This window comes from Burkholderia sp. Nafp2/4-1b (genome assembly GCF_003635165.1).
Lineage (GTDB): Bacteria > Pseudomonadota > Gammaproteobacteria > Burkholderiales > Burkholderiaceae > Burkholderia.
Genome location: NZ_ML058616.1, coordinates 1 through 56526, shown reverse-complemented (window position 1 = coordinate 56526; position 56526 = coordinate 1). Strand labels below are relative to the sequence as shown.

Annotated in this window: 53 protein-coding genes and 1 tRNA gene (1 of these 54 only partly in view); 24 read left to right on the top strand and 30 right to left on the bottom strand. The window is 67.0% G+C overall.

The features are described from left to right. The 6 genes from C7H84_RS23425 to nagE all read left to right on the top strand — a co-directional run. On the top strand, positions 1-1600 hold the 3' end of the coding sequence (locus tag C7H84_RS23425; RefSeq protein WP_121861003.1) for an error-prone DNA polymerase. 1616 nt of this gene lie to the left of the window's left edge; the window shows 1600 of its 3216 coding nt (coding positions 1617-3216); its start codon lies off the left edge, out of view; the stop codon is at positions 1598-1600. A gap of 305 nt (positions 1601-1905) precedes the next feature. After that, positions 1906-2640 (top strand): GntR family transcriptional regulator, encoded by a 735-nt coding sequence (locus C7H84_RS23420; protein WP_121861002.1) that lies wholly within the window; start codon positions 1906-1908, stop codon positions 2638-2640. Between the two features lie 125 nt (positions 2641-2765). Further along, a complete protein-coding gene (gene nagA / locus C7H84_RS23415; protein WP_121861001.1) occupies positions 2766-3869 on the top strand; it encodes an N-acetylglucosamine-6-phosphate deacetylase in 1104 nt (367 codons plus the stop codon). After that, complete coding sequence (locus C7H84_RS23410; RefSeq protein ID WP_121861000.1) at positions 3862-4878, top strand: SIS domain-containing protein; 1017 nt, start codon at positions 3862-3864, stop codon at positions 4876-4878. Before nagA ends, C7H84_RS23410 begins: the two co-directional genes overlap by 8 nt. A gap of 15 nt (positions 4879-4893) precedes the next feature. Then, positions 4894-7476 (top strand): phosphoenolpyruvate--protein phosphotransferase, encoded by a 2583-nt coding sequence (gene ptsP, locus C7H84_RS23405; protein WP_121860999.1) that lies wholly within the window; start codon positions 4894-4896, stop codon positions 7474-7476. Between the two features lie 86 nt (positions 7477-7562). Further along, a complete protein-coding gene (gene nagE, locus C7H84_RS23400; RefSeq protein ID WP_121860998.1) occupies positions 7563-9335 on the top strand; it encodes an N-acetylglucosamine-specific PTS transporter subunit IIBC in 1773 nt (590 codons plus the stop codon). 207 nt (positions 9336-9542) lie between these two features. Here nagE and cydX read toward each other — a convergent pair whose 3' ends face one another. The 5 genes from cydX to rpoH all read right to left on the bottom strand — a co-directional run bounded on the left by cydX (position 9543) and on the right by rpoH (position 14001). Then, positions 9543-9665, bottom strand: a complete 123-nt coding sequence (cydX, locus tag C7H84_RS23395; RefSeq protein WP_121860997.1) for a cytochrome bd-I oxidase subunit CydX — start codon at positions 9663-9665, stop codon at positions 9543-9545. A 55-nt stretch (positions 9666-9720) separates the two neighbouring features. Next, positions 9721-10857, bottom strand: a complete 1137-nt coding sequence (gene cydB, locus C7H84_RS23390; protein WP_121860996.1) for a cytochrome d ubiquinol oxidase subunit II — start codon at positions 10855-10857, stop codon at positions 9721-9723. A 31-nt stretch (positions 10858-10888) separates the two neighbouring features. Next, positions 10889-12469, bottom strand: a complete 1581-nt coding sequence (locus C7H84_RS23385) for a cytochrome ubiquinol oxidase subunit I (protein ID WP_121860995.1) — start codon at positions 12467-12469, stop codon at positions 10889-10891. Further along, positions 12459-12743, bottom strand: coding sequence for a cytochrome oxidase putative small subunit CydP (gene cydP / locus C7H84_RS23380; RefSeq protein ID WP_205611458.1), 285 nt, complete (start codon positions 12741-12743; stop codon positions 12459-12461). Before cydP ends, C7H84_RS23385 begins: the two co-directional genes overlap by 11 nt. Positions 12744-13065: 322 nt before the next feature. Continuing rightward, positions 13066-14001: an RNA polymerase sigma factor RpoH gene (gene rpoH, locus C7H84_RS23375; RefSeq protein WP_121860993.1), complete on the bottom strand. Its 936-nt coding sequence runs from the start codon at positions 13999-14001 to the stop codon at positions 13066-13068. 359 nt (positions 14002-14360) lie between these two features. Here rpoH and C7H84_RS23370 point away from each other — a divergent pair, with 359 nt between their 5' ends. Beyond that, positions 14361-14930, top strand: a complete 570-nt coding sequence (locus C7H84_RS23370; protein ID WP_121860992.1) for an acyloxyacyl hydrolase — start codon at positions 14361-14363, stop codon at positions 14928-14930. Between the two features lie 45 nt (positions 14931-14975). After that, positions 14976-15359: a nuclear transport factor 2 family protein gene (locus tag C7H84_RS23365; protein ID WP_121860991.1), complete on the top strand. Its 384-nt coding sequence runs from the start codon at positions 14976-14978 to the stop codon at positions 15357-15359. Positions 15360-15502: 143 nt separating this feature from the next. On the opposite strand, the gene leuA is transcribed toward C7H84_RS23365, so the two are convergent. Continuing rightward, entirely contained in the window at positions 15503-17149 is a 1647-nt protein-coding gene (gene leuA / locus C7H84_RS23360; protein WP_121860990.1) for a 2-isopropylmalate synthase, read from the bottom strand. 392 nt (positions 17150-17541) lie between these two features. Continuing rightward, on the bottom strand, positions 17542-18516 hold the full coding sequence (gene ybiB, locus C7H84_RS23355; protein ID WP_121860989.1) for a DNA-binding protein YbiB: 975 nt from the start codon (positions 18514-18516) through the stop codon (positions 17542-17544). A gap of 229 nt (positions 18517-18745) precedes the next feature. Between ybiB and maiA the strand changes: the two genes are divergently transcribed. Continuing rightward, positions 18746-19390, top strand: a complete 645-nt coding sequence (gene maiA, locus C7H84_RS23350) for a maleylacetoacetate isomerase (RefSeq protein ID WP_121860988.1) — start codon at positions 18746-18748, stop codon at positions 19388-19390. 116 nt (positions 19391-19506) lie between these two features. On the opposite strand, the gene ftsY is transcribed toward maiA, so the two are convergent. Further along, complete coding sequence (gene ftsY / locus C7H84_RS23345; protein ID WP_121860987.1) at positions 19507-20685, bottom strand: signal recognition particle-docking protein FtsY; 1179 nt, start codon at positions 20683-20685, stop codon at positions 19507-19509. A 202-nt stretch (positions 20686-20887) separates the two neighbouring features. Here ftsY and rsmD point away from each other — a divergent pair, with 202 nt between their 5' ends. From rsmD to C7H84_RS23330, 3 genes are all read left to right on the top strand, one after another. Next, complete coding sequence (rsmD, locus tag C7H84_RS23340; RefSeq protein WP_121860986.1) at positions 20888-21502, top strand: 16S rRNA (guanine(966)-N(2))-methyltransferase RsmD; 615 nt, start codon at positions 20888-20890, stop codon at positions 21500-21502. A 111-nt stretch (positions 21503-21613) separates the two neighbouring features. Then, the gene (gene coaD, locus C7H84_RS23335; protein WP_121860985.1) at positions 21614-22111 is read left to right on the top strand and encodes a pantetheine-phosphate adenylyltransferase; all 498 of its coding nucleotides are present in this window, start codon (positions 21614-21616) and stop codon (positions 22109-22111) included. A 59-nt stretch (positions 22112-22170) separates the two neighbouring features. Further along, entirely contained in the window at positions 22171-22437 is a 267-nt protein-coding gene (locus C7H84_RS23330) for a YfhL family 4Fe-4S dicluster ferredoxin (protein ID WP_039321670.1), read from the top strand. A 90-nt stretch (positions 22438-22527) separates the two neighbouring features. Here the strand turns inward: C7H84_RS23330 and hisC are convergent, their stop codons facing one another. The 8 genes from hisC to C7H84_RS23290 all read right to left on the bottom strand — a co-directional run bounded on the left by hisC (position 22528) and on the right by C7H84_RS23290 (position 29707). After that, positions 22528-23595 (bottom strand): histidinol-phosphate transaminase, encoded by a 1068-nt coding sequence (hisC, locus tag C7H84_RS23325; protein ID WP_121860984.1) that lies wholly within the window; start codon positions 23593-23595, stop codon positions 22528-22530. Between the two features lie 134 nt (positions 23596-23729). Then, on the bottom strand, positions 23730-24329 hold the full coding sequence (gene pth, locus C7H84_RS23320; RefSeq protein ID WP_096507367.1) for an aminoacyl-tRNA hydrolase: 600 nt from the start codon (positions 24327-24329) through the stop codon (positions 23730-23732). 119 nt (positions 24330-24448) lie between these two features. Further along, positions 24449-25054 carry a 50S ribosomal protein L25/general stress protein Ctc gene (locus tag C7H84_RS23315; RefSeq protein WP_021163051.1) on the bottom strand — a complete coding sequence of 202 codons (606 nt, stop codon included), beginning with the start codon at positions 25052-25054 and terminating at the stop codon, positions 24449-24451. A 161-nt stretch (positions 25055-25215) separates the two neighbouring features. Beyond that, positions 25216-26178, bottom strand: a complete 963-nt coding sequence (locus C7H84_RS23310; RefSeq protein ID WP_034208423.1) for a ribose-phosphate pyrophosphokinase — start codon at positions 26176-26178, stop codon at positions 25216-25218. Positions 26179-26222: 44 nt separating this feature from the next. Then, positions 26223-26299, bottom strand: a tRNA-Gln gene (locus tag C7H84_RS23305). 55 nt (positions 26300-26354) lie between these two features. Then, positions 26355-27236, bottom strand: coding sequence for a 4-(cytidine 5'-diphospho)-2-C-methyl-D-erythritol kinase (gene ispE, locus C7H84_RS23300; protein ID WP_121860983.1), 882 nt, complete (start codon positions 27234-27236; stop codon positions 26355-26357). A gap of 27 nt (positions 27237-27263) precedes the next feature. Then, positions 27264-27884 (bottom strand): lipoprotein insertase outer membrane protein LolB, encoded by a 621-nt coding sequence (gene lolB, locus C7H84_RS23295; protein WP_121860982.1) that lies wholly within the window; start codon positions 27882-27884, stop codon positions 27264-27266. Continuing rightward, complete coding sequence (locus tag C7H84_RS23290) at positions 27884-29707, bottom strand: tetratricopeptide repeat protein (protein ID WP_121860981.1); 1824 nt, start codon at positions 29705-29707, stop codon at positions 27884-27886. Before C7H84_RS23290 ends, lolB begins: the two co-directional genes overlap by 1 nt. Positions 29708-29793: 86 nt before the next feature. Here C7H84_RS23290 and mutM point away from each other — a divergent pair, with 86 nt between their 5' ends. Beyond that, complete coding sequence (gene mutM, locus C7H84_RS23285) at positions 29794-30621, top strand: bifunctional DNA-formamidopyrimidine glycosylase/DNA-(apurinic or apyrimidinic site) lyase (RefSeq protein WP_121860980.1); 828 nt, start codon at positions 29794-29796, stop codon at positions 30619-30621. A gap of 37 nt (positions 30622-30658) precedes the next feature. Then, on the top strand, positions 30659-31765 hold the full coding sequence (gene mutY / locus C7H84_RS23280) for an A/G-specific adenine glycosylase (protein WP_121860979.1): 1107 nt from the start codon (positions 30659-30661) through the stop codon (positions 31763-31765). Positions 31766-31901: 136 nt separating this feature from the next. Here mutY and C7H84_RS23275 read toward each other — a convergent pair whose 3' ends face one another. From C7H84_RS23275 to kdsD, 11 genes are all read right to left on the bottom strand, one after another. Then, complete coding sequence (locus tag C7H84_RS23275) at positions 31902-32537, bottom strand: LON peptidase substrate-binding domain-containing protein (protein WP_121860978.1); 636 nt, start codon at positions 32535-32537, stop codon at positions 31902-31904. A 26-nt stretch (positions 32538-32563) separates the two neighbouring features. Continuing rightward, positions 32564-33472 (bottom strand): RNase adapter RapZ, encoded by a 909-nt coding sequence (gene rapZ, locus C7H84_RS23270; protein ID WP_121860977.1) that lies wholly within the window; start codon positions 33470-33472, stop codon positions 32564-32566. Positions 33473-33547: 75 nt separating this feature from the next. After that, positions 33548-34516, bottom strand: a complete 969-nt coding sequence (hprK, locus tag C7H84_RS23265; RefSeq protein ID WP_006483133.1) for an HPr(Ser) kinase/phosphatase — start codon at positions 34514-34516, stop codon at positions 33548-33550. A gap of 129 nt (positions 34517-34645) precedes the next feature. Next, on the bottom strand, positions 34646-35158 hold the full coding sequence (locus C7H84_RS23260) for a PTS sugar transporter subunit IIA (protein ID WP_121861329.1): 513 nt from the start codon (positions 35156-35158) through the stop codon (positions 34646-34648). A 195-nt stretch (positions 35159-35353) separates the two neighbouring features. Further along, positions 35354-35713 carry a ribosome-associated translation inhibitor RaiA gene (gene raiA, locus C7H84_RS23255; protein WP_006477786.1) on the bottom strand — a complete coding sequence of 120 codons (360 nt, stop codon included), beginning with the start codon at positions 35711-35713 and terminating at the stop codon, positions 35354-35356. A gap of 159 nt (positions 35714-35872) precedes the next feature. Continuing rightward, a complete protein-coding gene (locus C7H84_RS23250) occupies positions 35873-37378 on the bottom strand; it encodes an RNA polymerase factor sigma-54 (protein WP_121860976.1) in 1506 nt (501 codons plus the stop codon). Between the two features lie 142 nt (positions 37379-37520). Then, entirely contained in the window at positions 37521-38297 is a 777-nt protein-coding gene (gene lptB, locus C7H84_RS23245) for an LPS export ABC transporter ATP-binding protein (protein ID WP_121860975.1), read from the bottom strand. Beyond that, a complete protein-coding gene (gene lptA / locus C7H84_RS23240) occupies positions 38294-38959 on the bottom strand; it encodes a lipopolysaccharide transport periplasmic protein LptA (RefSeq protein ID WP_121860974.1) in 666 nt (221 codons plus the stop codon). The genes lptB and lptA overlap by 4 nt, the downstream gene beginning before the upstream one ends. 20 nt (positions 38960-38979) lie before the next feature. Beyond that, complete coding sequence (gene lptC / locus C7H84_RS23235) at positions 38980-39594, bottom strand: LPS export ABC transporter periplasmic protein LptC (RefSeq protein ID WP_121860973.1); 615 nt, start codon at positions 39592-39594, stop codon at positions 38980-38982. A gap of 4 nt (positions 39595-39598) precedes the next feature. Beyond that, complete coding sequence (locus tag C7H84_RS23230) at positions 39599-40135, bottom strand: HAD hydrolase family protein (protein WP_121860972.1); 537 nt, start codon at positions 40133-40135, stop codon at positions 39599-39601. Next, a complete protein-coding gene (gene kdsD, locus C7H84_RS23225) occupies positions 40135-41118 on the bottom strand; it encodes an arabinose 5-phosphate isomerase KdsD (protein WP_121860971.1) in 984 nt (327 codons plus the stop codon). The genes C7H84_RS23230 and kdsD overlap by 1 nt, the downstream gene beginning before the upstream one ends. A 125-nt stretch (positions 41119-41243) precedes the next feature. On the opposite strand from kdsD, the gene C7H84_RS23220 reads away from it, so the two are divergent. The 5 genes from C7H84_RS23220 to purU all read left to right on the top strand — a co-directional run bounded on the left by C7H84_RS23220 (position 41244) and on the right by purU (position 46419). Beyond that, complete coding sequence (locus tag C7H84_RS23220) at positions 41244-43250, top strand: monovalent cation:proton antiporter family protein (protein ID WP_121861328.1); 2007 nt, start codon at positions 41244-41246, stop codon at positions 43248-43250. A 95-nt stretch (positions 43251-43345) separates the two neighbouring features. Next, the gene (locus C7H84_RS23215; protein WP_121860970.1) at positions 43346-43912 is read left to right on the top strand and encodes an adenine phosphoribosyltransferase; all 567 of its coding nucleotides are present in this window, start codon (positions 43346-43348) and stop codon (positions 43910-43912) included. Positions 43913-43962: 50 nt separating this feature from the next. Further along, a complete protein-coding gene (locus tag C7H84_RS23210) occupies positions 43963-44577 on the top strand; it encodes a LysE family translocator (RefSeq protein ID WP_121860969.1) in 615 nt (204 codons plus the stop codon). Positions 44578-44582: 5 nt separating this feature from the next. Beyond that, a complete protein-coding gene (locus C7H84_RS23205) occupies positions 44583-45440 on the top strand; it encodes a DUF4743 domain-containing protein (RefSeq protein WP_121860968.1) in 858 nt (285 codons plus the stop codon). A 94-nt stretch (positions 45441-45534) separates the two neighbouring features. Then, on the top strand, positions 45535-46419 hold the full coding sequence (purU, locus tag C7H84_RS23200) for a formyltetrahydrofolate deformylase (protein WP_121860967.1): 885 nt from the start codon (positions 45535-45537) through the stop codon (positions 46417-46419). Positions 46420-46568: 149 nt separating this feature from the next. Here the strand turns inward: purU and C7H84_RS23195 are convergent, their stop codons facing one another. Continuing rightward, entirely contained in the window at positions 46569-47651 is a 1083-nt protein-coding gene (locus tag C7H84_RS23195) for an AI-2E family transporter (protein ID WP_162999348.1), read from the bottom strand. Between the two features lie 255 nt (positions 47652-47906). Next, complete coding sequence (gene uvrA, locus C7H84_RS23190) at positions 47907-50792, bottom strand: excinuclease ABC subunit UvrA (RefSeq protein ID WP_121860966.1); 2886 nt, start codon at positions 50790-50792, stop codon at positions 47907-47909. 263 nt (positions 50793-51055) lie between these two features. Between uvrA and C7H84_RS23180 the strand changes: the two genes are divergently transcribed. Both C7H84_RS23180 and C7H84_RS23175 read left to right on the top strand, forming a co-directional pair. Continuing rightward, positions 51056-52243, top strand: a complete 1188-nt coding sequence (locus tag C7H84_RS23180) for an MFS transporter (protein WP_121860965.1) — start codon at positions 51056-51058, stop codon at positions 52241-52243. Between the two features lie 102 nt (positions 52244-52345). Next, entirely contained in the window at positions 52346-52897 is a 552-nt protein-coding gene (locus C7H84_RS23175) for a single-stranded DNA-binding protein (protein WP_121860964.1), read from the top strand. Positions 52898-53299: 402 nt separating this feature from the next. Here C7H84_RS23175 and C7H84_RS23170 read toward each other — a convergent pair whose 3' ends face one another. Then, a complete protein-coding gene (locus tag C7H84_RS23170; protein WP_121860963.1) occupies positions 53300-53524 on the bottom strand; it encodes a hypothetical protein in 225 nt (74 codons plus the stop codon). 342 nt (positions 53525-53866) lie between these two features. On the opposite strand from C7H84_RS23170, the gene C7H84_RS23165 reads away from it, so the two are divergent. The 3 genes from C7H84_RS23165 to C7H84_RS23155 form a co-directional block, all read left to right on the top strand. Then, positions 53867-54631 carry a ParA family protein gene (locus C7H84_RS23165; protein WP_121860962.1) on the top strand — a complete coding sequence of 255 codons (765 nt, stop codon included), beginning with the start codon at positions 53867-53869 and terminating at the stop codon, positions 54629-54631. A gap of 462 nt (positions 54632-55093) precedes the next feature. Beyond that, positions 55094-55675: a TIGR01841 family phasin gene (phaP, locus tag C7H84_RS23160; protein ID WP_121860961.1), complete on the top strand. Its 582-nt coding sequence runs from the start codon at positions 55094-55096 to the stop codon at positions 55673-55675. Between the two features lie 266 nt (positions 55676-55941). Then, the coding region (locus tag C7H84_RS23155) for a beta-ketoacyl synthase N-terminal-like domain-containing protein (protein ID WP_276208412.1) at positions 55942-56526 on the top strand (585 nt) is incomplete at its 3' end.

Below are 56526 nucleotides of genomic sequence, written 5' to 3'. Positions count from 1 at the left end.
CAAGGACGATCTCGAGGCGCTCGGGCTGATGAAGGTCGACGTGCTCGCGCTCGGCATGCTGTCGGCGCTGCATCGCGCGTTCGACCTGCGCACCGCGTGGCGCGGGCCGGAGAAGGACGGCGAGCCGTTCACGATGAAGCACATTCCGCAGGATGACGAACCAACCTACGACATGATCTGCCGCGCCGATACGGTCGGCGTGTTCCAGATCGAATCGCGCGCGCAGATGTCGATGCTGCCGCGGCTGAAGCCGCGCCATTACTACGACCTCGTCGTGCAGGTGTCGATCGTGCGGCCCGGGCCGATCCAGGGCGGCGCCGTGCATCCGTACCTGAAGCGGCGCAGGATCGTGGCCGGTGAAGAGGACGGCGAGGTCACGTATCCGAGCAAGGCGCTCGAGCAGGTGCTCGAACGCACGCTCGGCGTGCCGATCTTCCAGGAGCAGGTGATGCAGATCGCGATCGTCGCGGCGGGCTTCACGCCCGGCGAGGCCGACGAACTGCGCCGCGCGATGGCCGCATGGAAGCGCAAGGGCAACCTCGAGAAGTATCAGGACAAGATCATTCACGGGATGCTCGAGCGCAACTACACGCGCGAATTCGCCGAGCAGATCTTCGAGCAGATCAAGGGCTTCGGCGAATACGGCTTCCCCGAGAGCCACGCGGCCAGCTTCGCGAAGCTCGCCTATGCGAGCAGCTGGCTCAAATGCCACGAACCGGCGATCTTCGTCGCGTCGCTGCTGAACAGCCAGCCGATGGGGTTCTACGCGCCCGCGCAGCTCGTGCAGGACGCGAAGCGCCACGGCGTGAAGGTGTTTCCGGCCGACGTCACGCGCAGCGGCTGGGAAGCGTCGCTCGAAGCGCTGCCCGGCCAGCCGCCGCCGCACGGCCAGCCCGCGGTGCGGCTCGGCCTGTCGCTCGTGCGCGGCCTCGGCGAAGCTGCCGCGCGGCGCATCGAGGCCGCGCGCGCGGCCGGCCCGTTCGAGAACGTCGACGCGCTCGCGCGCCGCGCGCAGCTCGAACGGCGTGATCTCGAAGCGCTCGCCGCCGCGAACGCGCTCGCGACGCTCGCCGGCCATCGCCGCGATGCGCTGTGGCAGGCCGTCGCCGCGGCGCCCGAGCGCGACCTGCTGGCCGCCGCGCCGATCGACGAAACGGAGCAGCCCGCGCTCGGCGCGCCGTCGGAAGCCGACGACATCCTCGCCGACTATCACACCACCGGCCTCACGCTGAACCGCCATCCGGTCGCGCTGCTGCGGCCCGCGTTGCGCGCGCAGCGGCTGTCGTCCGCGGCCGAGCTGCGCGACCGTCCCGACGGCCGGCTCGCGCGCGCATGCGGGCTCGTGATCGCGCGGCAGATGCCGGGCACCGCGAAGGGCGTGATGTTCATGACGCTCGAAGATGAAACGGGCTGCGTGAACGTGATCGTGCGGCCCGAGCTGCTTGCGCGGCAGCGGCGCGAAACGCTCGATTCGCGGTTGCTCGCGGCGTCGGGCGTGTGGCAGGTCGTCAGCGACGTGAGGCACCTCGTCGCGCAGCATTTCGAGGATCTGACGCCGCTGCTCGGCGGGCTGCGCACGTCGAGCCGCGAGTTCCACTGACGCGGCGCGCCGGGTGCCGGCGCGTGCATACCAGTCCGCCAAACTGGTTCTATTCAGGTATCGTTTTTGGCCCTCCCAATCCGCAAAATCCGGCGCCAGAACTGTCCCCTTGCATACCAATCCGGGTAAATCCCTATCCCGCAGTTCGTTGTAAACAAAGGCTTTGTGGTTGCTAAAACGCTTGCGGGACAAGGCTTCCGGCGGTTTTCGCACCGCTAATACCAGTTCGTTGACTGGTATTATTGTGGTTATATAATGCGTTCACTTTCGACGGTCCGAGATCGTCGTCCGACACCCGGAGGCACATGGAAACCGGCTGGTCCGAACTGGCGCCCGATCCCCTCGACGACACGCCGCTGTATCTGCAGCTCGCCCGCAACCTGGCGAGCGCGATTCACGCCGGCGCGTGGCGCGCCGGAGAGGCGCTGCCGTCGGAGCGGCTGTTGTCGGGATCGGTCGGCGTGTCGCGGATCACGGCCCGCCGTGCGCTCGCGCTGCTGGTCGAGCAGGGGCTGATCAAGCGGGCGCGCGGGGCGGGCAGCTTCATCACGCCGCGCGTGGCCGATCCGCTGTCGCGTCTGGTCGGCTTCACCGCGAAGATGCAGCAGCGCGGCTTCCTGCCCGATTCGGTGTGGCTGGCGCGCACGCTGCGCACCGCGAGCCGCGACGAGATCACGCGTCTGGGCCTTGCGCCCGGCGCGACGGTCGCGCGGCTCGAACGGTTGCGCCGCGCGGACGGCATCGTGATGGCCGTCGAGCATTCGACGCTGCCGGCCGCGGTGGTGCCGGATCCGCAGGCGCTCGGCGCGTCGCTGTACGAATACCTCGACGCCCGCGGCATGACCGTCGTGCGCGCGCTGCAGCACTTTCGCGCGGCGAATGCGACGCACGACATCGCGAAGTGGATGGCGGTGAAGCCGGGCTCAGCGCTGCTCGTGATCACGCGCATCGGCTACGGCGCCGACCAGCGCGCGATCGAAGTGACCGAAACGTATTGCCGCGACGACTACTACGACTTCGTCGCCGAACTGAAACGCTGACGCGCGAGAGTGCTGCACGCCCCGCGCACCACGCGCGAGGGAACGCAATCGCGCGCAATGAATCGCAACGAATTTGCAAATCGCGACGCGGACGTCCGCGTCACCAGATCATCAAGAGAAACGTCATGCTGACTGGAAACATCCTGACCCCCGACGGCTGGATTCACGGCTCGCTCCACAGCGAGAACGGCCGCATCACCACGCTCGACGGCACGCCCGCCGACCCCGCGACGAACGACGCGCCGTACATCCTGCCCGGCTTCATCGACCTGCACGTGCACGGCGGCGGCGGCGCCGACGTGATGGAAGGCGGCGACGCGATCGAGACGATCGCGCGCACGCACGCGCAGTTCGGCACGACGAGCCTGCTCGCGACGACGATGACCGCGCCGCGCGACGAACTGATGCAGGTCGTCGCGAACCTGGGCACCGTCGCCCGCACGCGTACGCCCGGCGGCGCGCGCGTGCTCGGCGTGCACCTCGAAGGCCCGTACATCAACCCCGGCAAGCTCGGCGCGCAGCCGGACGCGGCCGTGTCGGCCGTGCTCGACGAAGTGCTGAAGTACCTGTCGATCGCGCCGATCCGCGTCGTCACGCTCGCGCCGGAAATCGCCGGCCACATCGAGATCATCGGCGAGATGGCCGCGCGCGGCGTGCGCGTGCAACTCGGCCACTCGCTCGCGACCTACGACGACGCCGTCGCCGCGCTCAAGCACGGCGCGTGCGGCTTCACGCACCTGTTCAACGCGATGTCGCCGCTGCATCACCGCAATCCGGGCCTCGTCGGCGCGGCGCTCGCGCATGCCGAGTACGCGGAAATCATCCCCGACCTGCTGCACGTGCATCCGGGCGCGATCCGCGCGGCGCTTCGCGCGATCCCGCGCCTGTACGTCGTCACCGACAGCACGTCGGCCACTGGCATGCCCGACGGCGAATACCGGCTCGGCAGCCAGCACGTGACGAAGTGCCTCGGCGGCGTGCGGCTCGCCGACGGCACGCTCGCCGGCAGCACGCTGACGATGGACCAGGCGCTGCGCAACCTCGTGTCGCTCGGCCTGCCGATCGCCGACGTGTCGAACCGGATGTCGCGCTATGCGGCCGACTACCTTGGTGTCGCCGATCGCGGCCGCCTCGAGCGCGGCGCATGGGCCGACCTCGCGGTGTTCGATCGCGACCTGAACCTCACCGCGACCTACGTCGAAGGAGAATCGATTGTCGAATATGCTTAAGGAAGCGCGCGAGTCCGCCCAGGTCGTCGCCGCGCAACTCGCCGACACCACGCGCGTCGAAGCGCTCGCCGGCCAACTGCTCGATCACCCGCCGGCCGTCGCGCTGACGGTCGCGCGCGGCAGCTCGGATCACGCCGCCAGCTATTTCGCGAGCCTGACGATGAGCCGCCTCGGCGTGCCCGTCGCGTCGCTGCCGATGTCGGTCGCGACGCTGCAGCAGGCGCCGCTGAAGGTGCAGGACCAGCTCGCGCTCGCGTTCTCCCAGTCGGGCAAGAGCCCCGATCTCGTCAATACGATGGCCGCGCTGCGCGAAGCCGGCGCGCGCACCGTCGCCGCCGTGAACGTGCTGCCGTCGCCGCTCGCCGACGCGTGCGAGCACCAGCTGCCGCTCCTCGCCGGCCCCGAACTGTCGGTCGCCGCGACCAAGAGCTATATCGCGATGCTGTCGCTGTCCGCGCAGATCGTCGCGTACTGGCAGCGCGATGCCGAGTTGATCACCGCATTGCGCGGCCTGCCCGACGTGCTCGCGCAAGCGGGCCAGCTCGACTGGTCGCCGGCCGTCGACGCGCTCGCGGGAATCGAGCGGATGATCGTGATCGGCCGCGGCCTCGGGCTTGCGATCGCGCAGGAAGCCGCGCTGAAACTGAAGGAAACCTCCGGGATCCAGGCCGAGGCGTTCTCGAGCGCGGAAGTCCGTCACGGCCCGATGGAGCTGATCGACCGCGACTATCCGCTGCTCGTGTTCGCGCCGCCGGGCCCCGAGCAGGCCGGGCTGCTGCAGCTCGCGCAGGACATGCGCGCACGCGGCGCCGCCGTGCTGCTCGCGGCGCCTGCCGGCACGCCCGGCGTATCGGGCACCGTGCTGCCGCTCGCGCAGTCCGCCCATTCGGCGCTCGACCCGATCGCCGCCATTCTTTCGTTCTACGTGATGGCGGCGGATCTCGCCGTCGCGCGCGGCCGCAATCCCGACACGCCGCGCCACCTGAACAAAGTCACCGAAACGCACTGATAGCCGAGACAGCCGATGAGACGCGCCGAGGAGTCCCAGTTGAAGAGTTCCACCCCCGATCAGATCGTCCTGCTCAGTCCGTTGACCGGACCGATCGTCGCGCTGGCCGATGTGCCCGATCCGGTGTTCTCCGGCGGGATGTTCGGCGACGGCATCGGCATCGATCCGCTCGCCGGCACGCTCGTCGCGCCGTGCGCCGGCATCGTGTCGCATCTCGCGCGCACCGGTCATGCAGTGACGATCACGACGCCCCAAGGCGCGGAAGTGCTGCTGCACATCGGCATCGATACCGTCGAGCTGAACGGGCAGGGCTTCACCGCGCACGTCGAAGCCGGCGCGCGCGTCGCGGCGGGCGACCTGCTGATCGAGTTCGATCAGGACACGGTCGCGCGCAGCGCGCATTCGCTGGTGTCGGTGATCGCGATCGCGAACTCCGACGCGTTCGACGTCGTCGAGCGCGCGAGCGGTTTCGCGACGGCCGGCGAGACGCCGCTGCTGACGCTGCGCGGCAAGGGCGAAGCGGCCGCGCAGGCGGCGCAGGCCGGTGCCGCGGCGATGAACGAAGTGCGCCGCGAACTCGTGCTCACGCAGCCGGGCGGCCTGCATGCCCGCCCGGCCGCCCGTGCCCGCGAATCCGTGCGCGGCTTCGACGCGGCGGTCGACGTGCAGTTCGACGGCCGCAAGGCGTCGATCGCGAGCGTCGTGGGCCTGCTCGGCCTCGGTGCCGGCGAAGGCGCGACGATCGAGCTGATCGGCCGCGGCGCGCAGGCGCAGCAAGCGGTCGAGGCGGTCGAACACGAACTGCTGCGCGAAGCGCACGGCGAAGTCGAGGAGAAGCCGGCGCGGCTGCGTTCGCCCGCGCCGCAGACCATCGCGCGCAACACCGGCGCGCCGCTCGACCCGAACACGCTCGCCGGCGTATGCGCGGCGCCCGGCATCGCGGTCGGCACGCTCGTGCGTCTCGACGATGCGGACATCGTGCCGCCCGAACAGGCGACCGGCACGCCCGCGTCGGAAAGCCGCCGGCTCGACCAGGCGCTGAAGGCGGTCGACGCCGAACTCGACGAAACGGTGCGCAACGCGTCGGCGCGCGGCGCGGTCGGCGAGGCGGGGATCTTCGCGGTGCATCGCGTGCTGCTCGAGGATCCGACGCTTGTCGACGCGGCACGCGACCAGATCAGCCTCGGCAAGAGCGCGGGCTTCGCGTGGCGCGCGACGATCCGCGCGCAGATCGACACGCTGTCGAAGCTCGACGACGCGCTGCTCGCCGAGCGTGCGGCCGACCTGCGCGACATCGAGAAGCGCGTGCTGCGCGCGCTCGGCCACACGAGCGGCGCGACGCGCGCGCTGCCCGACGAGGCCGTGCTCGCCGCCGAGGAATTCACGCCGTCGGACCTGTCGTCGCTCGATCGCCAGCGCGTGAGCGCGCTCGTGATGGCGCGCGGCGGCGCGACGTCGCATGCGGCGATCATCGCGCGCCAGCTCGGCATTCCGGCGCTCGTCGCGGTCGGCGACGCGCTGTATGCGATCCCGGACGGCACGCAGGTCGTCGTCGATGCGAGCGCGGGCCGTCTCGAACACGCGCCGACCGCGCTCGACGTCGAACGCGCGCGCCACGAGCGCCAGCGCCTGGACGGCGTGCGCGAGGCGAACCGGCAGCAGGCCGGCGCCGCGGCCGCGACCACCGACGGCCGCGCGATCGAGGTCGCCGCGAACATCGCGACGCTCGACGACGCGAACACCGCGGTCGACAACGGCGCGGACGCGGTCGGCCTGCTGCGCACCGAGCTGATGTTCATCCATCGCCAGGCCGCGCCGACCGTCATCGAACACCAGCAGAGCTACCAGTCGATCGTCGACGCGCTGCAGGGCCGCACCGCGATCATCCGCACGCTCGACGTCGGCGCCGACAAGGAAGTCGACTACCTGACGCTGCCGCCCGAACCGAACCCCGCACTCGGCCTGCGCGGCATCCGCCTCGCGCAGGTGCGCCCCGATCTGCTCGACGATCAGCTGCAGGGCCTGCTCGCGGTGAAGCCGCTCGGCGCGGTGCGCATCCTGCTGCCGATGGTGACCGATGCGGGCGAACTCGTGCGGCTGCGCAAGCGCATCGACGAATTCGCGCGTGCGCAGGGCCGCACCGAGCCGATCGAGGTCGGCGTGATGATCGAGGTGCCGTCGGCGGCATTGCTCGCCGACCAGCTCGCGCAGCACGCGGATTTCCTGTCGATCGGCACCAACGACCTGACGCAGTACACGCTCGCGATGGACCGCTGCCAGGCCGATCTGGCCGCGCAGTCCGACGGCCTGCATCCGGCCGTGCTGCGCCTGATCGACATCGCGGTGCGTGGCGCGGCGAAGCACGGCAAGTGGGTCGGCGTGTGCGGCGCGCTGGGCGGCGATCCGCTCGCGGTGCCGATCCTCGTCGGCCTCGGCGTGACCGAACTGTCGGTCGATCCGGTGTCGGTGCCGGGCATCAAGGCGCGTGTGCGCCGTCTCGATTACCAGCTGTGTCGCCAGCGTGCGCAGGATCTGCTCGCACTCGACTCGGCACAGGCGGTAAGGGCAGCAAGCCGCGAGGTCTGGCCGCTCGACTGAACGTCGACGGCGCTCGCGCGGCCGTTTCACCACGAAAGCAATTCACTCAACGACGATTAATGAAGAGATATGGACTGGAGGACTGAATGGACGGGAATCCGTTTCTGAAGATACAGGGCCTGGGTCGCGCGCTGATGCTGCCGATCGCGGTGTTGCCGGTCGCCGGCATCCTGCTGCGGCTCGGACAGCCGGATGTGTTCAACATCAAGATGATCGCCGACGCCGGCGGCGCGATCTTCGACAACCTGCCGCTCTTGTTCGCGATCGGCGTGGCGGTCGGGTTCGCGAAGGACAACAATGGCGTGGCGGCACTCGCGGGCGCGATCGGCTACCTGATCGAAACCGCGATCATGAAGGACATCGATCCCAAGCTGAACATGGGCGTGCTGTCCGGGATCATCGCGGGCGTGGTCGCGGGCCTGCTGTACAACCGCTATAAAGACATCAAGCTGCCCGACTACCTCGCGTTCTTCGGCGGCAAGCGCTTCGTGCCGATCATCACGGGGCTGGTGTGCGTGGTACTCGGGATCGTATTCGGGTACGTGTGGCAGCCGGTCCAGCATGCGATCGATGCGGCCGGCCAGTGGCTGACGACGGCGGGCGCGATCGGTGCGTTCGTGTTCGGCTTCCTGAACCGCCTGCTGCTCGTCACGGGCCTGCACCACATCATCAACTCGCTCGCATGGTTCGTGTTCGGCAATTTCACGCCGCCGGCCGGCGGCGAGCTCGTGCACGGCGACCTGCACCGCTTCTTCGCGGGCGATCCGACCGCGGGCACCTTCATGGCCGGCTTCTTCCCGATCATGATGTTCGGCCTGCCGGCCGCGTGTCTCGCGATGCTGCACGAAGCGCCGAAGGAGCGCCGCGCGATGGTCGGCGGCCTGCTGTTCTCGATGGCGCTCACGTCGTTCCTGACCGGCGTGACCGAGCCGATCGAGTTCAGCTTCATGTTCCTCGCGCCGGTGCTGTACGTGATCCACGCGGTGCTCACCGGGCTGTCGCTCGCGATCTGCCAGCTGCTCGGCGTGAAGCTCGGCTTCACGTTCTCGGCCGGCGCGATCGACTACGTGCTGAACTACGGGCTGTCGACGAAGGGCTGGATCGCGATTCCGCTCGGCATCGCGTACGGCGTCGCGTATTACGGGCTGTTCCGCTTCTTCATCCGCAAGTTCAACATGGCGACGCCGGGCCGCGAGCCGGCGTCGGCCGACGCAGCGGCGGAATCGTTCGCATCGGGCGGCTTCGTCGCGCCGGCGGCCGGTGCGGCAGCGGCCGCACCGCGTGCGCAGCGCTACATCGCCGCGCTCGGCGGCGCGGGCAACCTGACGGTCGTCGACGCGTGCACGACGCGCCTGCGCCTGAGCGTCGTCGATCCGGAGAAGGTATCGGAGCCGGAACTGAAGTCGATCGGCGCGCGCGGCGTGCTCAAGCGCGGCGGCAACAGCGTGCAGGTGATCATCGGGCCCGAGGCCGACATCATCGCCGACGAGATGCGTTCGGCGATCGGCAGCGGCGCAGCCGGTGCTGCTCCTGCGGCCGCGACGGCCACGGCTGCCGCCGCGCAGCCCGTCACCGGCGCGGCGGCCGGTCCGCTCGATCCCGATCCGCTGCGCTGGCTCGCGGTGTTCGGCGGCGCGACCAACGTCGCATCGCTCGACGCGATCGCGACCACGCGGCTGCGCGTCGTCGTGCGCGACGCATCGGCGGTCGATCGCGATCGGCTCGGCGCGCTCGACGTCGCCTGGGTGACGCCGGACACGTTCCACATCGTCTGCGGCAACGCGGCGGCGCGCTATGCGGAACAGCTCGGTGCGCGCCTGCCGTCGGCGGGCGGCGGGGCGGCCGCGCAACCGGCTTGATGCGATGACACCGGCCCGATCCGGGTAGCGGGTTCGGGCAGGCGGTCGGTAAAACGAAAACGGCTTGCGACGTGTGCGTCGCAAGCCGTTTTTCTTGGGCGGGCCGGACTGCATGGGTTGCCGGATCGCGTGGACGAAAAAAAACCTCGCGAAACGCGAGGTTCGTTCCGGACGGCAGCGGCGGTGCGATCCGCCGCCCGCGCGGCGTCAGTCGCGACGAGCGCGGGTCGCCGCTTGCTGCGGCTTCTGCCGAGCTTCGAGCCACATCGCGTTGACGATGCCGAACGACAGCGCGACGCCGATACCGAGAATCCAGCTGAAATACCACATGGTCCGACTCCTTGCGAAACGGTGGGCGAGGGCGCGTGCGCGCCCCGGCCGGGGTTCAGTACATCGAGTGCTTGTTCTCTTCGAGCGACTGATGCGTGACCTTGCCGCGCATCACGCGATACACCCAGCCCGTGTAGAGCAGGACGATCGGCAGGAACACGATCACCGCGAACAGCATCACCTGCAGCGTCATGTGGCTCGACGTCGAGTCCCATACGGTCAGGCTGCTGCGCGGGTCGAGCGACGACGGCATGATGAACGGGAACATCGAGAAGCCCGCGGTCAGGATCACGCCGGCGATCATCAGGCCGGTGCAGAAGAACGCCGTCTTCTCCTGCTTCGAGCCGGCGAGCAGCAGCGCGAGCAGGCCGCCGGCGATGCCGACCACCGGCGCCGCGATCATCCACGGATACTCGCCGTAGTTCGCGAGCCACAGGCCCGAGCCGGCGGCGACGTCCTTCAGCAGCGGGTTCGCGACCGTGTCGTTCGGCGCGGCGTGCGTGATGTGGAAGCCGCCGATGGTCGACGCGACCAGCACGCCGGCCAGCACGAACAGCACGACCGCGAGGAACGCCGACACGCGCAGCGCGATCGACGCACGGCGTGCGATCACGCCGTCGGTCTTCATCTTGATGAACGCGGCGCCGTGCGCGACGAGCATCGTGAGGCTGACGAGCCCGCAGAGCAGCGCGAACGGGTTCAACAGCGCCCAGAAGCCGCCGTAGTAGGTCACGCGCAGGTCGCTATCGAACTTGAACGGTACGCCCTGCAGCAGGTTGCCGAACGCGACGCCGAACACCAGCGCCGGCACGAAGCCGCCCACGAACAGGCCCCAGTCCCAGCCTGCGCGCCAGCGCGGGTCGGGCCGCTTGCTGCGATAGTCGAAGCCCACCGGCCGGAAGAACAGCGCGAACAGCACCAGCAGCATCGCGAAGTAGAAGCCGGAGAACGACGCGGCGTAGACGAGCGGCCATGCGGCGAACATCGCGCCGCCGGCCGTGATCAGCCACACCTGGTTGCCTTCCCACGTCGCGCCGACCGTGTTGACGATGATGCGGCGCTCGTCGTCGGTCTTGCCGAGGAACGGCAGCAGCGCGGTTGCGCCCATGTCGAAGCCGTCGGTGACGGCGAAGCCGATCAGCAGCACGCCGACGAGTAGCCACCAGATCAGCTTGAGAGTTGCATAGTCCATAGCGATTCCTTGTTCCGTTGCGGGGGCGTGCTCAAACCGCGGCGCGCTCGCCCGCGGTGGCGAGTTCGTGGTGATAACGGCCGGTATGCAGCGACGACGGGCCGAGGCGCGCGTACTTGAACATCAGCTTGATCTCGATGACGAACAGTGCCGTGTAGAACGCGATGAAACCGGCGAGGCTCAGGTACAGGTCCGTCGACGTCAGGCTGGACGCGGACAGGTGCGTCGGCAGGATGCCCGCGATCGTCCACGGCTGGCGGCCGAGCTCGGCGACGACCCAGCCGAATTCCGCGGCGAGCCACGGCAGCGGGATCGCCCACACCGCATAACGCAGGAACCAGCGGCGGTTGTCCTGCAGCAGCTGCCGGCGCGCGCAGAACCAGAACGCGGCGACGAAGGTCGCGAGGAACAGGAAGCCGAGGAACACCATGATCCGGAACGAGAAGAACACGGGCGCGACCGGCGGGATCGTCTTTTTCGCGGCGGCCTTGATCTGCTCCGGCGTCGCATCGACCACGTTCGGCGTGAACTGCTTGAGCATCAGCCCGTAGCCGAGATACTGCTTGTGCTGGTCGAACTGGGCGCGGGTCGCGTCGCTCGTGTCGCCCTGCTTGATCTTCTGCAGCGCGCCGTAGGCGACCATCCCGCTCTGGATATGCTCCTCGCTGTGCTTCGCGAGCTCGCGCAGGCCGATCACCGGTTCGTCGATCGAGCGCGTCGCGATGAGGCCGAGCGCGTACGGGATCTTGATCGCGTAGTCGGTGCGCTCTTCCTTCTGGTTCGGGATGCCGATCAGCGTGAACGATGCCGGCGCCGGTTGGGTTTCCCATTCCGATTCGATCGCGGCGAGCTTCATCTTCTGCACTTCGCCGGTCGTGTAGCCCGATTCGTCGCCGAGCACGATCACGCAGAGCGTCGACGCGAGGCCGAAGCCCGCCGCGACCGCGAACGAGCGCAGCGCGAAGTCGGTATCGCGCTTCTTCAGCAGGTACCACGACGAGATGCCGAGCACGAACATCGCTGCCGTCACGTAGCCGGCCGACACCGTGTGCACGAACTTCACCTGCGCGACCGGGTTGAACAGCACGTCGAACAGGCTCGTCAGCTCCATGCGCATCGTCTGGTAGTTGAACTCGGCGCCGACCGGATTGTTCATCCAGCCGTTCGCGACGAGGATCCACAGCGCGGACAGGTTCGAGCCCAACGCGACGAGGAACGTGACCATCAGGTGCTTGACCTTCGACAGCCGGTTCCAGCCGAAGAAGAACAGCCCGACGAACGTCGATTCGAGGAAGAACGCCATCAGGCCTTCGACCGCGAGCGGCACGCCGAAGATGTCGCCGACGTAGTGCGAGTAGTACGACCAATTCGTGCCGAACTGGAATTCGAGCGTGATGCCGGTCGTCACGCCCATCGCAAAGTTGATCCCGAACAGCTTGCCCCAGAACTGCGTCATGTCCTTGTAGACCTGTTTGCCGGTCATCACGTATACAGCTTCCATGATGACGAGCAGCCAGGACATGCCGAGCGTCAGCGGCACGAACAGGAAGTGGTAGAGCGCCGTGATGCCGAACTGCAGACGCGACAGGTCGACGACTTCGCTACTTATCATGATGGTCTCTCTCGGTAGATGCGGGCGCCGGCACCGAGAGCAGCTTCTCGGCGACGACGGCAGGCGGCAGCGACATGTGCTCGGCCTGCGGATGATTGAAGAAAGCGTACTTGAGCGACATCAGGAGGATCAGCTTGACGATCACCACCAGCGTGATGTCGCGCACGAGGGTCGGCCCGCGGGCCCACGCGGCGATGCGCGCGCGCCAGCCGATCGTGCCGGCCGCCGGCGGTGGGGGCGGCGCAGGCTCTTTATTGATCGAGATCAAGGCGATAATCCTGAATCGATTTACATCGGGTTTGGGGCGACTTTACGTCGGATTTATGACGGCGCTTAAGCTGTTTTAATCCTTTTAAGCCGACATGCCAATTTTAAGACGCCGCCTTTCCAATGCCGAGTGCCGCGCTGCGGCAGACCGTCGCGAATTGCGGGCTGAAACTTGAGTTGGATCAAGGTTGTGTGGAAGGGGCCGAAATCGACCCGATGCCGCGTATCGGGGTCGCTTGAAAAATGAAGCGACCGGACGAAACGGCAGACGAAAAAAAACCGCTGCCGGTCAGGCAGCGGTTTCGGGTGAAACGCTCGGTGTCGTTGCTTTACGCGTATTCGGCGAGTGCGGTGCGCATCTTCTTCATGGCGCTCGCTTCGATCTGGCGGATGCGTTCCGCCGACACGCCGAATTCGGCCGCGAGATCGTGCAGCGTCGAGCCGCCCGAGCCGTCGTCGTCGACGTTCAGCCAGCGCGCCTCGATGATGCGGCGGCTGCGCGCGTCGAGCGCGTCGAGCGCCTGCGCGATGCCGTCCGTCTGCAGCGTGTCGCGCTGACGCGCGGCGAGCACGGCGGTCGGCTCGTTGTGCGAATCGGCCAGGTAGGCGATCGGCGCGTACGACTCCTCGCCGTCTTCCACTTGGCCTTCGAGCGCGATATCGCCGCCCGACAGGCGCGTTTCCATCTCGGTCACGTCTTCGCGCTTGACGTTGAGCTCCTGCGCGAGGCTGTCGATTTCCTCGGGCGTCATCGCCTGCATGCTCTTCTTGTGGCTGCGCAGGTTGAAGAACAGCTTGCGCTGCGCCTTGGTCGTCGCGACCTTCACCATCCGCCAGTTGCGCAGGATGTACTCGTGAATCTCGGCCTTGATCCAGTGGATCGCGTACGACACCAGGCGCACGTTTTGCTCCGGGTCGAAACGCTTTACCGCCTTCATCAGGCCGATGTTGCCTTCCTGGATCAGGTCGCCGTGCGGCAGGCCGTAGCCGAGATAGTTGCGCGCGATCGACACGACGAGCCGCAGGTGCGACAGCACGAGGCGGCGCGCCGAGTCGAGGTTGTTGTGGTCGCGGAACTCGGTCGCGTACTGGCGTTCCTCTTCGGCGGTCAACAGCGGGATCCGGTTGACGGCCTGGATGTACGCGTCGATGTTGCCAAGCTGGCCCGGCAACATCGCTTGAGTTGCGAGCGCCAGCGAGCCTGCCGATTCGGCCTTGGCCGGCGTCGGGCTCAGGGTGTTCGGAAGGGTCAGGGCGTGGCTCACTAAAAACTCCTTTGGAATCAGGGACAAACCCCCGGTCTCGGATGAGATTCCGGGAGCCATCTTAGCACTCCCGGAATCCGAGTGCTAATTCCTTAGAGGGCGCGTGGGCATCCAAGTTCCCGGTTTTCTATCGAAACAGTCGAGTCGATAGTCTAATTTGCGACCAGTGCGGACCGGGGAAGTTCCGTAAGCCGTTGTTTCTGATAGTAATCGGTAGACGATTTCGATTTTTTTAGTTTTGGAAGCAAACCATTTCGCTTCGTGATGCCGATTCGAAAAGTCCTTTACCATACCATTCAGTTCGCTCGGGCCGGCCGCTGCGGCAAGGCTCCATTCAACCCGCAAAGTTGGAGTGTCAGATGAACAATAAGAAGAACCGCCGGTCCGGTAGCCGGCTCGTGCTGCATTCGGTCGTCGTGGCGGCGCTGCTGAGCGCATCGGGCGCCGCCTTCGCGGATCGGTGGGGAATCCAGGCGGGCGGCGGGTTTTCCGATCGCCACGGGATCAAGAAGGGCGATCTCGGCGTGGTGTGGGATCCGGGCTGGAACTGGTGGGAAATCGGCGGCTGGCACTTCGCATTCGTGATGGAAGGCCATGTCGGCTACTGGCACACCGGTGGCAACGTGCACGCCAACATCGGCGAATTCGGCGGGACGCCGATGTTCCGTTTCATCAAGAGCGCGGGCCAGGTTCGCCCGTTCGTCGAAGCCGGCGCCGGCATCCGGTTCCTCACGCATCCGACGATCTCGAACAACCTGTCGCTGTCGACATCCTTCCAGTTCGTGGACGTCGTGGGCGTCGGCGCCCAGTTCGGAGAACGGCAACAGTATCAGGTTGGTTACCGTTTTCAACATGTGTCTAACGCGGGTATCAAAGAGCCGAATCCTGGTATAAATTTCCACCAGTTCTACGTGCAGTACAACTTCTGATCCGCGCGCCCGCGCACGGCGCGCGCGTTGCCGAGGAGTCAGGCGATGACGAAGGTGGTCGATGCGATTCGCGCGCTCGAGCGCGATCGGTTCCGGGCGATGGTCGACGGTGACGGCGAGACGCTTGAAGCGCAACTGTCGGACCAGGTGTTCTTCGTGCACACCAACGGCAAACGCGAAACCAAGCAGCAGTTCATCGACGCGATCGTCGCCGGCCGTCGCCGTTATCGTCAGATCGAAATCCAGTCGCAGGATCTGCTGCCCGTCGGCGACGCGACCTGCATCGTCACCGGGCGCGCGTTGATCGAGATGGAAACGAACAACGGCGGGCTGGTGTTTCCGATTGCCTATACGGCTGTCCACACCCACGAGCGGGGCCACTGGCGCCTGCTTGCGTGGCAGGCGACGCGGTGCGCGACCGAGACATGAGCGCGCGTGGCGCTCGTTTTCATGTCCGGACCGAAGCGGCCTTCTGGGCCGCTTTTCATTGGCCCGTGCGGCGCGGATCGCGCGGCGCACGGGCGGTCACGCACCGCTCGCTGACGTTCCAACCCTGAAGCGAAACCTGCCGGTCAGGCCGCCGCGCGGCGGTCGGCGCAATGCCAGGCCGAGCGGTTGATCGCGCTGACGACCGCATCGAGCGCGGCGCTCGCCGGATCGTCGTGTACCCCGACCCCATGCCGCAACGGCGCATCGCCGACCCGGCACCCGACCGATACCGCGATCCGGCCGTCCGTCGTGCGTGCGTGTTCGCACGACGCGACGTCGATCGTCGCGCCGGCTGCCGCCGCGAAGGCGGCGGCCACGTGCCGCACGGCGTCTTCGGGCGTCGCGTCGGCCGGCGGCGCGCCCGCGATGTCGCGGTTCTGCCAGCGTGCGCTGCCGCCGTGGCGCGCGGCCGGGCCGGCGGTCTCGAAGAATTCGCGCGCGAACAGCGCGCAGATCGCGTCGCCGGTCACTTCCTCGCCGGATGCGTCGGCGAGCGTCTGCACCGCATGGCTGAATTCGATCTGCACGCGGCGCGTCGGCGTGAAGCCCATCCCGCGTTCGAGCAGGAAGGTCGCGCCGCCCTTGCCGGACTGGCTGTTCACGCGGATCACCGCGTCATAGCTGCGGCCGAGGTCGGCCGGATCGATCGGCAGGTACGGCACTTCCCACACAGCATCGGGGCGCTGCTGCGCGAAACCCTTGCGGATCGCGTCCTGGTGCGAGCCGGAGAATGCGGTGAACACGAGGTCGCCCGCATACGGATGGCGCGGATGCACCGGAATCTGGTTGCAGCGTTCGACCACGCGGCGCACCGCATCGATGTCGGAGAAATCGAGGCCCGGGTCGATGCCCTGCGTATAGAGGTTCAGCGCGAGCGTGACGAGGTCGACGTTGCCGGTGCGCTCGCCGTTGCCGAACAGGCAGCCCTCGATGCGGTCGGCGCCCGCGAGCAGCGCGAGTTCGGCGGCCGCGACCGCGGTGCCGCGATCGTTGTGCGGATGCACGGACAACACGATGCTGTCGCGATACGCGAGGTTGCGGTCCATCCATTCGATCTGGTCGGCGAACACGTTCGGGCTCGCGGCTTCGACGGTCGCCGGCAGGTTGACGATCATCTTGTGATCGCGGGTTGGACGCCACGCCTGCGCGACCGCGTCGCACACTTCGCGCGCGAACGTGAGCTCGGTCATGCTGAAGGTTTCCGGCGAGTACTGGTAGGTCCAGTGGGTGTCCGGGCGGGCCGCCGCGTGTTCCTTGATCATGCGCGTGCCGTCCACCGCGAGCGCCTTCACGTCGTCCTTCGACATCCCGAACACGATGCGCCGGAACGACGGGCAGATCGCGTTGTACAGGTGCACGATCGCGCGCGGCACGCCTTCGAGCGCGTCGAAGGTGCGGGCGATCAGGTCTTCGCGCGACTGCACGAGCACTTCGATCGTCACGTCGTCGGGAATCCGCTTCTCGTCGATCAGCTTGCGGACGAAATCGAAGTCGGTTTGCGACGCCGACGGAAAACCGACTTCGATCTCCTTGAAACCGATCGCGACCAGCACGTCGAAGAATTCCAGCTTCTGCTCGATGCTCATCGGCTCGATCAGCGACTGGTTGCCGTCGCGCAGGTCGGTGCTCATCCAGACCGGCGCACGCTCGATGGTGCGGGTCGGCCAGCGGCGCCCATTGATGCGGACGGGTTCGAACGGACGGTACTTGTCTTGCGGGTTGCGCTTCATCTTCTGGACCTCGGGTCTCAAGTCGCGAGCGAAGACGGGCGGCATGGGCGCCGGTTGGCGCTGCCTCGCACCGCGGCGCCCGATAGCGCTGCGGATGCGGATGATCTTCGCGAATCGACCGACGGATAGACGGACGAATGCTGACGACTTCGGGTTGTAAAAACTGCGAGAAGGGTGCTGCGAGGAACTGCTGGAGGGACCGTGCGGACAGCACACGGCGCTAAGACAGCCTTAGGCTAGTCGTAGCGATAGCGACCGCGCTAGGCGGCCGGAGGTAATTCGGAGGGTGTTCGGAAAGGAACGCATGGCGACAACTCTATGCCAGGATGCGTGCGCGTGTCAAATGATCAGTCGGAAGGCCGGCGCGAAAGACGGCCGGCCCGCGCGGCTGGTCACGCCGCGATTCGCACGATCCGCACGATCGTTTCGACCTGGCGCGCGAGCGTGTCCGGCACCGGGATTTCGCCGCGCAGCACGGCGTCCGTCCACGCGGCCGTGGTCGCCGCGTCGCGCGACTCGGGCAGCGCGACCGGCGGCGCGTCGCTCGACGAGCGCTCGGGCTCGATCAGCGTGTCGCACACGCCGTCGTGCAGCCAGTCGACCTGCACCTGGCGCCGCGTGTCGGCCACCGCTTCGCCTTCGGTGCCGCGCGCGAGCAGCGCGCCGCCGAGCGCGGCGTCCGGATGGTCGCGGAACAATGCGGCGAGGCTGTCGCGATAGGGCGGGTGCGTGTAGTTGACGAGCCGCAGCCCGGCCGGCGCGAACGGCTGCAGAATCTTCACCAGCGTGTGCGTGGAGTTGCGCACGCCGAGCACGCGGCGCAGCGCCAGCAGGCGCGCGATGCGCGGTGCGAGCGCGTCGATCGGCGCGAACGCGACGCGGCGCTCGGCGAGCGTGTCCTCGATCGCGTCGTGCGACGTCGACGGTGCGATCGACAGCGCCGAGAAAATTTCCGCGCTCGTCACGCGGCCCGGATCGCGCTCGACGCCGTGCACCAGCACCGGCACGCCTTCGCGCGCGAGCAGCAGCGCGAGCAGCGGCACCAGGTTCGGCTGCTTGCGCGCGCCGTTGTAGCTCGGAATCGACACCGGGCGGAACCCGCCATCCTGCACGTGGACGGGTTCGAACGATGCTTGCGCGGCGGCGAGCATCGCGGCCAGTTCGTCGGCGCTTTCGCCCTTCACGCGATACGCGATCAGGATCGCGCCGAGTTCGACGTCCGACACGCGCGCGTCGAGCATGGCGCGATAGAGCTCGAACGTGTCGTCGGCGGACAGCGCGCGTGCGCCGTGCGGGCCGCGGCCGATTTCCTTGATGAAGCGGGCGCAAGGAAACGGCGTGGCGGCGGAGTCGTGGGCAGCGGTCATTGGAGCGTGGGGCGGCCGCCGGCAGCGGGCCGCGCGGTGAGCGGTCAGGAATGCCCCGAGTATCGCACGGGCGCGGCTCACGCCAGGCGCGGCAGCGCGCCGCGCGCCGCACGCCGCGGTCGCCGTCGCCGCGCGGCGCGCTAAACTCGGGTTCCCGGCGGTGCCGCACATACGCCATGGCCCGTGTGTGCACCAGCTCGGCCGAATTCGACCAACAGAGACACATCCCATGAAGCTCTACAGCTATTTCCGCAGTTCCGCGTCGTACCGCGTGCGGATCGCCCTGAACCTGAAGCAGCTGCCGTACGACACCGTCCCCGTGCACATGCTGCGCGACGGCGGCGAGCAGCTGAAGGACGCGTACCGCGCGGTGAATCCGGATGGCGTCGTGCCGACGCTGATCGACGGCGATGCGACGCTGCAGCAATCGCTCGCGATCATCGAATATCTCGAGGAAACGCACCCCGACCCCGCGCTGTTGCCGAAGGATCCGGTCGACCGTGCTTATGTGCGCGCGATCGCGCTGCAGGTCGCGTGCGAGATTCATCCGCTGAACAACCTGCGCGTGCTGAAGTACCTGAAGCACACGCTGAAGGTGCCGGAGGAAGCGAAGAACGACTGGTACCGGCACTGGATCGAGGCCGGCTTTGCGACGCTCGAGACGCGTCTCGCGAACGATCCGCGCACCGGCAAGCTGTGCTTCGGCGACACGCCGACGCTCGCCGACATCTGCATCGTGCCGCAGGTGTTCAACGCGAACCGCTTCTCGATCGACACGACGCGCTTTCCGACGATCCAGCGGATCGCCGAGCATGCGGCGACGCTCGATGCGTTCAAGGCGGCGGAGCCCGGCGCGCAGCCCGACGCCGAGTGACGTCGAGTGACGTCGAGTGACGTCAAGGCACGCGAACGCCAGCCGCCCGCTTGGCGACCGCGCATGAAAAAGGGCGCCCGTAGGCGCCCCTGATGGATGCGGGCCGGCGGCAGCGTTCAGCCGAGCAGCGCGTCCGCGAATTCGACCGCGCTGAACGGCTGCAGGTCCTCGACCTTTTCGCCGACGCCGATGAAGTAGACGGGCACCGGACGCTGCCGCGCGATCGCGGCGAGGATCCCGCCCTTCGCGGTGCCGTCGAGCTTCGTGACGATCAGGCCCGTGAGGCCGAGCGCATCGTCGAACGCCTTCACCTGCGTGAGCGCGTTCTGGCCCGTGTTCGCGTCGATCACGAGCAGCACCTCGTGCGGCGCGCCGTCGTGCGCCTTCGAGATCACGCGCTTCACCTTCTTCAGTTCTTCCATCAGGTGCAGCTGGGTCGGCAGGCGGCCGGCCGTGTCGGCCATCATCACGTCGATCTTGCGCGCCCGCGCGGCGCTGACCGCATCGAAGATCACCGCGGCCGGGTCGCCGCTTTCCTGCTGGACGACCGTCACGTTGTTGCGCTCGCCCCAGACCGCCAGCTGCTCGCGCGCGGCCGCGCGGAACGTGTCGCCCGCGGCCAGCAGCACCGACTGGTCGAAGGTCTGCAGATGCTTCGCGAGCTTGCCGATGCTGGTGGTCTTGCCCGCGCCGTTCACGCCCGTGATCATCATCACCAGCGGCTGCGCGCGGCCGAGCATCAGCGACTTCTCGAGCGGCGTCAGCAGTTCGACGAGCAGATCGTGCAGCGCGTTCTTCACCTGCTGCGGATCGGTCAGCCGGCCCGTGCGCACCTTCTCGCGCAGCGCGCCGAGCAGGTACTCGGTCGCGTCGACGCCGGCGTCGGACATCAGCAGCGCGGCTTCGAGTTCTTCATACAGATCCTCGTCGATCTTCGTGTTGACGAACACGCCGGTGATGCTCGAGCCCGTCTTCGCGAGCCCCGACTTCAGGCGCGTGAGCCACGACTTCTTCGCGGCCGCGTCCTGCGTCGGCGGCGGCACGATCTCGACCGCTTCGACGACGTCGTCGGTGCCGTCGTTGGTCGGCGTGACCGTCATCACGACGGCCGGCGCGGCCCGTTGCGCGGCCGATTGCGCGGACGCTTGCGGTGCTTGCGGTACTTCGGCCGCCTGGCGAGGCTCGGCGGCGGCGGGCGCGTCGGACGGTTCGTCCGGTTGCTGCGCGTCGGCCGATTGCGATTCCGCGGAGTCCGACTCCTGCGTTTTCTTGAATCGTTTGAAGAAGCTGAACATGGTCTGACGTCGGGAAGAGGGCGGGGCGCCGCCACGGCGGAGCGCCGGAGGGGCCGTCGTGCGTGCGCACGGCGGCCGAAACCGTGCATTTTATCAGTGCGGCGCTGCACTGGCGTCAGCCGGTGCCGCCGCTGTGGTAACGTGCGCCTGTTTGGCGGTGCGCCCAGGTGCGCGCCCGGTCCCTCCGTTGTCGATATTCCGTATGTCCCGTTCCTCTTCCGGCCGCCCGGCGGCCCCCGCCGGCCGCGGCAAGCCGCACACGATCCGCATCATCGGCGGTGACTGGAAACGCACGCCGCTCGCCGTGCTCGATCTCGACGGCCTGCGCCCGACGCCCGATCGCGTGCGCGAAACGCTGTTCAACTGGCTTGGCCAGGATCTCGACGGCTGGCGCTGCCTCGACCTGTTCGCCGGCACCGGCGCGCTCGGGTTCGAGGCCGCGTCGCGCGGCGCGGCGAGCGTCGTGATGGTCGAGCGCCACCCGCGCGCGGCGCAGCAGCTGCGCGCGATCAAGGAGAAGCTTGGCGCACGCGCGGTCGAAGTCGCGGAAGCCGACGCGCTGCGGCTCGCGGCCGGGCTGACGCCGGGCGCGTTCGATGCCGTGTTCCTCGATCCGCCGTTCGGCGAGGCGGCCGTGCTCGATCGGGCGATCGCGCTCGCGGCGCCGCTCGTCGCACCGGATGGCGCGCTGTACGTCGAGACGGGGGCGGAACTCGACCCGGCCGCGCACGAAGCGCTGGCCGGCTGGCAGGTGGTGAAGCACGGCAAGGCCGGTGCGGTTCACTATCATTTGCTGCGGCGCGAAAATGATGAATAATGCGCGTTCCATACGAGGCGGCGCGCTCCGGAAGCGACGCAAGCCCATCTCGGCAGTGGCGTGCGCGTTGCACGGCTGCCAACCCGATTGCGTGATGACAGGAGGAGCGACATGGTAGTCGCCGTGTATCCCGGTACGTTCGATCCGCTGACGCGCGGGCACGAAGACCTCGTGCGGCGTGCGTCGAGCATTTTTGATACGCTGGTGGTTGGCGTTGCCGACAGCCGCGCGAAGAAGCCGTTTTTCTCGCTGGAAGAACGTCTGAAGATTGCGAACGAGGTGCTCGGCCATTATCCGAACGTGAAGGTGATGGGGTTCAAGGGCCTGCTGAAGGACTTTGTCCGCACCAACAATGCACGCGTGATCGTGCGCGGCCTGCGTGCCGTGTCGGATTTCGAATATGAGTTCCAGATGGCGGGGATGAACCGCTATCTGCTGCCCGACGTCGAAACGATGTTCATGACGCCGTCCGATCAGTACCAGTTCATCTCGGGTACGATCGTGCGCGAAATTGCGCAATTGGGCGGCGATGTCAGCAAGTTCGTGTTCCCGTCCGTCGAAAAGTGGCTGACCGAGAAAGTCACCGCGATGGGAGGCCCGGCCGCGTGATGCGGCGCCGGCCGGTTTCGTTGCGAAGCCGGCCGCTGGCCTGAAGAAGTGAGATCAGTATGTCTTTGATGATTACCGACGAGTGCATCAATTGCGACGTGTGCGAGCCCGAGTGCCCGAACGGCGCGATTTCGATGGGCCCGGACATCTACGTGATCGACCCGAACAAGTGCACCGAGTGCGTCGGCCATTTCGACGAACCGCAGTGCCAGCAGGTGTGTCCGGTCGAATGCATTCCGCGCGATCCGCAGCATGACGAATCGCACGCGCAGTTGATGGAGAAGTATCACGCGTTGATCGCCGCGAAGGGCGACGACGCGCAGTGACGCCGCGGTGACGCCGCGCGCGTCACGACGTTGCGATTTCTTCGGCCGGCGCCGTTCGGCGCCGGTTCCGCTTCAGCTTCCGCTATCGTTTCAGCCGATCAGGTCGCGCAATGCCGCGACGAGTGCGTCGCATTCGGCATCCGTGCCGACGGTGATGCGCAGATGCTGGTCGATGCGCGGCGCCCTGAAGTGCCGCACGAAAATTTCCCGATCCTTCAGCTTCGCCGCGAGCGCGAGCGCATCGTGCGCGGGATGGCGCGCGAACACGAAATTCGCGGCCGACGGCACGACGTCGAAACCGAGCGCGTCGAGCGCGTGCGTGAGCCGCGTGCGGCTGTCGATCACGCGCCGGCAGGTCGCATCGAAGTGGTCGGTGTCTTCGTATGCGGCTTGCGCGGCGACCTGCGCGAGCCGGTCGAGCGGATAGGAGTTGAAGCTGTCCTTCACGCGGTTCAGCGCGTCGATCAACGCCGCATCGCCGAATGCGAAGCCTACGCGCATGCCCGCGAGCGAGCGCGCCTTCGACGTCGTGTGCACGACGAGCAGGTTCGGATGGCGGTCGATCAGCGTGATCGCCGATTCCGCGCCGAAATCGACGTACGCTTCGTCGATCAGCACGACCGACGACGGGTTCGCGGCCGCGATCCGCTCGATGTCCGCGAGCGGCAGCGCGCGGCCGGTCGGCGCGTTCGGGTTCGGAAACAGCACGCCGCCCGCATCGTCGAGATAGTCTTCGACGCGGATCGAGAAGTCGTCCGCGAGCGGCACGATCGTGGTTTCCACGCCGTACAGGCGCGCGTAGGTCGGGTAGAAGCTGTACGAGATGTCCGGGAAGCGCAACGGGCGATCATGCTTGAGCAGCGCCTGGAATGCGTGCGCGAGCACCTCGTCGGAGCCGTTGCCGACGAAGACCTGCTCGGGCTTGATCCGGTGATGGGCCGCGACCGTCTCGCGCAGCGCGCGCGCGAGCGGATCGGGATAGCGGCGCAGCGTGTCGCCGGTGTCGCCGAGTTCGCGAGCGATCGCCGCGACGACGCGCGGCGAAGGCGGATAGGGATTCTCGTTGGTGTTCAGCTTGACGGGGTGTGCGAGCGCGGGCTGTTCGCCCGGCACGTAAGGCACGAGTTGCTGAACGACGTCGCTCCAGTAACGGCTCACCGCTTGGCTCCTGACGGGCAAAACGACCAGATTACCGCATGTGGGCGCCGCAGTGCACAAATGCGCGGGACGGGGCGGCCGCCCGACGCGGCCGGACGGCACGATGCACCGTGCCGGTGCGAATCGGATCGGCTTCAGTTGCGATGCAGCTGCATCGTCGCGCGGTCGAGTTCGCCCTTGACGACCATCGGCATCACGGCGAGCGCGCGTTCGATCGACGCGTCGATCACGTCCTGCTCCTCGCGGCGCGGCGGCTTCAGCACGAAGTTCGCGACGTCGGGCTTCGCGCCGGCGCGCGCGCCTTCCGGGATCAAGTCGCGCGGATGGCCGATGCCGATGCGCAGCCGCCAGTACTGCTGCGACGACAGGTGCGCGGAGATGTCCTTCAGGCCGTTGTGGCCGCCGCTGCCGCCGCCGAGCTTCAGCTTCACGGTGCCGGGCGGCAGATCGAGCTCGTCATGCGCGACGAGGATCTGGTCTGGCAGGATCTTGAAGAAACTCGCGAGCGCCACCACCGACTGGCCGGAGCGGTTCATGTAGGTCTGCGGCTCGAGCAGATGGACTTCCTCGCCGTGCAGGCGCGCTTTCGCGTAGAAGCCGTGGAAGCGGCGCTCGTCGCGCAGCGTCGTGCCGGCTTCGCGGGCGAGCTGGTCGATCAGCCAGAAACCGGCGTTGTGGCGCGTCGCGGTGTATTCCGCCCCGGGATTGCCGAGGCCGACGATCAGTTTGATCATGACGTTTCGTAGGCGGCAGCGGCCGCCTGGGCGCAGAAAAAGAAAAACCCGCCGGGCATGCCGCGGCGGGTTGCGTCGACCGTTTCGTGAAACGGATCGAATGGCGCGTTGGCAGCCGCTCAGGCAGCCGGCGTTTCGCCTTCAGCTGCGTCCGACACGGCACCAGCCGGGACCGTCGCCGATGCGACAACCGGGTTTTCCGCGTCGACGTGCGCGACCAGCGCGACGCCCTTCGGCAGTGCGATGTCCTTCGCGTGCAGCGATTGACCAGCTTCGATCTTCGACAGGTCGACTTCGAGGAACTCCGGCAGGTCAGCCGGCAGGCACTCGATTTCGATTTCGGTCGCGACGTGCGAGACGATTGCGCTCGACAGCTTCACGGCCGGGCTGATTTCAGCGTTCAGGAAGTGCAGCGGTGCCTTCGTGTGCAGCTTCTTCTTCGCGTCGACGCGCTGGAAGTCCACGTGCAGCACGAGTTGCTTGAACGGGTGGTATTGCACGTCGCGCAGCAGAACCTGTTGCGACTGGCCAGCAACTTCCAGGTCGAGGATCGACGAGTGGAAGGCTTCCTTCTTCAGTGCATGCCACAGCGCGTTGTGATCCAGTTCGATCTTTTGCGGGGCTGCTTCGCCACCGTAGACGATACCCGTGGTCTTACCGGCGTTGCGCAGGCGGCGGCTCGCACCCGTACCTTGCTGTTGGCGCTCGAAAGCGACGACTTTCATGTGATTCTCCATGTGCTGCCCGCGACCAGGCAGTAAAACGGGGCCGGCGAAATGGCGGCCCCCGATGAAACGGACGGGGTTTCGTCTATCCCGTCCGATTGTGCAAAAAGCGAAGCGTCGCCGCTTCGCTTTCCGCGCATGCTATTTGTGTCGTTCCGCGATCAGGATTCCGCGAACAGCGACATCACCGAGTCGCCGCGACGGATACGCGAGAACGTTTCTGCCAGCAGGCTCGCGCTCGTCAGCGAGCGGATCTTCGAGCAGGCCAGCGATTCGGCCGACAGCGGGATCGTATCGGTGACGACCAGCTCGTCGAGTTCCGATGCGGCGATGCGCTCGGCGGCGCCGCCCGACAGAACCGGGTGCGTCGCGTACGCGAACACCTGCTTCGCACCGCGATCCTTCAGCACTTGCGCGGCCTTGCAGAGCGTGCCGGCCGTATCGACCATGTCGTCCATGATCACGCAGGTGCGGCCTTCGACTTCACCGATGATGTTCATCACTTCGGCGACGTTCGCCTTCGGGCGACGCTTGTCGATGATCGCGAGATCGCAATTGAGCTGCTTCGCGAGTGCCCGGGCACGCACCACGCCGCCGACGTCCGGCGACACGACGAGCAGATCCGAGTAGTTCTGCTTGCGCAGGTCACCCAGCAGGATCGGCGTTGCGTAGATGTTGTCGACCGGGATGTCGAAGAAGCCTTGAATCTGGTCGGCGTGCAGATCCATCGTGATGATCCGCTCGACGCCGGCGATTTCCAGCATGTTCGCGATGACCTTCGCCGAGATCGCGACGCGCGCGGAGCGCGGGCGACGGTCCTGGCGGGCATAGCCGAAGTAGGGGATGGCAGCGGTGATCCGGCCGGCGGACGCACGCTTGAGCGCGTCGACCATGATCATCAGTTCCATCAGGTTGTCGTTCGTCGGCGCGCACGTGGATTGCAGGACGAAGACGTCCTTGCCGCGCACGTTTTCCTGGATCTCGACCTGGATCTCACCGTCGGAGAAACGGCTGACCATTGCTTTGCCGAGGGGGATTCCAAGGATATTGACGACTTCCTGGGCGAGCGCGGGATTCGCGTTGCCAGTAAAGACCATCAAGCCATCATGGCTGTGGCTGCTCATCGTGCACCTGCTTCAGGCTTAGGCGGGAAATGCGGGAAAATTTTTGGCAGGGGAGGAAGGACTCGAACCCTCGCATGCCGGAATCAAAATCCGGTGCCTTGACCAACTTGGCGACTCCCCTACACTTAACTGATAACTTCACCGAACTCGTGTAGGCCGTTCGGCAAAGCAAAACTTCATGACGCGAAAGCGAAGAGCGGATGCTCGTTCAGACTCTCGGCAAGTGCACCATTCCAACCGGTGGGCAGCTTGGCTTTCGCCGCTTCTGCCTCGTGCTTGCCATGAAACGCTGCAAACACGCTAGCTCCGGAGCCGGTCATCCTCGCGGGGGTCACATTATACAACCATTTGACCACCTGCGCAACTTCCGCGTACTTACTTGTCACAACTTGCTGCATATCGTTCCGGCCGAAACTGTCTGGCCATCCCGCATCGCTGTTTTGCTGTGCAAGAAAGTCAGCAATTGTGACTGGCTTCGTATCCCTTGTCAACAACTCATCTGAAAAAATTTCAGCGGTGGGGACATGAACTCGCGGCGTCACAACCAGGAACCAGCGAGTCGGCAATTCTACCTCAGCTAATTCTTCTCCGATACCCTCTGCGAACGCATTTTTTCCAAAAACGAAAAACGGGACGTCGGCGCCGAGTTTCACCGCGAGCGATTGCAGCTCCGCGCGCGGCAGGTCGAGTTGCCACAGGCGGTTCAGCGCGAGCAGCGTCGTCGCCGCGTCGGAGCTGCCGCCGCCGAGGCCCGCGCCCATCGGCAGGCACTTGTCGATCTCGATGTCGACGCCGGCCGCGGTGCCCGTGTGCGCCTTCAGCAGGTTCGCCGCGCGCACGACGAGATCGCTCTCCTCGGGCACGCCCGACACGTCGGTAACGCGTGTGACGCGACCGTCATCGCGCAGCGTGAAGTGCAGCGTGTCGCCCCAGTTGAGCAGCTGGAACACGCTCTGCAGGTCGTGATAGCCGTTCGGGCGACGGCCGGTGATGTGCAGGAACAGGTTGAGTTTCGCGGGCGCGAGGCAGTTGCGCAGCGAGCGGGTCGAATCGGTCATGCGTATGTCGGGGCTAGGTTCACGTGCTTACTGGTCGAGCACGAGCTTGATGTCGAGCGGCGGCGTCGCGCGCACGAGATTGACGCGTTTGACGCCGGTGGCCGGTGCGTCCGCGTAGGCGAGGTAGTCGATCGTCCAGCCGTCCTGGCGGATCTGCTTCACGCGCGTCGCGTCGGCCGGGTCGTGCATCGTCTGCGCGGGCGTCACCGGCGCGGGCGTCGGCAGCAGCCAGTAGCGCAGGCCGGCCAGCGGCAGCGAGAAGCCGAGCGTGCGCTGCATCAGCTCGCCGACGTCGGTCGCGTATTGCGGCTGGCGATTGGGCAGTTCGAGCGACGCGGCCTGCGGCGTCGACTTGACGACCGCGAGCGTCTGGCCGAGCGGGCTGCGCAGTTCGAGCGACACGTCGTCGCCGTGCTCCTGCCAGTCGAAGTTGCCGTACACGTTTTGCTGGCGGCCCATGGGGTCGTTGTACTGCACCGCGAAGCGGCCGTGGTACGCATGCGTCGCCGCCGTCTGCAGCACGGCGCCGGACGGCGCATTCGCCGATGGCGGCGTGCTTGCGCAGCCGGCGAGCGCAAGCGCCGCGCCGGCCGCGGCCAGCGTGCGCAGCGCGCGCGAAGACAGGGAAAGCATCGGGAACATCCGCATCAGAGGCCGTTGATCTGCAGGCGCTTGAGCGTCTGCACGAGCGTATCGTTGTCGGGCTCGAGCTTCTGCGCGGCACGCAATGCGTTGCGCGCGTCGTCCTGCGCGCCGCTCTTCCACAGCACTTCGCCGAGGTGCGCGCCGATCTCGGCGTTCGGTTGCAGCTCGTACGCGCGCTGCAGCACCTTCGTCGCGCCGGCCGTGTCGCCCATCCGGTACTTCACCCAGCCGAGGCTGTCCATGATGTACGCATCGTTCGGCGCGAGCGACACTGCCTTGTCGATCAGCTTGCTGGCCTCCGGCAGGCGCTGGTTGCGATCGGCCAGCGAATAGCCGAGCGCGTTGTACGCCTGCGGATTGTCGGGCTGCGTGCGGATCAGCTCGCGCAGCTGCTTTTCCATCGTCGTGTAATGGCCGGTCTTTTCGGCCGCCATCGCGTAGTCGTAGCGCAGGTCGGGATCGTCCGGGAAGTCCTGCACCGCCTGCCCGAGGCGCGCCTCGGCTTCCGGATAGCGCTTCGCGGTGAACAGGATCGACGCGTCGGTGCGCGCGACCACGGCCGCATCGCGCGGATCGCTGATCGGCAGGTCGTCAAGCACCTTGCGCGCCTCGTCGGTCTTGCCCTGTTTCTGCAGCAACTGCGCGCGCGTGATCTGTGCGGGCAGGTAGTGCTGGCTCGTCTGGTCGACCTTGTCGAGCCATTGCGACGCCTGCGCGTCGCTGCCCTGTTCGATCGCGATCTGCGCGAGGTAGATGTAGCCCTGGCCGACGTCGAGATTCGGCTGCTTGTCGCCGAGCTGCACGTACTGTTTCAGGTACGCGCTCGCATCGTCGAGCTTCTTCTGCTGGATCTTGATCAGCGCGAGCGCCATCAACGGCGTCGGATCCTTCGAGTCGAGCTTGCGCATCGTCTCGAACTGCTTCTGCGCGTCGTCGAGGCGGTCGTCGGCCAGATAGAGCTGCGACAGCGCGAGCCGCGCGTCGCGCGACTTCGGATTCTGCTGAACATATTTCTCGAACGACACGATGCCGGCCGCACGCTCGGCGGGGCCCATCTGCGACAGCATCAGCGCTGCCGGCAGGTAGTCGGGGCGGATCTGCAGGGCCTGCTTCAGCGACTGCGCGGCGCCTGCCTTGTCGTCGACCGCGAGTTGCTGCCGCGCGATCGCGAGCTGCGCCTCCGGGCGGTTCATGTCGTTCTTCAGCATGTCCTTCAGCACCGCGAGGCCGCCGACGCGGTCGGCGCCGCGCACCAGCAGCGCCTGCAGCGCGAGGATCGCGGGGCCGCGCGTTTCGCCGGTCGCGCGGGCCAGCTCGCGCGCGAGCATCGGCTGCGCGTCGGCCGGCTTGCCGGCGAGCACCAGCAGCGCGGCGTCGACTTGCGACGCGCGGTTCGAACTGGGTGCGTACTGGCGCCACAACTCGGCGGCGGACAGCGCGTCGGCCGGGCTTTGTGCGCCGAGCGCGATCTCGGTCGCCCGCTGCGCCATGCGCGGGTCGCGCGTGTCGCGGGCGAGCGCGAGGTAGGTCTGGTAGGCCGGCGCCGGCTGGTTACGCTGGAGCGCGACCTCCGCGGCGAGCACCTGGTAGACGATCTGGCTCGTCAGTGCCACGCCCGGGAGATCCTTTTTCTCGTCCGGCATCACGTGCTCGAACGCGCCCTGCGGCTCCGCGTCGTCCGATGCCGGAGCCTGCGCGTGGGCCGGGAAGGCGGTGAGGGTCCATGCGGCGAACAGCGCGGCGCCGAGCGCACGGCGGACCGGGAAGGCACGCGCGCCGCACGCGGCGGCGGGGCGCTTCAGAAGCAGCTTCGAGGGCAAGGTCATGGAAATCCGTTCGATGGTTCAACCGATTGTAACGCGCTCGCTACAATACACGCACGATCGTGAATCCCGTTTCGGACCCATAAAACATGCCAGAGTTGCCAGAAGTCGAAGTCACGCGCCGCGGCATCGAGCCCTTTGTCGCGGGCCGCCGCGTCGAGCGTGTCGACGTCCGTACCGCGATGCTGCGCTGGCCCGTGCCGGCGGGGCTCGCGGAGCAATTGCGCGCGCGCGAGGTGCTCGCCGTCGAGCGTCGCGGCAAGTACCTGATGTTCGAGGTCGACGCGGGCTGGTTCATCGTCCATCTCGGGATGACGGGCACGCTGCGCGTGCTGCCCGCGGCCGGCGTGCCGGTCGCCGCGAAACACGATCACATCGACTGGATCTTCGACGAATTCGTGCTGCGGTTTCGCGACCCGCGCCGTTTCGGCGCCGTGCTGTGGCACCCGCGCGAAGCGGGCGACGTGCATGCGCATCCGCTGCTCGCGAGCCTCGGCGTCGAGCCGTTCTCGCCGGCATTCACCGGCGCGCTGCTGCATGCGCGCACGCGCGGCCGCACGGTGTCGGTCAAGCAGGCGCTGCTCGCGGGCGACATGGTCGTCGGCGTCGGCAACATCTATGCGTCGGAGAGCCTGTTTCGCGCGGGCATCCGGCCGACGACCGCCGCCGGCAAGGTGTCGCTGCCGCGTTACGAGCGGCTGGCCGACGCCGTGCGCGCGACGCTAGCCGACGCGATCGAACGCGGCGGCAGCACGCTGCGCGATTTCGTCGGCAGCAACGGCGAAAGCGGCTACTTCCAGCTCGACTGCTTCGTCTACGACCGCGCGGGGCTGCCTTGCCGCGTCTGCGGCACGCCGATCCGCCAGATCGTGCAGGGCCAGCGCTCGACCTATTTCTGTCCGACCTGCCAGCGTTGAGCTGCACGTTGTAACCTTTTTCCAAAGATTCGAACACTTGAAGCCGCCCCGCATCGCTCCCGCTCCGTTCCCCGTCACCCCGCTGCACCGCACGTTCGCTCCGCGCCTGGTCGCATGGCAGCGCGTGCACGGCCGCCATGACCTGCCGTGGCAGAACACTCGCGATCCGTACTGGATCTGGTTGTCGGAAATCATGCTGCAGCAGACGCAGGTATCGACCGTCGTCCCGTATTACACGCGCTTTCTCGAGCGCTTCCCCGACGTCGCCGCGCTCGCGGCCGCGCCGGCCGACGACGTGATGGCGCTGTGGGCCGGCCTCGGCTACTACTCGCGCGCGCGCAATCTGCACCGCTGCGCGCAGGTCGTCGTGGCCGAGCATGGCGGCGTATTCCCGTCGACGCCCGACGCGCTCGCCGAACTGCCGGGCATCGGCCGCTCGACGGCCGCGGCGATCGCATCGTTCGCATACGGTGCGCGCGCGACGATTCTCGACGGCAACGTGAAGCGCGTGCTCGCGCGGGTATTCGGCGTCGAAGGCTTCCCGGGCGAGAAGCGGGTCGAGAACGACATGTGGGCGCTGGCCGAATCGCTGCTGCCGGATGCCGCGAACGCGGCCGACGTGAGCGCCTACACGCAGGGGCTGATGGATCTCGGCGCGACGCTGTGCGTGCGCGGCAAGCCGGATTGCGCGCGCTGTCCGTTCGCGGGCGACTGCGTCGCGCAATCGACCGGCCGGCAGCGCGAACTGCCGGCCGCGCGGCCGAAGAAGGCCGTGCCGACGCGCAAGACCTGGATGCTCGTGCTGCGCGACGGCGACGCAGTGCTGCTCGAGCGGCGCCCGCCGGCCGGCATCTGGGGCGGCCTGTGGTGCCTGCCGCAGGCGGACGGCGATGCCGCGCTCGCGGAACTCGCACGCGGCTTCGGCGGCGCCGGCCCGGTGCCGCTCGCGCCGTTCACGCACACGTTCACGCATTTCCGGCTCGAGATCGAGCCGCGGCTGAGCGACATGACGAACGGCGGGCTGCCGCTCGCGCACGCGCAGGATGCCGAGACGGCGTGGGTGCCGCTCGCCGCGCTCGACTCATACGGCGTGCCGGCGCCCGTGCGCAAGCTGCTCGATGCGCTGAGCGGGCCGCTGCTGTAACGAAGGGGAAAGGGCGCGGCACGGGCCGCGTTCGGAGTCGTTGCGCAACGCGCAACGAGGATGCCCGCGCCGCGGGTCATCCATGCGCCGCGCGATGCATCGCGGTGCCTCTGCAACGCGGCATGTCAGCCGGCGCCTACAGCCAGCCGTGCCGGTCGAGCACGTGGTGCACGGCGTCGATCCGCGCGCCGACATCCGGAAACTCCATCAGCTTCTGCCGCGCGCGCAGGTCGAGCGGCAGCAGTTCCGCGAGACGGTTCGATACCCAGCTCGGATCGTCGAGGCGAAACGGTTCGGGGAACGGCATCTTGTCCGGTTCGGTTTTCTTCAGTGCTTCGATGATCCGCTCGAGCACCTCGGCGCACGAGCCGAATTGTGCGAGCGCCTGCTCGCCTTCGAGCGGGATGTCGTCGGGCAGCGGCTCCGCGATGCCGACCAGCAGCCCGTTGCCTTCGACGCGATACGACAGCAGCTCGAAGCGCTGCGTGCCGATCGCCTGCACGTACAGCATCCCGAATTCGCCGGTGTCGCACTCGGTGATGCGGGCCATGCAACCGATGGTCTCGGGCACCGACACGGCGCCGTCCTGCGCGACTTCGGGGCCGCTCTTCAGCAGACACACGCCGAACGGCGCATCGTCGCGCAGGCAGGTGCGGGCCATGTCGAGATAGCGCGCCTCGAACACCTTGAGCGGCAGCCAGCCACCGGGGAACAGCACTGTGTGCAGCGGAAACAGCGGCAGGTCGATCAGGGTGGTCGATAGGGTGGACATGGCGCGCCGGCGAGAGGGCGGTGTCGCTAAGGTCGTTCGACCTCGGTGACGAGCCGCGACGACGCGTCGACATCCACCGGCGCGTCACGATGCCGCACGATCACGTTCGCATCGTGCGCGAGGCGCGCGGCGAGCGTTTCCGCGATGAACACCGAGCGATGCTGACCGCCCGTGCAGCCGATGGCGACGGTCAGGTAGCTGCGGTTGTCTTCGCGAAAGTGCGGCAGCCATTTCATCAGGAACGCATGGATGTCGTCGATCATCTGGTGGACGATCGGCAATGCGTCGAGAAAGGCGATGACCGGCTGGTCCAGCCCGGTGAGCGGGCGCAGCTCATGGTCGTAGTACGGGTTCGGCAGCGCGCGTACGTCGAACATCAGGTCGGCATCGAGCGGCACGCCGCGCTTGAAGCCGAACGATTCGAACATCACCATCAGGTCGTTGTTCTTCTGCTCGATGAAGCGCTTGACCCACGTGCGCAGCACGTTCGCGCGCAGCGTACTCGTATCGATCTGATGGCCGAATTCTGCGAGCGGCGCGACCAGGTCGCGTTCGCGCTCGATCGCTTCCTCGAGCGACGACAGCAGCCCGACGTTCGCGTCGTGCGACGGCGAGCCGGACAGCGGATGGCGCCGGCGTGTTTCGGAGAAGCGCTGGATCAGCGCCTGCGTGCTCGCGTTGAGGAACAGCACGCGCACGTCGTGCTCGAGCGACAGCGCGCGGATCAGGCCGGGCATTTCGTCGAGCGACGCGCTCGAACGCGCATCGATCGCGACCGCGAGCCGGTGCTGGCCGTCGTCGGCGAGGTAGCGGGCGAGTTCGGGCAGCACGTGCGGCGGCAGGTTGTCGACGCAGTAGTAGCCTGCGTCCTCAAGCGCGTTCAGCGCGACGGACTTGCCTGAGCCGGAGATGCCGGTGATGAGGACGATGCGCATGGGAAGCAGAGAATCCTGACGTTTCATCATAGCACCGGCTCGACGCGTCGGCGCTGCGAGGCCGGCGCCGGGACGTTACACGAGCTTGCCGGGGAACTGACTGTCGGGATCCTGCATCGCGAGTCGTTGCCGATCCATGAAATCGCGCAACGTATCGATGCCGCGCAACTGCAGGATCGTGTTCCGCACGGCCGCTTCGACGAGCACCGCGAGGTTGCGGCCGGCCGCCACCTGGATCGTGACCTTGCTGATCGGCAAACCGAGCACGTCGACCGTCTGGCTTTCCAGCGGCAGCCGCTGGAATTCGCCGTCCGGGCGCCGCACGAGCTGGACGATCAGCTTGAGCTTCATTTTCCGGCGCACGGCGGTTTCACCGAAGATCGTCTTGATGTCGAGCAGGCCGAGGCCGCGCACTTCGAGCAGGTTCTGCAGCAGCGGCGGGCAGCGGCCTTCGACGAAATCGGGGCCAAGTCGGACGAAGTCGACGGCGTCGTCTGCGACGAGGCCGTGGCCGCGGCTGATGAGTTCGAGGCCGAGTTCGCTCTTGCCGAGCCCGGAGTCGCCGGTGAGCAGCACGCCCATCCCGAGGATGTCGAGGAACACGCCGTGCAGCGTCGCGCGCGGCGCGAGGATGCGCGACATGTAGAGTCGCAGGCTGTCGATCACCGCGGCGGCCGACATCGGCGTCGTGAACAGCGGCGTGGACGAGCGCGTGCAGCGCAGCACGAGTTCGGGCGGCGCGGCGGCGCCGCCGGCGACGACGAGGAACGGCGGTTCGAGCGCGATCAGCTCGGCCATGTGGCGCGAACGGTCTTCGTCGGTCTGCCGCTGGTAGTAGTCGATTTCGGCTTCGCCGAGCACCTGGATCCGGTTCGGGTGGATCAGGTTCAGGTGGCCGACGAGGTCGGCGCTGGACGTTGCGTTGCCAACGGTGTCGGCCGAGAAACCGCGCTCCCAGCCTTCATGCCCCGTCAGCCAGCTCAGTTTCAGCGTGGCCGCGTTGTCGTCGAAGATGCTCTGGGCGTTGATGCTGGACGTATCCATGACTCTCGTCACTCCAATGAGCCGGTGCTTGCGCGCGGCGACGGACGTCGCCATGCCGGACCGGCGCCAGGCGGCCCTGGTCGGCGGCCGAAGCCGCCTCGTTCAGGAAAATATTCCGCCCGGATCAACTCAAGGTTGCCACTGAGTGAGCAGGCGATGCAACTCGGCGAGATCCGTTTCGTTGTGCAGACGCTCTCGCGCGTCGCGATCGGACAGCAGTTGCGCGATTTCCGACAGGATCTCGAGGTGCTGCTGGGTGGCTTGCTCGGGGACGAGCAGGAAAATCAGGAGACCGACGGGCTGGCCGTCGGGCGCTTCGAACGGGATCGCGTCGGCGAGCCGCACGAACGCGGCGAGCGGATGCTTGAGGCCCTTGATGCGGCCGTGCGGAATCGCGACACCTTCGCCGAGCCCGGTCGAACCGAGGCGCTCGCGCGCGAACAGGTTGTCCGTGACGGTGCTGCGGGCGATGCCGTTCTGATTCTCGAACATCAGCCCGGCTTGTTCGAAGACGCGTTTCTTGCTGGTGACGGAGAGGTCGATGACGACGTTCTCTATGGGCAGGATTTTGGCTAGGCGATTCATGTTGGCAGGCGATTGGGCGGCCTGGGGTCTCCTTGCGGCGGCAGACTGGTGTTGCATGTCGGCGATATCAAGGCGTTCGGCATCGGCAACCTGCAACGCGGCGATCGCGCCCAACGCCCCCCGGCGATAACCGGGACATTATAGAGCACAGCCGCGCGCGTGGCGCAGCATGGACGGACCGGTCGCGCCACGGCCGCGCGGATACAAAAAAAACGCCCGGCGAACCGGGCGGCGTGGGTGTTGCGGTGACCGTTATTGCGGCGGCAGTTCGATCTGGTCGATCGACGGCTGCAGCTTGATCGGGTCGTGCGCATGGGTCTGCAGACGCTCCATGTGCTTGACGACTTGACGATCCAGCTTGTCGATCAGCAGATCGATCGCAGCGTACAGGTTGCCGTTTGCGCTTTCGACGAAGATGTCCTTGCCCTTCAGGTGCAGATTGATTTCCGCGCGCTGCTGCTTGTCCTTTTCCTTGTGGTTGTCGACCGAGAGGATCACAGTGCCATCGATCACCTGATCGCTATGGCGTAGCACCCTGTCCAGCTTGGTGATCACGTATTCGCGAATTGCAGGCGTGACTTCGAGATGATGTCCACTGATCTTCAGGTTCATAGTGCTTCTCCAAGCGAGTGACCACCCGGCCGCATCGAGGCGGCGCTCCGGTTGACTTGCCCGTGCCGCACGTGGCGGCGAAATCGCGGACAGGTCGCCCGGCCTGTTCCCCGAATGCGCGGTGGCCGGAACACGCCTGCCGCCGGGCAGGCAGCAGGCTTAAAGAGACTTGCGCAGATTCACTGCCGGGATTTTGAGGGCTTCGCGATACTTGGCAACCGTGCGGCGCGCAACCACGAAACCCTGTTCTGCCAGCAGCTCGGCAATGCGGCTATCCGAAAGTGGCGATTTTGGGTCTTCAGCTCCTATCAGTTGCTTGATCAGGGCTCGGATGGCGGTCGACGATGCGGCGCCCCCGGTGTCGGTCGAAACGTGTGACCCGAAGAAGTACTTGAATTCAAGCGTCCCGAACGGGGTCAGCATGTACTTGCCTGTTGTCACACGGCTGACAGTCGACTCGTGTAGGCCCAGCGTATCAGCTATTTCCCGCAAAACCAAGGGGCGCATGGCAATTTCACCGTGCGCAAAGAAATTCTTCTGACGCTCGACAATAGCCTGCGCGACACGCAGGATCGTGTCGAATCGCTGCTGGATGTTCTTGATCAGCCAGCGTGCTTCCTGCAGCTGTTGCTTCAGCGATCCGGCCGATGGATCGCCGCGGCTGTTGCGCAGGATGTTCGCGTACAGGTTGTTGATCCGCAGGCGCGGCATCACTTCCGGATTGAGCTCGGCAAGCCAGCCCTGGCCGGCCTTCTTCACGATGATGTCGGGCACGACGTAGTCGGCCTCGGCCCTGCCGTACGCGGCGCCGGGGAACGGCTCCAGCGAGCGGATCAGCGCATGCGCGTCGCGCAGCGCGTCGTCGCTCGCCTTCAGCTGCTTGCGCAGCCGCGTGAAATCGCGCGCGGCAAGCAGTTCGAGGTGCTGCGACACGATCTCGAGCGCGAGCGTGCGAGTGGGGGACGGATCGAGGCGCAGCAACTGCAGCTTCAGGCACTCGGACGCCGAGCGGGCCCCGACCCCGGCCGGATCGAAGCTGTGCAGCAGCGCGAGCGCCGCATTCAGTTCGTCGCAGTCGATTTCGAGTTCCGGCGGGAGATCGGCAAGCACTTCGTCGAGCGTGGCGGTCAGGTAGCCGTCGTCGTCGAGCGATTCGATCAGGAACATCACGAGCGCCCGGTCGCGCGGGCCGGCCTGCGTGACGCGCAATTGCGCGGACAGGTGGTCGCGCAGCGACGTCGCGGCTTCCTGCACCTGCAGCGGCGGGAGGTCGTCGTCGTCCGACGCACCGCTCGAGCGACCGAATTCGTCGAGATTCCACTGCGGGCCGTCGCCGGCTTCGCCCGACCCGTAGCCGTCGTATTCGTCGGCGCCGGCCGGCTCGTCGCGCTCGGCGCGATCGCTCGACTGGCTGCTGCCGTTCGCGATGCCCGGTTCGGTGTTTTGGCCGGGCGGCGTCTGCGCGATCAGCGATCCGTCCGCTGCGACACGCAGCGGGCTCGCGATCCATTCGTCGTCGTTCTCGAGCAGCGGATTCTGCGCGACGGCCATCGCGACTTCCTGCTGCAGTTCGAGCGTCGACAGCTGCAGGAGCCGGATCGACTGCTGCAGTTGGGGCGTCAGCGCCAGGTGTTGCGACAGGCGGAGTTGAAGGCTGGCTTTCATGGCAGAGAGGGAGTCATACCGGCAGTGTGCCACGACCCAGGCGCGTTGAGCCATCCGCGATTACGCGCGGCGCGGCGCCCGGCCGCGGGCGCGGCCCCGCGCGGCGATGCCGGGCGGGGGGACAGCCAGCCAACAAGGGAAGTTACATGCGGAAGTGTTCGCCGAGATACACGCGGCGCACGCTTTCGTTTTCGATGATTTCGCTGGGCGCGCCGGCGGCGAGCACCGAACCGTCGCTGATGATGTAAGCGTGGTCGCAGATGCCGAGCGTTTCGCGGACGTTGTGATCGGTAATCAACACGCCGATATTGCGTTGCTTCAGGAACTTGACGATCTTCTGGATCTCGAGCACCGCGATCGGGTCGACGCCGGCGAACGGTTCGTCGAGCAGGATGAAGCTCGGATTGGTCGCGAGCGCACGCGCGATTTCGACGCGACGGCGTTCGCCGCCCGACAGCGACAGCGCCGGGTTCTCGCGCAGATGACCGATCTGCAGCTCGTCGAGCAGCGCCTCGGTGCGCGACGCGATCGCGTCCTTCGACAGCCGCTTGCCGTCTTCGCCGAACTGGAGCTCGAGCACCGCGCGGATGTTTTCCTCGACGGTCAGCTTGCGGAACACCGACGCTTCCTGCGGCAGGTACGACAGGCCGAGCGACGCGCGCTTGTGGATCGGCAGCAGGCCGATCGAGCTGCCGTTCAGCGAGATCTCGCCCGCATCGGTCGGCACGAGGCCGACGATCATGTAGAACGACGTCGTCTTGCCGGCGCCGTTCGGGCCGAGGAGCCCGACGACTTCGCCGCTCTTCACGTCGAGCGACACGTCCTTCACGACCGTGCGCGAGCCGTAGCGCTTCTTCAGGTTGCGCACGACGAGCGAGCTCGTCGTGCCGGCCGGCTGGCGATTCGGGAGCGCGTTCATTGGCCCGGTGCTCCCTGGATCGTGGTCGACGGCGACAGTTTCGCCGGCGCGCCGTTCAGCTGGCCGGGGCCGCCGTTCTTCGGCGACAGCATCGCGCGCACGCGGCCGTTCGGGTTGCCCGGCGCTGCCACGTCCTTGCCGCCCTTCGCGGTGTAGAAGTCGCGCTGGCCGTCGTACGTGATCACGCTGCCGTGCACGGTGTCGGCGATCGTCGACGTGCCCTGCAGGCGGCGTACGGTCGCGGCGGTGGTTAGCGTGGTCAGGTCCTGCTTGCCGTCGTAGTCGATGCGCTCGGCGTCGCCGTCGATGTATTCGTCGAGACCTTCGCGCTTCTGGCGGAACGTCGCGTGCTTCTTGCCGCTGCCGTACGACGTCGCGTACTGATAGCCTTCCGGATCCTGGCGCACTTCGACGCGGTCGCCCTTGATGATGATCGTGCCCTTCGTGATCACGACGTTGCCGGTCGCGACCGTCACCTGCTTCAGGTCGTCGTAGGTCAGGTTGTCTGCCTCGACGTTGATCGGCTTGTTCTGGTCGGCCTTCTCGGCATGGGCGAGCGGCGCCAGCCCGACGAGCGGGAGCGCCACGAGCGCCGCGGCGAGCGCGGCGCGGACGGCGCGCGCAGCGCCGCCGGAATTCTGTCGAGGGAACGGTTCGTTCATGCAGTCACGTGAGGGATGCGTCACCGGGATTGACCTTTCGAGCCGCCGGACGTGTCGGCGGCGGCAATCGTGCCGCGCACGTTGCCGTAAAGCTCGATGACCCGGGTGACGTTGTTGTACTTCATGCCGTCGGTCGCGTTGACGAGCGACAGGCCGCGCTGAAGTTTAACCGGCTTTTCGGTCTGGATCACATCGTCATTGACGAAGATCCGGAAATGCTGGGAATCGGCCTGCATCTGCGGATCGCCGCCGCCGGCCACGCGCAGGATGCGCGCGTCGTCGTACAGATCGACGATCGACACGTCGCCGTTGACGGTGCCGCGCTTCGCGGTGGTCGTCACGACCGGCTTGCCGGGCTGGAACGCGCGCATGGCCGGATCGGTCAGGTCGCTGTTCTCGGTGTCTTCGTAATGGATCAGCTTCGCGGCCGTCAGCCGGTACTGGGTCGTGCCGGTCTGGTCGAGCTCGGTGACCGAGAAGTTGTCCGCGAAATAATCGGGCGTGTGGCGCTTCGGCTGCACGGCGCCTTCGCCAGGCGGCGGCAGGGTCGCCTGCAGCAGCCACCACGTGATGCCCGCGAGCGCGGCCACCGCGACGAGCGGCAGCAGCTGGGTCCAGCGGAAATGCGTGTTCATCCGGTCAGGCTCCGCAGGCAGCCGCGAGCAGCGCGTCGTAGCGGCGCTGCGCGCGCAGGATCGCGTCGCTCACTTCGCGCACCGCGCCGTGGCCGCCGCGGGCCTCGGCCACCCAGTGCGCGCGGGCGATCACCTCGGGGTGCGCATTGGCCGGCGCGGCTGCGAAGCCGCAACGCAGCATCACCGGCAGGTCGGGCCAGTCGTCGCCCATGTAGCCGCACGCATCGGCCGTGATGCCGAGCGATGCGATCAGGTCGGCGAACACGGTGAGCTTGTTCTCGACGCCCTGGAACAGGTGCGCGATCTTCATTTCCTTCGCGCGCGCCGCGACGATGTCCGAGCGGCGGCCGGTGATGATCGCGGTCGCGATGCCGGCCTCGCCGAGCAGCTTCACGCCGTGGCCGTCGAGCGAATTGAACGACTTCATCGCATCGCCGGCCGCGGTAAACAGCAGGCCGCCGTCGGTCAGCACGCCGTCGACGTCGAAAACCATCAGCTTCACGCGGCTCGCGCGTTCGGCCGCAGTCAGTGCTGCGCTCATCAGATCACCTTCTTCGAAAACAGGTCGTGCATGTTCAGCGCGCCGATCAGCGCGCCGTCGGCATCGACGACCAGCATCTGGTTGATCCGGTGGCGCTCCATCAGTTCCACGGCCTCGACCGCGAGATGCTCGGGGCCGATCGTGCGCGGCCCGCGCGTCATCACGTCGACGATGGGCAGCGTGCGGAAATCGCCGTCGCGCGCGAGCACGCGGCGCAGGTCGCCGTCGGTGAAGATGCCGGCCACGCGGCCGTCGGGCCCGACCACGGCCGTCATGCCCATCCGCTTCGCGGTGATCTGGAACAGCGCGTCGGACAGCGTCGCGTCGAGCCCGACGCGCGGGACGTCGTCGCCCGAGCGCATCACGTCGCGCACGTGGGTGAGCAGACGGCGGCCGAGCGCGCCGCCCGGATGCGAGCGCGCGAAATCCTCGGAGCCGAAGCCGCGCGCGTCGAGCACCGCGACGGCGAGCGCGTCGCCGAGCGCGAGTGCGGCGGTCGTGCTCGCGGTGGGCGCGAGGTTCAGCGGGCAGGCTTCCTTCGATACCGCGGCGTTCAGGTTCACGTCGGCGAGCGTGCCGAGGCTCGATTCCGCACGGCCGGTGATCGCGATCAGCTTCGCGCCGATGCGCTTGACGAGCGGCAGGATCGCGACGAGTTCTTCCGACTCGCCGGAATAGGAGATGCCGATGAAGACGTCGTCGGACGTGACCATGCCGAGGTCGCCGTGGCTGGCCTCGGCCGGGTGGACGAAGAAGGCCGGCGTGCCGGTGCTGGCGAGCGTGGCCGCGATCTTGCGGGCGATATGCCCCGATTTGCCGATGCCGGACACCACGACGCGGCCGCGGCAGCCGAGCAGCAGCGCGACGGCCTGAACGAAGTCGCCGTCGAGCTGGTCGCGCAGTGCGCGCACGGCGTCCGCCTCGATGTCGAGCACGTCGCGGGCGAGCGCGAGCGCCCGATCATCATTGATTTTCGCTATCATGCGCGGAGTATAGCAAAGGCGTTTGTTCGCCGCGCCCCGCCTTCGGACTCGTCCGAGGTCGCTCGCCCACCGCCACCACCCGCGCCCGCATTGCCGTGGCCCCGACGAACGAGGACGCTTTGCCCGTGATTTCCCCGCTCGAAATGACCCTGCTGCTGCTGCTGGCCTCGGTGGTGGGCGTCGTCGTATTTCGTTCGCTGAACCTGCCGCCGATGCTCGGCTACCTGACCGTCGGCATCCTGGTCGGCCCGCACGCGTTCGGCATCGCCGCGGACCTCGAACGCGCCGAGCACCTCGCGGAATTCGGCGTGGTGTTCCTGATGTTCTCGATCGGCCTCGAGTTCTCGCTCGCGAAGCTGCGGGCGATGCAGCGGCTCGTGTTCGGGCTCGGGCTATTGCAGGTGGTCGCGACGCTCCTGCTCGCGGTCGTGCTCGGCGCGCTGTTCGAGCGCTGGGTGCACATCACGTGGCAGGGCAGCGTCGCGCTCGGCGGCGCGCTCGCGATGTCGTCGACGGCGATCGTGTCGAAGATGCTCGCCGAGCGGCTCGAGATCGAGACCGAGCACGGCCGCAACATCTTCGGCGTGCTGCTGTTCCAGGATCTCGCGGTGGTGCCGCTCCTGATCGTGATCGCCGCGTTCGGCGCCGAATCGTCGAAGGACCTCGCGCTCACGCTGGGCTTCGCGGCGGTCAAGATCGTGATCGCGCTCGCGCTGCTGCTCGTCATCGGCCAGCGCTTCATGACGCGCTGGCTCAACGTGGTCGCGCGGCGCCGCTCGCAGGAGCTGTTCGTGCTGAACCTGCTGCTCGTCACGCTCGGCGCCGCGTTCATCACCGACCGCTTCGGCCTGTCGCTCGCGCTCGGCGCGTTCATCGCGGGGATGCTGATCTCCGAGACGCCGTTCCGCCACCAGGTGGAAGAGGACATCAAGCCGTTTCGCGACGTGCTGCTCGGCCTGTTCTTCGTGACGACCGGGATGCTGCTCGATCCGCGCGTGATCTGGGAGCACCCGTTGCTCGTGCTGGGCTTCTTCATCGGGCAGATCCTGTTCAAGGCGACGATGATCGCGGGCCTCGCGCGGCTGTTCGGCGCGACGCCGGGCGTTGCGATGCGCACCGGCATCGGGCTCGCGCAGGCCGGCGAATTCGGCTTCGTGCTGCTGAACCTGATCCTCGACCGGCACCTCGTGGATGCGACGCTGCTGCAGGCCATCCTCGCGTCGATGCTGCTGTCGATGCTCGCCGCGCCGTTCCTGATCCAGAACGCCGACCGGATCGTGATGCGGCTGTCGTCGACGGAATGGATGCAGCAGTCGCTGCAGATGACGCGGATCGCGACGCAAAGCCTGAAGCAGCGCGGCCACGTGATCATCTGCGGCTACGGCCGCGCGGGGCAGAACCTCGCGCGCATGCTCGAACAGGAAGGCATTTCGTATGTCGCGCTGGACCTCGACCCCGATCGCGTGAGCGCGGCCGCGACGGCCGGCGAATCGGTCGTGTTCGGCGACGCGGCGCGCCGCGAGTCGCTGCTCGCGGCCGGTATCCACCGCGCGGCGGCCGTCGCGATCACGTATGCGAACACGCCGTCCGCGCTGCGCGTGCTGCACCACGTGCACGAGCTGGAGCCGACGCTGCCGGCGATCGTGCGCACGGTCGACGACGCCGATCTCGAGAAGCTGCTCGCGGCCGGCGCGACCGAGGTGATCCCGGAAATCGTCGAAGGCAGCCTGATGCTCGCGTCGCACACGCTGGTGCTGGTCGGCGTGCCGATGCGCAAGGTCGTGCGGCGCGTCGAGGAAATGCGCGACGAGCGCTACAGCCTGCTGCGCGGCTATTTCCACGGCGCGGACGACGCGGACGACGACGATCACGAGCAGGTGCGGCTACAATCGGTGCCGGTCGATGCGCGCGCGGACGCGGTCGGGCGCTCGCTGGAGGAACTCGGGCTGTATGCGCTCGGGCTCGAAGTCACGGCGATCCGCCGGCACGGCATCCGCGGCGTCGAACCCGATCCGCAGACCAAGCTGCGCGCGAGCGACATCGTCGTGCTGCGCGGGCTGCCCGAAGCGCTCGCGCTCGCGGAGGAACGGCTGTCGCGCCACCGGCGCGAACCGCCGGCCGCGGTCGCGTGAGCCGGAGTCGATTCAGCCGGTCGATTCAATAACCTGACCCGTATTTATTCGAAACGGTGCCCGATCTTCGCGCACCGTTTTTTTCGGAGAGTTTCATGCCGCATTCGTCGTCGGGCGCACCGCTCGATCCGGTCGCCTTCATCCACAGCCAGATCCGTACCGTGCCCGACTGGCCGCAGCCGGGCGTGATGTTCCGCGACATTACGACGCTGCTGCAGAGCCCGAAGGCGCTGCGCATCCTCGTCGACCTGTTCGTCGAACGCTATGTCGATGCGAAGCTCGACTACGTCGCGGGGCTCGACGCGCGCGGCTTCATCATCGCGCCGATCGTCGCGTACGAACTGAGCGTCGGCTTCGTGCCGATCCGCAAGGTCGGCAAGCTGCCGTACAAGACGCGCTCGGAATCGTACGACCTCGAATACGGCAGCGCGACGGTCGAGATCCATGAAGACGCATGCCGCCCGGGCGATCGCGTGATCATCATGGACGACCTGATCGCGACCGGCGGCACGATGATGGCGGGGCGCAACCTGCTGCAGCGGCTCGGCGCGGTCGTCGTCGAGGGCGCGGCGATCATCGACCTGCCGGATCTCGGCGGCTCGACGCTGCTGCGCAACGCGGGGCTGCCCGTCTACACCGTTACCGAATTCTCCGGCCACTGAACCACTGAACCAGTGAATCACTGAGCGCCGGCCCACACCGCGAGGTCACGATGCCCAACTTCATGCTGTTTCTCGCCACGTCGATCGCGATCACGTTCGCGCCCGGTCCCGACAACCTGCAGGTGCTCGCGCGCGGCATCTCGCAGGGGCGCGCGGCCGGCTTCGTCGCGGCGCTCGGCTTCACGGCCGGGATCCTGTTCCATACGACGCTCGCGGCGCTGGGCGTCGCGGCCGTGCTGCGTTCGTCGCCGGTCGCGTTTCAGACGCTGAAGCTCGCGGGCGCCGCGTACCTCGTGTGGATCGGCATCAAGGCGCTGCGCAGCCAGGGCCTCGCGAATGCGCATGCGCGCCCGCCGCAGCCGCTGGGTGCAATCTTCCGGCAGAGCGTGATCGGCAACCTGATGAACCCGAAGGTCACGCTGTTCTTCGTCGTGTTCCTGCCGCAGTTCGTCGATCCGCACGGCGTGCAGAGCGTGACGCTGCAGATGTTCGAGCTCGGCGCGCTGTTCATGCTGCAGACGGCCGCGATCTTCTCGCTGTTCGGCATCGGCGCGGGCGCGATCGGCGCGTGGCTGAAGCGCCGCCCGAAGGCCGGCGTGTGGCTCGACCGGATCGCCGGCGCGACCTTCATCGCGATCGGCATTCGCGTTGCGCTGAAGGACTGAGGGCGATGACGTTTCCATGCATCGCGGCCGCGCGCCGCTTTGATCCTGCCGCGCACCTGCGTTTCGAGATCGCCGGCCGGCAGGTCGGCTGGGTGCGTCGCCAGGACGTCGCGAAGCTCGTGCGCTGGCCCGACGTGTTCGAGCTGACCGACGAGCGCGTGGTGCTCTCGTCGCGCTACGACACGGTCGACGCACGCAGCATGGCGCTCGCGAGCGCGATCGGCGCGCTGGCCGCCGAAGGCGCGATTCCCGGCTGGCGCGACGAGATCTATGCGATCCGCAACCGCTTCGACGATCCGCCGCTCGCGTATATCGAGCGCGCCGCGTCGCGCTTCTTCGGCACGCAGACTTATGCGGTGCACCTGAACGGCATCGTAGAATATGCGGCTGCGCCGGGTTCGCCGGCCGCGCCGCAGATGTGGCTAGGCCGCCGCAGCGTGACCAAGGCCACCGACCCCGGCATGCTCGACAACGTCGTCGCGGGCGGCATCGGCTGGGGCCTGGGCGTTCACGAGACGCTCATCAAGGAGTGCTGGGAAGAGGCCGGCATGCCGGCCGAACTGGCGGCGCGCGCGATCGCGGGCCGGGCGGTGCAGGTGCTGTGCTCGCTGCCGGAAGGCACGCAGTCCGAACTGATCTTCGTGTACGACCTGCCGCTGCCGCTCGACTTCGCGCCGCACAACCAGGACGGCGAAGTGGCCGAGCACCTGCTGGCCGGCGTGCCCGAAGTGATTGGCTGGCTGCGCGAGGGCCGCGCGACGATGGACGCGAGCCTCGCGATGCTCGACACGCTGCTGCGCCACCGCTGGCTGTCGGCAGTCGACGCCGCGGGCATCGACGCGCTGTTCACGCCGCCCGCGTAACGCGCCGCATGCCGGCCGCGGCCCGCGCTCGCGTTCGAGCGCGGCCGGGCGAACGGCCAATTTGACGAATACCGAAACGAAGGGAGTAGCGGTCATGTCGACCGATCACAGCTTTATCTTGAAACTGTCGTGCCCCGACCGGCACGGCATCGTCCACGCGGTCTCGGGCTTCCTGTTCGAGCGCAGCAACAACATCCTCGATTCCGCGCAGTTCGGCGACAGCCGCACCAGCGAGTTCTTCATGCGCGTGCACTTCGAGCAGGACGGCGACGGCGCGGATGCCGCATCGGCGCTCGACACGCTTCGCGAGGAATTCGCGCCGCTCGCCGAGCAGTTCGCGATGCGCTGGGAAATGCACGACGCGGCCGTGAAGCCGCGCGTCGTGATCATGGTGTCGAAGATCGGCCATTGCCTGAACGACCTGCTGTTCCGCTATCGCACCGGCCAGTTGCCGATCGAGATCCCGGCGATCGTGTCGAACCACAAGGAGTTCTACCAGCTCGCCGCGAGCTACAACATCCCGTTCCACCACTTCCCGCTCGTCGGCGGCTCGTCCGATGCGGCGAAGGCCGCGCAGGAAGCGCGCGTGCTGGAAGTGATCGACGAACACCAGGCCGATCTCGTCGTGCTCGCGCGCTACATGCAGATCCTGTCGCCGAACATGTGCCAGCAGCTCGCCGGCCGTGCGATCAACATCCATCATTCGTTCCTGCCGAGCTTCAAGGGCGCGAAGCCGTACTACCAGGCGTTCGACCGCGGCGTGAAGCTGATCGGCGCGACCGCGCACTACGTGACGACCGACCTCGACGAAGGCCCGATCATCGAGCAGGAAGTCGAGCGCGTCGACCACAGCATGACGCCCGACCAGCTCACGGCGATCGGCCGCGACGTCGAATGCGTGACGCTCGCGCGTGCGGTGAAGTGGCACGTCGAGCACCGGATCGTGCTGAACGGGACGAAGACCGTCGTGTTCCGCTGATCGGCCGTTCGCGTCGGCCGGCGCGCGCCGGCCGTCGGTGGCGGCAGACAGTTGCGGCAAACAGTGGCCGCAAACAAGAACGCCGCGCCCCGTAAAGGGCGCGGCGCTCTTGTTTGCAAGGCGAGCGGGGCGACGGGCCGGTGCGGCCGTCAGATCAGCCGCAGCATGTACAGCTCGCGCTTCAGGTACGCATAGAAGATCGGCGCGGCGATCACGCCCGGCAGCCCGAACGCGGCTTCCATGATCAGCATCGCGAGCAGCAGCTCCCATGCGCGCGACTCGATCTGGCCGCCGATGATCTTCGCGTTCAGGAAGTATTCGAGCTTGTGGATGACCACGAGAAACGCGAGCGACGCGATCGCGGTACCCATGCTGACCGACAGCGACACGGCGACGATCAGCGTGTTCGAGATCAGGTTGCCGATCACCGGCAGCAGCCCGACGATGAACGTGACGAGCACGAGCGTCTTCGACAGCGGCAGCCGCTGATGGAAGATCGGCAGCGCGACGAGCAGGTAGATCGCGGTGAACGCCGCGTTGATCGCCGAGATCTTGATCTGCGCGAACACGATCCGGCGGAACGACTCGGCGAAGCGCGACACGCGCGTGACGAGCGCGGTCGACAGCGGGCGGCGCACCTTGCCGTGCTCGACGCCGATCGCGATCATCGCGCCGATGATCATCCCGAACACCACATGGCCGAAACCGCGCGCGACGCTCTTGCCGCCTTGCTGGAGCTGATCCATGTGCGAATGCATCAGCAGCGCGGCCTTGGTCTTCATCTGTTCGACGTCGACCGGCAGCAGGTTCGCGATCCAGGCCGGCGTGCGGGCGCGCGTCTGCTCGACGATCTGCATCAGCTGGCCGAGCAGGCTCTGCAGGTTCGGCACCGTATGCTCGAAGTGGTCGATGATGCCGAGCGTCAGGCCGGTGAGCCCGCCGACGATCGCGATCGACAGCAGCACGACGGCGACCCAGCGCGCGCGCATGCTGGTCGTGTGGCGCTCGATCACCGGGGCGATCGTGTGGATCAGCTGATAGACCAGCAGGCCGGCCAGCAGCCCGCCCAGCAGCTTGAGCTCGATGACGAGCACCATCGCGACGAGGGCGATCAGATAGCTGCCGATCTCGATCGCCGACATCTTCGGCAGGCTGAAGTCGCTCGTCAGCCGCACGCTGCGCAGGTGCGGCTCGCGGTTCTGCGCGTCGCGCGACTCTTGTTGCTTCTCCATCGTCGATTCCTGTCGTTCGTGTGTCACGCCGCGCGGTGGGCGGCAGGACGGCGCTCGCCCGGCGCCGCACCGGATTGGTGCGGATAGCGAACCTTACGACCGTAAAGTATAGCTGCCATTATGGTCCGCCACGGGGCAGTTTGGCTCGTGGTGTATACGCAAAGGGGAAAACCGCAGAAGGGGAAACGAGAATGCGGGCACCGGCCCGGCACGCGGCGCGCGCGGCCGGGCGGCCGCGCGCGGGAACGGAACGTGTCAGCCGGCCGCCGCCTTGCGCGTGGGGCGCTTGAGCAGCGGGGCAAGATACTTGCCGGTGAAGCTGGCCTTCGTCTTCGCGACCTGCTCGGGCGTACCCTGCGCGATGATCTGGCCGCCGCCGGCGCCGCCTTCGGGGCCGAGGTCGATCACCCAGTCGGCCGTCTTGATCACGTCGAGGTTGTGCTCGATGATCACGACCGTGTTGCCCTGGTCGCGCAGCCGGTGGATCACTTCGAGCAGCAGCGCGATGTCGTGGAAGTGCAGGCCGGTGGTCGGCTCGTCGAGGATGTACAGCGTGCGCCCCGTGTCGCGCTTCGACAGCTCGAGCGACAGCTTCACGCGCTGCGCCTCGCCGCCCGACAGCGTCGTGGCCGACTGGCCGAGGCGGATGTAGCCGAGGCCGACGTCGAGCAGCGTCTTCAGCTTGCGGGCGATGACCGGCACCGCGCTGAAGAATTCGTACGCGTGTTCGACCGTCATGTCGAGCACTTCGCTGATGTTCTTGCCCTTGTACTGCACTTCGAGCGTTTCGCGGTTGTAGCGCTTGCCATGGCACACGTCGCACGGCACGTAGACGTCCGGCAGGAAGTGCATCTCGACCTTCAGCACGCCGTCGCCCTGGCACGACTCGCAGCGGCCGCCCTTCACGTTGAACGAGAAGCGGCCCGGATCGTAGCCGCGCTCCTTCGCGGTCGGCACGCCCGAGAACAGCTCGCGGATCGGCGTGAACAGCCCCGTGTAGGTGGCCGGGTTCGAGCGCGGCGTGCGACCGATCGGCGACTGGTCGACGTTGATCACCTTGTCGAAGTGCTCGAGGCCTTCGATCGCTTCGTGCGGCGCCGGCTCGGCCGACGAGCCGTACAGGTGGCGCGCGACCGCGTGATACAGCGTGTCGTTGATCAGCGTCGACTTGCCGGAACCCGACACGCCGGTGATGCAGGTCAGCAGGCCGACCGGCAGTTCGAGATCGACGTGCTGCAGGTTGTTGCCGTGCGCATCGACGATGCGCAGCATGCGCTCGGGATCGGGCGACATGCGCTCGTCCGGATACTCGATGACGCGCTTGCCGACGAGATACTGGCCGGTCAGCGACTGCGGGTTCGACTGCACCTGCTTCGGCGTGCCTTCCGCCACCACCACGCCGCCGTGCTCGCCCGCGCCGGGGCCCATGTCGACGACGTAGTCGGCCGTGCGGATCATGTCCTCGTCGTGCTCGACGACGATCACCGAGTTGCCGAGGTCGCGCAGATGCTTGAGCGTCGAGATCAGCCGGTCGTTGTCGCGCTGGTGCAGGCCGATCGACGGTTCGTCGAGCACGTACATCACGCCGGTCAGGCCGGAGCCGATCTGCGACGCGAGCCGGATCCGCTGCGCCTCGCCGCCGGACAGCGTCTCGGCGCTGCGCTCGAGCGACAGGTAGTCGAGGCCGACGTTGTTCAGGAAGGTCAGGCGCGCGACGATTTCCTTGATCACCTTGTCGGCGATCTCGCGCTTCGCGCCGTCGAGCGACAGGCCGTCGAAATAGCCGAGCGCGTCGCGCAGCGGCCAGCCGCTGATTTCATAGATGCCGCGCGCGTAGTCGCCGGTGCCGACCCGCACGTGGCGCGCCTCGCGGCGCAGCCGCGTGCCGTCGCACGACGGGCACGGCTGGTTGTTCTGGTACTTCGCGAGCTCTTCGCGCACCGCGACCGAATCGGTCTCGCGGTAGCGGCGCTCGAGGTTCGGGATGATCCCTTCGAACACGTGCTCGCGGATCGTCGTGCGGCCGCGCTCGTTGATGTACGAGAACGGGATCGTCTGCTTGCCCGAGCCGAACAGCAGCACCTTGCGGATCTTTTCCGGCAGGTCCTCGAAAGCGGCGTCGATGTCGAACTCGTAGAACGCCGCGAGGCTCTGCAGCATCTGGAAATAGAACTGGTTGCGGCGGTCCCAGCCCTTCACGGCGCCCGCGGCGAGCGACAGCGACGGGTGCGCGACGACCCGCTTCGGGTCGAAGAACGTGATCTGGCCGAGGCCGTCGCATTCCGGGCACGCGCCCATCGGATTGTTGAACGAGAACAGGCGCGGCTCGAGTTCCTGCAGCGAATACGAGCAGATCGGGCACGCGAACTTCGAGCTGAACAGGTGCTCGTGGTCGGTATCCATCTCGAGTGCGATCGCGCGGCCGTCGGCAAGCCGCAGCGCGGTTTCGAACGATTCCGCGAGACGCTGCTTCATGTCCGGGCGCACCTTCAGGCGGTCGACGACGACGTCGATCGTGTGCTTGTCGTTCTTCTTCAGCTTCGGCAGCGACTCGACCTCGTAGATCTTCGCGACGCCTTCGTTGGCGGTGCCGCCGCCCGAGCGCACGCGAAAGCGCACGAACCCCTGCGCCTGCATGTCCTCGAATAGCTCCACGTGCTCGCCCTTGCGGTTCGCGACGACGGGCGCGAGGATCATCAGCTTGGTTTCCTCGGGCAGCGCGAGCGCTGCGTCGACCATCTGCGACACGCTCTGCGCCTCGAGCGGGATGTCGTGGTCGGGGCAGTAGGGCGTGCCGACACGTGCGAACAAAAGTCGCAGGTAGTCGTGGATTTCGGTGACCGTGCCGACGGTGGAACGCGGGTTGTGGGACGTCGCCTTCTGCTCGATCGAGATCGCGGGCGACAGGCCCTCGATCAGGTCGACGTCGGGTTTCTCCATCAACTGCAGGAACTGGCGGGCATACGCGGACAGGCTTTCGACGTAGCGGCGCTGGCCCTCGGCATAAAGGGTGTCGAACGCGAGCGACGACTTGCCCGACCCGGACAACCCGGTAATCACGACCAGCTTGTGGCGCGGCAGGTCGAGATTGACGTTTTTCAGGTTGTGGGTGCGTGCCCCACGGATACGGATCTGTTCCATGAACCTGGCGAAAATGGAGGGGACCAAACCTGCTACTATAACGGCTTTTCGAGGCCGTCGTTTGGGGCCCCCAGCCTTTGCAGCAACTGGCAGCAAGGCGGTGGTCACGCCGGGGAAAGCGGCCGCGCCGCACGGCTTCGGGCGGCTCGCAGGCTGCCTGCGTCACCCCGGGAAAGCGCCAGCCAGGCCTGCCGGGCCGATGGCGCTGATGTTCCGCCGCCCGCCGCCGGGCGGACATTCCGATCATTCGAAATTCATTCCCGATGTCCAATCCGTCCGCCACGTCTTCCCGCATGACTGCGCCCGAGCTGCGCGCGACCACGTCGCTCGCGGCGATCTTCGCGCTGCGCATGCTCGGCCTGTTCATGATCATGCCGGTGTTCTCCGTCTACGCGAAAACCATCCCGGGCGGCGACAACGTGTTGCTCGTGGGCATCGCGCTCGGGGCCTACGGTGTCACGCAGTCGCTGCTGTACATCTTCTACGGGTGGGCGTCGGACAAGTTCGGCCGCAAGCCCGTGATCGCCACCGGCCTGCTGATCTTCGCGCTCGGCAGCTTCGTTGCCGCGTTCGCGCACGACATCACGTGGATCATCGTCGGCCGCGTGATCCAGGGGATGGGCGCCGTGTCGTCCGCGGTGCTCGCGTTCATCGCCGACCTGACCTCCGAGCAGAACCGCACGAAGGCGATGGCGATGGTCGGCGGGTCGATCGGCGTGTCGTTCGCGGTCGCGATCGTCGGCGCGCCGATCGTGTTCCACTGGGTCGGGATGAACGGGCTGTTCGCGATCGTCGGCGTGCTGTCGATCCTCGCGATCGGTGTCGTGGTGTGGATCGTGCCCGACGCGGCGAAGCCCGTGCACGTGCCGGCGCCGTTCGGCGAGGTGCTGCACAACGGCGAGCTGCTGCGCCTGAACTTCGGCGTGCTCGTGCTGCACGCGACGCAAACCGCGCTGTTCCTCGTCGTGCCGCGCCTGCTGGTCGACGGCGGGCTGCCGGTCGCCGCGCACTGGAAGGTGTACCTGCCGGTGATGGGGCTCGCGTTCGTGATGATGGTCCCGGCGATCATCGTCGCGGAAAAACGGGGCAAGATGAAGCCCGTGCTGCTCGGCGGCATTCTGGCTATCCTGATCGGCCAATTGTTGCTCGGCAGCGCACCGCATACCATTCTGATTGTGGCGGCGATCCTGTTCGTGTACTTCCTCGGTTTCAACATCCTGGAAGCGTCGCAGCCGTCGCTCGTGTCGAAGCTCGCGCCCGGTTCGCGCAAGGGCGCGGCCACCGGCGTCTACAACACCACGCAATCGATCGGCCTCGCGCTCGGCGGCATCGCGGGCGGCTGGCTGCTCAAGCACGGCGGCGCGAACACGGTCTTCTATGCGTGTTCGGGGCTCGTGGCGGCGTGGCTTATAATCGCGGCCAGCATGAAAGCGCCGCCGCGCAAGGCCTGAACCTGTTTTCAGGGCAGGCAGCGGCAACGCTTGCCGGCTTGCCCGGCGGGCCGCTCCGACGCTTTCGCGGGCGGCCCGGCATCGAATTTACTGGAGAAACACATGGCATCCGTCAACAAGGTCATCCTCGTCGGCAACCTCGGCGCCGATCCTGAAGTCCGTTACCTGCCGAGCGGCGACGCGGTTGCGAACATCCGTCTCGCGACGACCGATCGCTACAAGGACAAGGCAAGCGGCGATTTCAAGGAAATGACCGAGTGGCACCGCGTCGCGTTCTTCGGCCGTCTCGCCGAAATCGTCAGCGAGTACCTGAAGAAGGGTTCGTCGGTCTATATCGAAGGCCGCATCCGCACGCGCAAGTGGCAAGGCCAGGACGGCCAGGATCGCTACTCGACCGAAATCGTCGCCGACCAGATGCAGATGCTCGGCGGCCGCGGCGGTGCGGGCGGCGGCGGTGGCGGTGGTGACGAAGGCGGTTACGGCGGCGGCTACGGCGGTGGTGGCGGCGGCCGCGGCGGCGAACAGATGGAGCGCGGCGGTGGCGGCGGTCGTGCCGGCGGCGCACCGCGCGGCGGTGCAGGCGGCGGCCAGAGCCGTCCGAGCGCGCCGGCCGGCGGCGGCTTCGACGAGATGGACGACGATATTCCGTTCTAAGAGGAACATCGGTTCCCCGATGTAACGAAGGGCCCGAATGTCCGAGCTGAATCAATCGATGATTTGGCCCGGATCTTCGGGTCTTTTTTCGTTTACGCGTCGTTCGAGCCGGGTGGAATGCGCCTGATCGGATGGGTTCCGGTTGCCGCATGCAGCCGGACGTCACCCGCTCCGCAAGTCGCGAAGCGCCGGTGGCGTTGACCGAGGCCTTCAGTCGAGCCGTCGATGCGACGGCGGCGCGTGTTCACGGTGAGCTGCCGACGAGGGCGGCGAGTGAAAGCGGAGCGAACTTCGAGCGAGCGCCGCGAGATGAACGCGGTGAATGGCGTCGCAAATGGCAGCGGCGGGGAGTGCGGTTGCGTGCCGGGCACGCTCGCCGGGCACGCTGCGGAATAGAACCGCTTACGCTTCCGTCACGATCGCGACGAGATTGCTGACGCGCTCGACCGACTTCCCACCCTTCGGCCACCGGACCAGCGCGTCGCTACCGTTGACCGACAGGACTACGCCGTCGCTGCGGTCGACCGTGCCCGTGAAGGTGACGCGGTTCACTTTTGCCGCCGGCGAGAACGATGCCGAGCGGCGGCCCGGCAGCATATCCATCAGGAACGAAAATACGGGGTACACGATTGCTCCTTCGCGAGCTTTAACTAGGGTTTTCCCTAGTGTAGCAATTCCGATGCGGCACTGCAACATTTCTGCTATCGTCGAGCAACGGGAGGGCGCCTGGTCTCGCGATGTGCCAACGCGGTGTCAGCCGTGGGTTGACGGCCCTGAAGCCCTCTTCATGGAAGCGGTGATCGGCCCGCTGAACGCGTTTCACGGGCGCGCGTAGATGCGCACGGCGCGGCCTCCTCTTGCGCGCGATCGCGATCCGCGCAGAGTGCCGTGCATCTGACCGATGTCACGCGGCCGCCATTATTGACCGGCTAAGCTGGTCGTTTCGACGTTTCAAGCGGAGGAGACACAATGCGGCGGGTCGTATTCAACCAGAAGGGCGGCGTGGGCAAATCGACGATCGTCTGCAACCTGGCGGCGATCAGCGCGAGCGAAGGGCTGCGCACGCTCGTCATCGACCTCGATGCGCAAGCGAATTCCACGCGCTACCTGCTCGGCGATCGCGCGACCGACGCGCACCCCGGCGTCGCCGACTTCTTCGAGACCGCGCTGACGTTCAACTTCCGCCCGGTGGACGTCGCGTCGTTCATCCATGCGACGCCGTTCGACGGGCTCGACGTGATGCCCGCACATCCGGACCTCGACACGCTGCACGGCAAGCTCGAGTCGCGCTACAAGATCTACAAGCTGCGCGACGCGCTGAACGAGCTCGATACCTACGATGCCGTCTACATCGACACGCCACCCGCGCTGAACTTCTACACGCGCTCGGCGCTGATCGCGGTCGAGCGCTGCCTGATTCCGTTCGACTGCGACGACTTCTCGCGCCGCGCGCTGTACACGCTGCTCGAGAACGTGAAGGAAATCCAGCAGGACCACAATGCGGCGCTCGAGGTCGAAGGGATCGTCATCAACCAGTTCCAGCCGCGTGCGAGCCTGCCGCAGCGGCTGGTCGACGAACTCGTCGAGGAAGGGCTGCCGGTGCTCGCGTCGCGGTTGTCGGCGTCGGTGAAGATCCGCGAGTCGCATCAGCAGTCGAAACCGATGATTCATCTCGAGCCTGCGCACAAGCTCGCGCAGGAGTTTCGCGCGCTGCATCGCGAACTCGTTGGGTAAGCGCATCGACGCCGACGCTGGTAATTTGTAGGATTATTAAATTGGGTATTAATAATCCCGGTAACGATTTCAAAATAAATCTGGAAAAACGATTACATCGACGATCGCTCCGTTTTCAACGCCGCCCCTCTTTTCTAATAACGGGAATAATGACAGGGTAAATGTTGCGGTCGGTCAAGTTCGCCATGCTGTAAAAAGGTAAAACCGTTGCGGAACAAGGATTTGCCGAATGTCCGGCCGAACATTTGTATCGACCCTATGTCGGTAATTATGACCGTACGGGTTTATACCTAACATTAATGCCGCTTAAGTGGCAATTAATACCTCTAGAATGGCATTCTTCTGCTGCTCGCATTCAATAGAATCGGCGGGCGGTAAATAAAAGGGAGCAGGCGTTCGATCTGGCTTCCATTTTCTTTACGTTGTCTCTCGCATTTCTAACAGCTAACAGGAGCGTGCCCGATGTCCGTATTTGCCCCCGAAAAATTCGCCGCCGATTATCAGTCCGGAATCGCCGCATGGTTCGCGATTGCTCGCCCGGCGATTCATGGTTTCGAAGCGGTGGTCGAACTCAACCTGCAAGCGGCCAAGACGGCGCTCGAGGAGTACGAGGACAAGCTGAAGAACGCGTTCAATGCGAACAATCCGGTCGCGGGTTTCGCGCAGCAGGTCGCCGCACCGCAGGAAGCGGCCGGCAAGGCCGTCGCGTACGGTCGCCATCTGTTCGACATCGCGGTGTCGACGCAGGCCGAATGGGCGAAGGTCGCGCAGGCTCAGTACGAGCAGAACGACCAGCGCGCGAAGGAGGTGTTCGGCGAGCTGACGAAGAATGCGCCGGTCGGTTCGGGCGCCGTGGTGGCCGCGCTGAACTCGGCGCTGTCCGCTGCGACCGCCGCGGCGGACTCCGTGCGCGCCGCGACGGGGCAGGCGATCGAGGCCGCGCAAAGCGGTTTCGACGCGGTCAGCGAAACGACGGCGCGCGGTGCCAAGCAGGCGCCGGCCGCTGCACGCAAGGAAGCTGCTTCGCGCGACTCGACCGCGTGAGCGCAGGTCGCGCGCAGGCGCGACGCGATTGATGGAACGGCGCCGGCGGGCGCCGGCCGCCGCGTGTGCCGCGTGGCGATCGGGCACCGCCGGCTTGCCGCAGCGTGCATCGGCATGGCCCGAGCGTGCGGATGCGCCGCGTGCGTGAGCGCGTGAAAGCGCGGCCGCACTGCGAGCCGCGTGGCGCTTGATGCGTCGGCGTCGGCCGCCGGCCCCCGGGCACGCAACACGGATCGACCCCACTGATATCAAAGCAGGAACTGAACATGACGGACGTAGTGATCGTATCGGCCGCGCGGACCGCGGTCGGCAAATTCGGCGGCTCGCTCGCGAAGATCGGGGCACCGGAACTCGGCGCGACGGTGATTCGCGCGGTGCTGGAGCGCTCGGGCGTGAAGCCGGAGCAGGTGAGCGAAGTGATCATGGGCCAGGTGCTGACGGCGGGCTCGGGGCAGAACCCGGCGCGCCAGTCGCTGATCAAGGCCGGCCTGCCGAGCGCGGTGCCGGGCATGACGATCAACAAGGTGTGCGGCTCGGGCCTGAAGGCCGTGATGCTGGCGGCCAACGCGATCGTCGCGGGCGATGCGGACATCGTGATCGCCGGCGGCCAGGAAAACATGAGCGCGTCGCCGCACGTGCTGCCGGGCTCGCGCGACGGCTTCCGGATGGGTGACGCGAAGCTGGTCGACACGATGATCGTCGACGGCCTGTGGGACGTGTACAACCAGTACCACATGGGCATCACGGCGGAGAACGTCGCGAAGGAATACGGGATCACGCGCGAAGAGCAGGACGCATTCGCGGCGCTGTCGCAGAACAAGGCGGAAGCCGCGCAGAAGGCCGGCCGCTTC

What these genes read in the sequence shown, in the direction of transcription:
- purU (WP_121860967.1), top strand. Translation starts at nt 45,535, where the DNA reads ATGTCGACCGATCACAGCTTTATCTTGAAACTGTCGTGCCCCGACCGG.
- lptC (WP_121860973.1), bottom strand. Translation starts at nt 39,594, where the DNA reads ATGAACACGCATTTCCGCTGGACCCAGCTGCTGCCGCTCGTCGCGGTG.
- nagE (WP_121860998.1), top strand. Translation starts at nt 7,563, where the DNA reads ATGGACGGGAATCCGTTTCTGAAGATACAGGGCCTGGGTCGCGCGCTG.
- C7H84_RS23260 (WP_121861329.1), bottom strand. Translation starts at nt 35,158, where the DNA reads ATGCAACACCAGTCTGCCGCCGCAAGGAGACCCCAGGCCGCCCAATCG.
- C7H84_RS23180 (WP_121860965.1), top strand. Translation starts at nt 51,056, where the DNA reads ATGTCCAATCCGTCCGCCACGTCTTCCCGCATGACTGCGCCCGAGCTG.
- rapZ (WP_121860977.1), bottom strand. Translation starts at nt 33,472, where the DNA reads ATGCGCATCGTCCTCATCACCGGCATCTCCGGCTCAGGCAAGTCCGTC.
- mutM (WP_121860980.1), top strand. Translation starts at nt 29,794, where the DNA reads ATGCCAGAGTTGCCAGAAGTCGAAGTCACGCGCCGCGGCATCGAGCCC.
- raiA (WP_006477786.1), bottom strand. Translation starts at nt 35,713, where the DNA reads ATGAACCTGAAGATCAGTGGACATCATCTCGAAGTCACGCCTGCAATT.
- C7H84_RS23195 (WP_162999348.1), bottom strand. Translation starts at nt 47,651, where the DNA reads ATGGAGAAGCAACAAGAGTCGCGCGACGCGCAGAACCGCGAGCCGCAC.
- maiA (WP_121860988.1), top strand. Translation starts at nt 18,746, where the DNA reads ATGAAGCTCTACAGCTATTTCCGCAGTTCCGCGTCGTACCGCGTGCGG.
- C7H84_RS23310 (WP_034208423.1), bottom strand. Translation starts at nt 26,178, where the DNA reads ATGAGCAGCCACAGCCATGATGGCTTGATGGTCTTTACTGGCAACGCG.
- C7H84_RS23290 (WP_121860981.1), bottom strand. Translation starts at nt 29,707, where the DNA reads ATGACCTTGCCCTCGAAGCTGCTTCTGAAGCGCCCCGCCGCCGCGTGC.
- coaD (WP_121860985.1), top strand. Translation starts at nt 21,614, where the DNA reads ATGGTAGTCGCCGTGTATCCCGGTACGTTCGATCCGCTGACGCGCGGG.
- leuA (WP_121860990.1), bottom strand. Translation starts at nt 17,149, where the DNA reads ATGAAGCGCAACCCGCAAGACAAGTACCGTCCGTTCGAACCCGTCCGC.
- ispE (WP_121860983.1), bottom strand. Translation starts at nt 27,236, where the DNA reads ATGACCGATTCGACCCGCTCGCTGCGCAACTGCCTCGCGCCCGCGAAA.
- C7H84_RS23210 (WP_121860969.1), top strand. Translation starts at nt 43,963, where the DNA reads ATGCCCAACTTCATGCTGTTTCTCGCCACGTCGATCGCGATCACGTTC.
- phaP (WP_121860961.1), top strand. Translation starts at nt 55,094, where the DNA reads ATGTCCGTATTTGCCCCCGAAAAATTCGCCGCCGATTATCAGTCCGGA.
- C7H84_RS23370 (WP_121860992.1), top strand. Translation starts at nt 14,361, where the DNA reads ATGAACAATAAGAAGAACCGCCGGTCCGGTAGCCGGCTCGTGCTGCAT.
- C7H84_RS23175 (WP_121860964.1), top strand. Translation starts at nt 52,346, where the DNA reads ATGGCATCCGTCAACAAGGTCATCCTCGTCGGCAACCTCGGCGCCGAT.
- cydX (WP_121860997.1), bottom strand. Translation starts at nt 9,665, where the DNA reads ATGTGGTATTTCAGCTGGATTCTCGGTATCGGCGTCGCGCTGTCGTTC.
- kdsD (WP_121860971.1), bottom strand. Translation starts at nt 41,118, where the DNA reads ATGATAGCGAAAATCAATGATGATCGGGCGCTCGCGCTCGCCCGCGAC.
- lolB (WP_121860982.1), bottom strand. Translation starts at nt 27,884, where the DNA reads ATGCGGATGTTCCCGATGCTTTCCCTGTCTTCGCGCGCGCTGCGCACG.
- pth (WP_096507367.1), bottom strand. Translation starts at nt 24,329, where the DNA reads ATGATCAAACTGATCGTCGGCCTCGGCAATCCCGGGGCGGAATACACC.
- lptA (WP_121860974.1), bottom strand. Translation starts at nt 38,959, where the DNA reads ATGAACGAACCGTTCCCTCGACAGAATTCCGGCGGCGCTGCGCGCGCC.
- C7H84_RS23365 (WP_121860991.1), top strand. Translation starts at nt 14,976, where the DNA reads ATGACGAAGGTGGTCGATGCGATTCGCGCGCTCGAGCGCGATCGGTTC.
- C7H84_RS23420 (WP_121861002.1), top strand. Translation starts at nt 1,906, where the DNA reads ATGGAAACCGGCTGGTCCGAACTGGCGCCCGATCCCCTCGACGACACG.
- C7H84_RS23385 (WP_121860995.1), bottom strand. Translation starts at nt 12,469, where the DNA reads ATGATAAGTAGCGAAGTCGTCGACCTGTCGCGTCTGCAGTTCGGCATC.
- C7H84_RS23410 (WP_121861000.1), top strand. Translation starts at nt 3,862, where the DNA reads ATGCTTAAGGAAGCGCGCGAGTCCGCCCAGGTCGTCGCCGCGCAACTC.
- ftsY (WP_121860987.1), bottom strand. Translation starts at nt 20,685, where the DNA reads ATGTTCAGCTTCTTCAAACGATTCAAGAAAACGCAGGAGTCGGACTCC.
- ptsP (WP_121860999.1), top strand. Translation starts at nt 4,894, where the DNA reads ATGAGACGCGCCGAGGAGTCCCAGTTGAAGAGTTCCACCCCCGATCAG.
- C7H84_RS23215 (WP_121860970.1), top strand. Translation starts at nt 43,346, where the DNA reads ATGCCGCATTCGTCGTCGGGCGCACCGCTCGATCCGGTCGCCTTCATC.
- C7H84_RS23315 (WP_021163051.1), bottom strand. Translation starts at nt 25,054, where the DNA reads ATGAAAGTCGTCGCTTTCGAGCGCCAACAGCAAGGTACGGGTGCGAGC.
- cydB (WP_121860996.1), bottom strand. Translation starts at nt 10,857, where the DNA reads ATGGACTATGCAACTCTCAAGCTGATCTGGTGGCTACTCGTCGGCGTG.
- C7H84_RS23250 (WP_121860976.1), bottom strand. Translation starts at nt 37,378, where the DNA reads ATGAAAGCCAGCCTTCAACTCCGCCTGTCGCAACACCTGGCGCTGACG.
- C7H84_RS23330 (WP_039321670.1), top strand. Translation starts at nt 22,171, where the DNA reads ATGTCTTTGATGATTACCGACGAGTGCATCAATTGCGACGTGTGCGAG.
- hprK (WP_006483133.1), bottom strand. Translation starts at nt 34,516, where the DNA reads ATGGATACGTCCAGCATCAACGCCCAGAGCATCTTCGACGACAACGCG.
- C7H84_RS23165 (WP_121860962.1), top strand. Translation starts at nt 53,867, where the DNA reads ATGCGGCGGGTCGTATTCAACCAGAAGGGCGGCGTGGGCAAATCGACG.
- nagA (WP_121861001.1), top strand. Translation starts at nt 2,766, where the DNA reads ATGCTGACTGGAAACATCCTGACCCCCGACGGCTGGATTCACGGCTCG.
- ybiB (WP_121860989.1), bottom strand. Translation starts at nt 18,516, where the DNA reads ATGACCGCTGCCCACGACTCCGCCGCCACGCCGTTTCCTTGCGCCCGC.
- lptB (WP_121860975.1), bottom strand. Translation starts at nt 38,297, where the DNA reads ATGAACGCGCTCCCGAATCGCCAGCCGGCCGGCACGACGAGCTCGCTC.
- rsmD (WP_121860986.1), top strand. Translation starts at nt 20,888, where the DNA reads ATGTCCCGTTCCTCTTCCGGCCGCCCGGCGGCCCCCGCCGGCCGCGGC.
- C7H84_RS23230 (WP_121860972.1), bottom strand. Translation starts at nt 40,135, where the DNA reads ATGAGCGCAGCACTGACTGCGGCCGAACGCGCGAGCCGCGTGAAGCTG.
- uvrA (WP_121860966.1), bottom strand. Translation starts at nt 50,792, where the DNA reads ATGGAACAGATCCGTATCCGTGGGGCACGCACCCACAACCTGAAAAAC.
- C7H84_RS23275 (WP_121860978.1), bottom strand. Translation starts at nt 32,537, where the DNA reads ATGTCCACCCTATCGACCACCCTGATCGACCTGCCGCTGTTTCCGCTG.
- C7H84_RS23205 (WP_121860968.1), top strand. Translation starts at nt 44,583, where the DNA reads ATGACGTTTCCATGCATCGCGGCCGCGCGCCGCTTTGATCCTGCCGCG.